Origin of the sequence: Paramagnetospirillum kuznetsovii (genome assembly GCF_003284725.1) — a bacterium.
Classification (GTDB): Bacteria; Pseudomonadota; Alphaproteobacteria; order Rhodospirillales; family Magnetospirillaceae; genus Phaeospirillum; species Phaeospirillum kuznetsovii.
Map to the genome: position 1 here is coordinate 167126 of NZ_PGTO01000006.1, position 48194 is coordinate 215319.

Genomic DNA, 48194 nt, shown 5'->3' on the forward strand with positions numbered 1-48194 from the left:
GGCGATGCCAGGATCGAAAAGGCGCTCATGGCGCCGCGCCTTGCCAAGGGGCGCGGCGATGCGCTCGACGTCAAGGAAGCCATGGGCGAGGTGCGCAAGGTGCTCACCGCGTTCAAGCGCCAAGTGAAGGAAAGCTGCGACTATGTGGGCGAGCGCTTTCCCGAGGAAGCGCGCAAGATCCACTACGGCGATTCCGAAGCGCGGCCCATCTATGGCGAGGCCACGCCCCAGGAGGCGCAAGACCTCGAGGAAGAAGGCGTCGCCGTCCAGCGCATTCCATGGGTGAGCGAGGGGAATTAGGCGGGAACGAACACGCAGCTTGGCGGAAACCGGATGATGACGGTGGTTCCCTGGCCGGGGGCGGTGTCCAGGTCCAGGGCGCCGCCATGCAGCTCCATCAATGACTTGGCCAGCGGCAGTCCCAGTCCGACGCCTTCGAACCGGCGATCGAGGCCGCTTTCCACTTGGCCGAATGGCGCCAAGGCCACGGCAATATCGGCCTCGCTCATGCCGATGCCGGTATCGCTCACCATGAAGGCCATACCACCGTCGGCTTCCAGACGGGCGGACAGAGTGACACTGCCACGCGACAGAGTGAATTTCACCGCGTTGGCCAGCAGGTTCAACAGCACCTGCTTGACGCGTCTGACATCCACCCGAAGGAGCGGCAGACCTTCTGGAATGGAGGAGATCAAGCGAACCGAGTTCTGTTCGGCGCGGGTGGTGACCAGCCGCAGCGAGGATTCCGCCAGGGTGGTCGGCGCGACATCTTCCACCGACAGGGCGAAGGCGCCGATCTCGATGCGCGAGATGTCCAAGATATCGTTGATCATGGCCAGAAGATGCAGGCCGGCCGAATTTATGTCCTGACCATAGGTGCGGTACTGCTCTCCGACCGGGCCGAATAATTCGCGGCCGATGATCTCGGAAAACCCGATGATGGCATTGAGCGGCGTGCGCAATTCATGGCTCATGGCCGCCAGGAATTCGCTCTTGGACCGGTTGGCGGATTCCGCCAGGGCCGTCGCCTCGCGCAATTTATCCTCGGTCAGGTGGCGATGGGTCACCTCGTGGGCGATGACCATCAGACAGGGGATGTCGCCTTTTTCAACCGGATAGGGGGTGATGGTCATCTCGTACCAGCGTCCGTGGGATTCATCCTCGAAATGGATGGCGCGCGCTTCCACCAGTGCTTGCTGGGCATAGGACGCACGGCTGGCCCTCACCTCGGTCGGCATCAGAGCATAGATGTTCTCGCCGATCAGAGATTGCTTCGTTCGCCGGTAGGCGGTGGCGCCACCCTCGTTGAGGTCGATGATGGTTCCGTCCAAGGTGAATAGGAAGGTGATCAGTCCGGGGGCGTCCAGCATGGTGCGCGCCATGGTCATGGCGGCGCGCAAGGATTGTTCCGCCTGATGCCTGCCGGTGACGTTGGTGAAGGTGCTGATGAAGCCGCGCCCTGGGATGGGGTTGCCGCGCACCTCCACCACGGTGCCATCCGGCCGCACGCGGTCGAAGGAATGCGGCTGCATGCGGCGGGCGAGTTCAACTCTCTCGCGGGCCAATTCCTGGGGATTGCCGGGGCCGTATTCGCCGCGCTGGGCGTTGTACAACATGAAATCCTCGAACGGCTTGCCCGGAACGTTGAATTCCGGCGGAACCTGGGTCAGTTCGAAGAAACCGTCATTGGCGACCACGAGTTTCAAATCGTTGTCGAACACGCTGGCGCCTTGCGGCATGTGGCGGACGGTGGCTTCCAGCATTTCGGCGTAGGCCCGGTGGCGTTCCTCGCTTTGTTGCAGGGCGCGGGTGCGCCGCTCGACCATTTGATCCAGCCGTTCGTTGGATTCGCGCAGATTGTCGGTGACTTGATGGGCGACGGTGATGTCGGTATAGCTGGTGACGAAACCGCCGCCGGGCAGGGGATTGCCGATGATTTCGATGATCCGCCCATCGGGTCGGGTCCGTTCGGTGCGATGATGCTTGAACAGCCTGGCGCGGCTGACCCGCTCGGCGACCAGGGCTTCGGGATCACCGGGGCCGTATTCACCAAGCTCGGCGTTGTAGCGCATGATGTCCTCGAATGCGGCCCCCCTGCGCAGTAGGTGGGGCGGCAGGTGGAACATCTCGGCGAAACGTCCGTTCCACAGCACAAGACGTAAATTCTGATCGAATACCGAGATGGCCTGTTCCAAATGGTCGAGAACGCCCTGCATCACGGCGATGTCGATCGGCGTCTCGTTCCGGTGGTCCAGGGTCATTCTTGCTCCTAGGGATCTTCTTTCCTCCCGCGGCTCGAACGGGGAGGAGGTACCGAGTGGCGATGCTGCCTAATAGACCCCCTTCTCGTTGACGAAGGCGGAATACCGACGGTCTTCCACCAAGATATGATTGACGATCCAGTCGTGAAGAAATGCAAGCAATTCGTCGGCGGGCATGGACTCGGCCACAAGCCGTTCCTCCAATTCGCGAATTTGGGCCAGAAGCCGCTTGTGCTTGGCGGCATGTCCCGGCTGTTCGGGATAGCCGTAAAGCTCCAGCAATGCCTCTTCCTCGGCGAAGTGGTACATGGCATAGCCCATCAGGAAATCCATGGCCTCCGCCATTTCCGCATCCGCCTTGCCCTTGCGGCTGGCATCGATCAGTCGGTTGGACATCTGGATCAAGCGGCGATGATGATTGTCGATTCGCTGAATGTTGACGCTGTAGTCGTCGCGCCAGACCAATTCCTTCACGCTGTCGTTACGCAATTCCGAACAGGCGCGCGTCCGCCGATGGAAGGTTTCGAACAGCTTCCATCGAACGCCGGGAATGTCGCCGAGGACGGTGGCGGGAACCGTGTAGACCTCGGTGGCCTTGCTTGCGAACACATTGGAGAGGCGGGGAGTCTCGAAGACGGATGTCTCCTCGCCGAAGAAGTCGCCCGGTCCAAGCTGTTCCAGTTCCTGGCCGCCCATCAACCGCATGGCATGGCCAGAGCGGATCAGGCCCACATGGCGGTCGCCCACCAGCATGGTCTCGCCGGCGTTGAAGGATTTCAGGCTCATCTGGTTGGCGATTCGGTTCAGGGCTCCGGTCGAGACCACTTCGCCGAACAGCCATGTGCGCTGGAGGAACTCCCTGATTTCCAGCAGCCGCGAGATATCCCCGAACAGGTCGTGGCGCTTGACGAATTCCAGATAGAATTCGCAAGACATGCGCAATGCCAGCACATAGCTGGTGGCGCGATAGGTTTCCATGGACGGCAACCCATGCAGCCCCGCCAGCTCTCCCAGCAGCGCGCCGGACGAAAGCTGGCTGCGCATCCGGCTGTCGCCGCTCAGCATTTCCACTTGGCCATTGAGCAGGAGATAGATGGAATTGCTGATGGCACCGTCCTTGATCAGGATGGTCTCGGGGTTGAAGGAGACAAGCGGGCAGTTCAGCAGGATTTGCAGATGGGACACGGCGACCGTGGGAAAATAGCTGGTCAGATGCCCCCAGGCGGCCCGGCGCGAAAAATCACGGTTGGACGGAACCAGGACATCGACGGTGCCGAATGAGGCGCCGGACCCGATCCGCTTTTGGGCATCCGTCAATTTCAGGGCGGTATGGGAGAGGATGATCTTGCGGGACCGGTCATCGGCGAAGTCCTCGGCGAAGCCATGGATCAGGCCGCCGCCGATATCCACCTTCTTGACGTCGGCGGGCTCGGCATAGTCGGCCATGATGCGATCGACCCAGTCACGGCTGATTCCCGGCTTGGCCGGGTCGTCGGTGATCATGCCTTCCAAAATCTTGCGACCGACCACATCGGCCAGATGGGCATAGGTCCGGTAGCCGCCCTCGGCCAGCACGCGGAAAATAAAGGGGGTGGTTTCCACCGGGTGGGGCGAGAAGATGGGGCGGACTTCCAGCCCGGCCACGTCGTTCCATTGATTCAGAGCCAGGTCGTGGACGTCGAAATAGTCGGAGAAGTCCTCTTCCTCGATGGAGAGCAGGGCCGCCAGCTTTTTGGCCACCGCCGCCCGCACCATGGGGGTGGCGAAGTATTTGATGCGGCGATCGGCGCGTATCAGGGTGGTCAGACCGGCGAAATGATCGTCATGGGAATGGGTGTGGAAGACGCCTTCCACCTCGTTGATGCCGATGCCGAGCGCGTTCAGCGCATAGACGAGATTCGGCCCGGCATCCACCAGATAGATGCCGCCCTGATAGACCAGGATCGCGCCCATGCTGGGGCGCCGGATATCCCAGCCGTCGCCGTCGCCGGAATGGATAACCGCGAAATATTCGCGCGGAATTTGGTGAAATCCCAGGGTGTAGGGGCATTCGTGGATCTCGAACGGGGGGAGGTTGAGGTCCACCGTCGCGGTCTCGCCCCGGTAGGCGAATTCGAATTGGTTGAGGCTAAGACGTCGGACGGTGACGCCGTCCTTGATCTCGACCGGTTCGTCGGCAAGGCCTCGCGTTTCGAACAATTCACGGGGATGCTGAATGCGGCCGAAGGCGAATTTCAGCTTGAGGCGCATCATGTCGTGCGCCGTTTCGGCGTCCAGTCCGGCTTCTTGCAATTCCTCGGCGGATATCAGCCCATAATTGCCGCGGTAAATGTACTGCAGTTGAGTCTTCAACTGCTCGCTTCTTCCGATCAGGATCGGGCGGCGGCCGGTATTCCCCGGGTGGCCGGGCAACAGCATGCCCTGCCGATAGAACATCTGAAGGATGGGGAACTCGCCCAGATTACAGAACGCGCCGTTCTGAATCATCACGTCGGAGAGCAGAATGGCGTTCGGGCCGGTTTCGCTGCGAACGCCGTCGATCTCGGTGGGCAAGATCAGGCCGCGCAGCATCATATGCTTGACGGAATCGGCGGGGCAGCCGCACAAGACGCGAAGATCGGCCTCGGGGACTTCGACCCAGACGATACCGGGGCCGACTTCGATCTTTTTCAGGCCCGACATCCCGCCTCCCCAAGCCACTTTGATCTGAGGGTCGAGTGTAGAGCTAAAGTAATAGATTGGGCAATGGTCGTCGGTGCGCTGGCAACGTCCCTAAATATCCACGTCCCGGCCATCGTCCGAATAGAAGCTCACCCGGTTGCGACCGGCGCGCTTGCCGTCATAAAGCGCGTTGTCGGCGCGTTCCAGGGATTCCTCCACCGACTGGTCGGCGCTCAGCATGGTGACGCCGAAGGTGGCGGTGACCTTGAAGGGGGTGCCGTTCCTGTCGAGTACCCGCAGATCCTCGACGGCGGCGCGCATGCGTTCGAGGACATGCCCACCGTCCTCCAGGGTCGCGGCCGGAAGGCAGACGAGGAATTCCTCTCCGCCATAGCGATAGAGGATGTCGTAGGGGCGAACGGCGCCGCGCAGGCAATCGGCGACTTCACGCAGAACCCGATCGCCGGTGGAGTGGCCGTGACTGTCGTTGACCTTCTTGAAGTGATCCACGTCGCACAAACCGATGCAGCAGGGTTGGTTGAGGCGAAGGGCGCGGTCGCGCTCGCCCACCAACTGGCTCATCATGGTCTGGCGGTTGCCCAGGCCGGTCAACGGATCGACGGTGGCCAGCGTTCGCCATACCTCGCGCTCCAGATTCTGGGCGGCGGTGCCAAAGGCCAGCACCAGGGCCATCATGGCTTCATAGTCCGAGGTGGTGATGGTGTGGCCGGCGGCGGCGCGGCTGGTGATGTTCTCGGCGGTGGCATGGACTTCGTCGTGCAGCTCGCCCAGCACGGCGAAACCGGCGAAGCTGCCGATCAGCGATGCGTCGGCCCCATTCAGCCAAGCGCTGAAGCTGCAGGCGTCATGCTCCAAGGGGAGGCAAGCCGTCGGTTCGCCCCAGTTCAGGACGGCGCTGTACCAGTTACGCAGCCAGTCCATGTGGCTCGACAGCGCCCTTTGAAAGTCGCTGAGGCCCGCGAAGACCTTTTCGGTGTGGATGTGCGGAACCGCATCGGCCGGAAGCGTGCTCATGGTACCTCCTCGCGCCATGCCGCCATGGCTTGTTCGGCTTGGGCAGGCGGAGCGAAATGCTGTCCCTGTCCCATGGTGAAGCCCAGGTCGCCAAGAGCGCGGGCGGTGCCCACATCCTCGATGCCCTCGGCGACGACTTCCATGTCAAGCCGACCGCACAGGTCGAGAATGCCTCTGAGAACGGCCCGTTGCCGCGCCGATGTCTGGCATCCCTGCACAAGGCTGCCATCGACCTTGATCACATCGAAGGGCAGCCGGTGCAGCACGCTGAGCGACGACAGGCCGGTGCCGAAATCGTCCAGTGCCAGCCGGATTCCCAGGTCGCGCAGGTCGTCCATGGCCTCTTCCGCCGCGTCCAGATCCTCGATCAGCATGGTTTCGGTCACCTCCAGGCAAATGCGTCCGGGGGCGACGCCGTGCTGATCCATCATGCGGGCGAGGGTGGCGGTCAGGCTCCGGTCCTGGATCAGCCATGCCGAGACATTGATGCTGACGAAGGGAGCGTCGGCGCGGTTGCCGAGGCGGGCGCAAATGGCCATGGCGCGGTCCGCCATGGTCAGGTCGATACGGCGGATCAGCCCGGTGCGCCGGGCCAGCGGCAGGAAGTCGAACGGGCGCATCAATCCCATGGTCTCGGACTTCCAGCGGGCCAGGGTCTCGTAGCCCAGGACGGTCCGGCCGCCCAGATCGACGATGGGCTGCAGATAGGGCTCGATCTCGCCGCTGATGATCGCTTCGGCGATATCGCGCTCGCGCACCACCTCCGCATATCCGGGGCCGAAGTCGGAACTGTGCTGCCCGACGGTCTCGCGACCGGCGATCAAGCTGGACTGGGTATCGCGAAGGCGCCCGACCAGCTTGCGCATCAGCTCGGCGAAGAAGGGGTCGGAGCGGGCCACCACTTGCTGGATCTGTTCCGCCGACACGACCACGAGGCTGCAATCGGTATGCGCCCTGGCGGTGGCCGAGCGCGGCAGGCCGTCGATCACGCCCATTTCACCGAAAACCTCGCCTGCGCCGAGCACCGTCAACGGCTGACGCCGTCCGTCGCGCTCGACGAAGATGTCGACCTCGCCCTGTTCGATCAGATAGGCGCAATCGGCGCCATCGCCCTGGCTGAAAATCAGATTTCCGGCGGAAACGTCCCGGCTTAGCATACCCATTGTCCCCATATCCCTTCCAGCAGCCGCCCGGCTGTCGACGCCACGGTCCAGCGCGAAAGTAGTAGTATATTAGGGTGGAGGCGGCAGGTCGATGGTCACGTCGCCCCTCTCCGGCAGGGCGGCTCGGGCCAACAGGGTGCTGACAGCGGCCATGGCGGTGTCGATGGACCAGCGGATCTGGGCCTCGCCGACAGCATTGCCATGGGCCACCACCTCGGGAAGAATCTGCTTTTGCAGAAATCCGGCAAACCCGGCGAAGGCGCGGGCCGTCAATTCCAAGGATTGGTCGGCCACCCGCAAGCCGCTTCCGGTCTCGGCTTCGTCCGCCGCCTTGCGCAGCCCCGCCATCATGGCGGCGGTCCTTGGGTCATCCATGGCCGCCGCTTCGGTCTTGTCGGCAACGAAGCGCAGCATGGCGGCAAGGAAGGCGTGGTCGGACACGGGAGAACCTCCGGATCGGGCGGGGGAAGCGACATGGACTTGATCGCCGTCAAGTGTGGGTGGCACAATCCATGTGATCTTGGGACTATAGAGGAGAAGCGGCTTGAGCCTGACTCGACCGACCATACTAAAGCGTCAACGCAGCGGCAAGCCGTCGATCCGGCTGCTGCTGGTGGCGTTGGTGGTGGTTGGTTTTGCGCTCCAAGGGCTTCTTCCCGGTCTCGATCTCGCCTTCAGGGGCGATTTCTCCCGAACCGCGTTCGGGGTCGAGGCCGCCATGTGCCATTCTTCGTCGTCCGGGCCGGCCGCGAGTGACGAAGAGGGCACCTCCGACGGCCATGGATGCTGCCTGGTGTGCCAGACAGCCGGGCTGACGAAAGTCGTTCCGCCGTTCCCAACCTTCAAAATACCCACCGCAGGCACGGCAGAGCTTCTGATCGTCGGTTCCGCGTCGACACGGGTCGATGGGCGGGCATCCCGCCAGAATCCGGCCCGCGCGCCCCCCGTTTTCGTGGCCTGACGCCACCCATTCCGTCATTATAAAGACCAAATCGCCGCCTGCCTTGTGGCAGGCATCACCGCTTCTTGCCCGGAGTTGCCCCACCATGAAAAAGCTCGTCCTCGCCGCCGCCTTGCTGATGCTGGGGGCTCCCGCCTTTGCCGCCGATATACAGATTTCAGAGCCATTCATGCGGGCGGCGCCGGTGGTTGGCGGCAACGGTGCCGCCTTCCTGGTCATCAACAATCACGGCGCGGCGGACCGGCTGATCGGGGCCGAGGCCGCCATTTCCAAGACGGTCGAGATCCACACCCATATCAAGGACGGCGACGTCTTCAAGATGCGTAAGGTGGATTCCATCGCGGTGCCCATGCACGGCTCGACCGAGCTCAAGCCCGGCGGCGATCACGTCATGTTCATCGGCCTGAACGAAGCACTCAAGGAAGGCGCCAAGGTGCCGGTCACCCTGACCTTCGAGAAGGCGGGCAAGATCACCGTCGACGTGCCGGTCATGGCCGCCGGAGCCATGGGGCCGGGTGCCGGTGGCGCCGTGATGCCCGGCGCCGGTGGCGCCATGATGCCCGGCGCCGGTGGCGCCATGATGCCAGGCATGAAGCACTAACCGCTTAGGGCGCCGCCGTCAGCTTGGCCAGTGGCGGCGCCATGTCCGGTGTCAACGGCTTTCCTGCGCCGAGCGCGTCCAGCAGTTGGGCCGCCTTTGGGCCTTCCCAATCGGCGGCGCCCACGTAGCGGGCGACCTCGCGGCCTTGGTTGTCCAGCAGCAGGCTGACGGGCAGGGCGGTGGCGTTCAGCTTCTCGGCGGCGCTGCGCGCCTCGTCGGTGCGAATGTCCAAGGCCTTTACGCTTAAGCGGGCGAAGGTGTTGACCACCGCGATCTTGCCGCCGCGATCCAAGGACAGCGCCACCACGGCGACCCCCTTGGCGGCGGCGGCGGGTTTCAACCTGTCCAGGGCGGGCAGTTCCGCCACGCAGGGCATGCACCAACTGGCCCAAAGATTCAGCAGGACGGCCCGGCCCTTCAAGGCGTCGAGCCCGGCCGCCTGACCGTCGGCGTCGCGGATGTCCAGCGCGGGCACCGGCTTTGGCGACTCATGGATGAAGAGGCCCTGCGCCGTCTTGGCTTGGGCGGCGGGGGCGGCGAGGCCGAGGGCGGCCATGGCGAGCAGGAAGCGGCGGCGATCCATGATCAATCCTCTGCCTTGCGCGGCGCGAGATAGGATTTGACCCGCTCGGCCAGACGATCGGGCTTGGAGGCATGCGGCATGCGGGCCAGGAAATTGCCGACCCGGTCCATGATGTAGATGGACGAGGAATGGTCCACGCTATAGGCCATGGGGTCGTTGCCTTCCACCGGTTGCTTCTCGTAGCGGACCTTGAAGTTGCGGGCCGCCGCCGCGATCTGCTCGGCGCTACCGGTCAAGCCGATGATCTCGGGAAACGACGCCAGGTATTCCTTGAGATGCGCTGGGCTATCGCGCTCGGGATCGACGGTGACGAACAGGGTGACCACCTTGGCGCGGTCGGCTCCCAAATGCTCCAACGCCACCGACAGGGTGTTCAGGACGGTGGGGCAGATATCCGGGCAATAGGTGTAGCCGAACACCACGATCCGGATCTTGCCGCCATACATCTCGTCGGTGACGGCGCGGCCGTTCATATCCGTCAGCAGGAAGCGGCCGACCACGGCGCGGTCCGCGTCCTCGGTGGCGGCCCTGGACGGCCCGGCCAGCGCGATCAAGATCAAGAGGCAGGCAAGAAGTCGGGGCATGCTGAAGCTCTTCCTCATGGGGGCGGACACTCTGTAGTGCCGTCGATGGGGGCACGATGAAAATGTCATGATAGCCCGGCAGCCATGCACTTTCGCAGGGAATATAAACGTGCGGTCTTGACGAAAGTTAAGGCATTCTCTCCAGGGCGATTCCATCGTGTCCGGCGAAGGTTGGGTAAGATTCTTTCGATATCAACAATGCAAAGGTGGGGAAAATGACGAAGACCCGCAAGCTGGCGGCTCTGCTCGCCACGGTGAGCTTTGGCGCCTTGGTGGCTGGGAGCGCCTCGGCCGAGACTCTGCAAGACGTGATGAAGCGCCGCGGCTTGACCGACAACGACGTGATGGCTGCCGCCAAGACCTACAATCCGACCGGCAAGATCGACGAATTCATGGTGTTCAGCTCGGGCGGCCAAAGCGGTCAGGTGATCGTTTACGGCGTGCCGTCCATGCGCATCCTGAAGTATATCGGCGTCTTCACCCCCGAGCCCTGGCAGGGCTATGGCTATGACGACGAGTCCAAGCGCGTCCTCAAGGAAGGCTCCGAGGTCGGCGGCCGTTCGATTCTGTGGGGCGATACCCACCACCCCGCCATTTCCGAGACCAACGGCGAGTCCGACGGCCAGTGGCTGTTCATCAACGACAAGAACACGCCGCGTATTGCGGTCATCGACCTGCGCGATTTCGAGACCAAGCAGATCGTCCAGAACCCGATCCTGCAGTCCGAGCACGGCGGCGCTTTCGTCAGCCCGAACACCGACTACATCGCCGAAGCGGCCCAGTACCCGACCCCGTTGGGCGGCGAATTCGCTCCGCTGGAGCAGTTCAACGATAAGTATCGCGGCGGCATCACCTTCTGGAAGTTCAACCGCGAGAAGGGCCGCATCGAGCCCGAGAATTCATTCTCGCTCGAACTGCCGCCCTACAGCCAGGATCTGTCCGATTTCGGCAAGGGTCCGTCCGATGGTTGGGCCTTCGTCAATTCGTTCTGTACCGAACGCTATGTCGGCGGCATCGAGCGCGGTCGTCCGCCCTTCGAGGCCGGTTGCTCCGCCAAGGACAGCGACTTCCTGCACGTGATCAACTGGAAGAAGGCCGCCGAGCTGGTCAAGGCCGGCAAGGCCAAGAAGATCAACGGCCATCCCGTCCTGCCCATGGACGTCCTGGTCAAGGAAGGCGTCCTGGTGCTCATCCCCGAGCCCAAGAGCCCCCACGGCGCCGACGTGACCCCCGACGGCAAGTTCGTCACCGTCTCGGGCAAGCTGGACAGCCACACCACTGTCTATGACATCGCCAAGATCGAAGCCGCCATCAAGGCCGGTACCTTTGCCGGCAAGGACGATTACGGCATTCCGATCATCGCGCTCGACACCGTCGCCCATAAGCAGGTGGCGCTGGGCCTCGGCCCGCTCCACACTCAGTACGACTCCAAGCCCTGCATCGCCTATACGTCGCTGTATGTGGACTCCATGGTCGCCAAGTGGGACTACTGCGAAGGCAAGGTGCTGGACAAAATTTCCGTCCACTACAACATCGGCCATCTGATGGCCATGGAAGGCGATACCGCCAAGCCGAAGGGTAAGTACCTGATCGCCCTGAACAAGCTGGCCATCGACCGCTTCGCTCAGGTTGGTCCGCTGCATCCGCAGAACCATCAGCTGATCGACATCAGCGGCGACAAGATGCAGTTGCTGGCCGATATGCCGCTGCCGCTGGGCGAGCCCCACTACGCGGTTTCCATCGATATCGCCAAGCTGAAGACCAATGTGCGTTATCCGTTCGGCACCGACTCCCGGACCGAGCAGAAGTCCCCGTTCGCCGTGCGTCCGGGCCAAGAGCGCATCGAGAAGAAGCCGGGCAAGGTCGAGGTGTTCGGCACCCTGATCCGCTCGCACATCACGCCTGAAATCATCGAGGCCAACGAGGGCGACGAAGTCACCGTCCACCTCACCAATCTCGAGCGTGCCCAGGACGAGACCCACGGCTTCGCCATCTCGAAGCACAACGTCAACCTGTCGGTCGAGCCGGGCAAGACCGCGTCTGCGACCATCAAGGCCAACAAGGCTGGCGTGTATCCGTACTACTGCACCGAGTTCTGCTCGGCCCTGCACCTGGAAATGGAGGGCTATCTGCTCGTCCAGCCGGCCAACTACAAGGCGTCCGGCGCCAAGGGCAAGGAAGGCCAGGTCTACGGTCAGAAGGACTACGACGCCCGCGTGAAGGCCAATGTGGATACCCAGGCCGTCATCAACAGCGTCGTCGGCTACATCACCTCCGTCAACTTCAAGGACTTCCCGGCGGTGGTTGCCATGGTCGAAGACGCGACCGAGCAGCTGGGCTATGCCGAGCAGAACAAGAAGAAGTCGGAAGAGTTCGCCTCCAAGGGTGATTACAACTCCGCTTTCCTGTGGGCCGAGCAGTGGTTCCAGTATCAGGTCAAGGCCGCCGATATCGGTCTGCGCGCCAAGACCTTCCTGGAACAGAACGGTGCCAAGAAGGTGGAAGCGGCTCCCGCCGCGAAGTGATCCTCCACTTGACCAAAGCCAGGGCGGCGTCTGCCGCCCTGGTTTAAGACCAGGAATCGGGGGTGGGCGTTGCCCGCCCCCGAATTTCCTTACCCATAAGAAGGATGATGCGATGCGCAACACCGTGAACCGGCACATCACCGTCGTGGCCCTGGCGGCCGCCATTGGATTCGTTTCCCAATCGCCGACCTTCGCGGCCGACGGCAAGGCGCTGTTCACCGACAAGGGTTGCGTTGCCTGCCACGGCGAGGACGCCAAGACTCCCTTGCAGGAGGGCTTTCCGAAGCTGGCCGGTCAAAGCGCCGAATACGCGCTCAATCAGATGAAGGACATCAAGTCCGGCGCCCGCAAGAACGGCCAGAGCGTCGATGTCATGAAGCCCATCGTCGACGAGTTGTCCGAAGACGAGATGAAGGCGCTGGCCGACTATCTGGTCTCGCTGCGCGAGCCCCCCACCGCCGCATCAACCGCGCCTGCCGTTCCCGGCAAGACTCTGTTCCTGTCCAAGACCTGCGTGGCGTGTCACGGCAAGGAAGGCAAGAAGCCGCTGCCCGGCTATCCCGCCATCGGCGGCCAGGACAAGGCCTATATCCTTGCGCAGACTAAGGACATCAAATCGGGCGCGCGGAGCAATGGCAAGGCCAACGCCATGCAACCGGTCATGCATCTGGTCAATGACGATGAAATCACCGCCATTGCCGATTACTTGTCCACAGTCAAGTGAGGTAAGCTAGTCTGCTGCTAGTGTTCGCCTCAGTTGGTTCGAATTCGGAGACAGACCAAGATGTTCAAGTTCAAGCATAGCCTGGCCGTCGCGGCCGCGATCTCTGCGCTTTTGACCGGTGGGGCGGTGTATGCGGCCGGTGGCGGCCCCGCCCCGCAAAAGGGCAAGTCCCTGGGCGAGGAAGGCTATCAATGGCATTCCGGCGGCGGCGAGGAGGACGAGGCGCTGCATCTGAAGCCCGATCCTGCCAACGGCAAGGAAGTCTATGAAGTCTGTTCCGCTTGCCATCAGCCGGAAGGCTGGGGCCTGACCGACGGCACCTTCCCGCAGTTGGCGGGGCAGCATCCCAAGGTGGTGATCAAGCAGTTGGCCGATATCCGCGCCCTGAACCGCGACAATCCCACCATGTATCCCTTCGCCCTGCCGTCGCAGATCGGTGGCCCGCAGGCCATCGCCGATGTGGCCGCCTATATGCAGAAGCTGAAGATGAATCCCGATCCGGGCCATGGCGACGGCAAGGATCTGGAACTCGGCAAGAAGCTCTATGCCGATAACTGCACCCGCTGCCACGGGGCCGATGGCGCCGGCGACGACAGCAAGTTCTATCCCCGCATCCAGGCGCAGCACTACAACTACCTGCTGCGTCAGTATCAGTGGATCAAGGAAGGCAAGCGCCGCAATGCCAACCCGGACATGATGAAGCAGATTCAGTCCTTCTCGGACCGTGACACCAAGGCGGTGCTGGATTATGTGTCCCGCCTGAAGCCGCCAGCGGACCTGACGGCTCCCAAGGGCTGGAAAAATCCTGACTTCCAGTAGTAAAATCTGATATAACGTGGACAATGGGCGGCGTCTTGGTTTTTGGCCGGAACGCCGCCCTGCTCCTGAATGTCCATCGAGGTTTCCATGACCAAGACGACCAAGCCGGCACTGGTGCGAATCCTCACGGTGATCGCCGCGCTGTTCATCGGCGGTGCCTATTTCTCCCCCATCTGGTGGGTAGCCTTGAAGGCGCCAAACTATCCCGCCGACACCTTCCCCGACGGCATCCGCATCCACTTCCACATGAACGGCGTGTTCAATGGCTGTACCAGCCAAATCGTGGCCAAGGGCGGCAAGGCGGAGGCTTGGGGGAACGAGGAAGGCGGACTGAATTGCGTCGAAGAGATGGACGTGATCAACCACTTCATCGGCATGGAGCCCATCGCCCGCGGCGCCGCCCTGGAGATCCATGCGGCACCCTATCTGTTTGGTCTGGTGGGCGTCATGCTGGCCGCGTTCCTGGTCTATGCCGGGCCGTTCTGGTGGATACTGCCCCTTTCCGGCATCGTCATCCCCGTGGCCTTCGTGGTGGACTATTCGGCATGGCTGTGGTGGTTCGGGCATAATCTGCGGTCCTGGGCGGCCTTCTCGGTCAAGCCGTTCATGCCCACCGTGTTCGGTGACGGCAAGGTGGCGCAGTTTTCCACCTATTCCTATCCTCACTACGGTTTCGGATTGCTGTGCGTGGGCTCCTTGTGCCTGATCCTGGCCTTGCTGTTGCAGCGCAAGGCACTCAAGGATTAAGTCAAGGTCGTCGGTAGCTTTGGCCAAGGCGGTGGGCGAGATCATGCGAATCCAGATGAGGAATTTGTCAAATTCCATTCCGGTCGCGTTGATCGCCCTTGCCGCTGTCGGTCTGATGGCGGCGGCCGTGGTCGCCGCGCCGCCAAGGTCAGAGCCGGTAATGGATTCCTCGCTGATCCAGGCCCTGATCAACATGGCCCAGCCCGGCCAGGAGATCGTGCCGCCGCCCGGACGTTATCGCCGCATCAAGGTCACCAAGCCCATCATCCTGGACGGCAAGGGCAAGGTGACCTTCGACGGCGAGGGCGAGGGCTCGGTGCTGTGGATCGAGACTGATGGCGCCACCATCCGCAATCTCCATCTGGTCAACAGCGGCTCCAGCCATCCCGATCAGGATGCGGGCATCCAGGTGCGGGGAAGCGGCAATGTCATCGAGGACAACGTCATCGAGGATGTCCTGTTCGGGCTGGCGCTGGAGCGCTCGGACCGCAACATCGTGCGGCGCAATCACTATCAGGGCCGTCCCATCAACATCCAGCGGCGCGGCGACGGCGTGAAGCTGTGGTACTCCAACGACAACGTCATCACCGACAACGTGTTCGAGGGCGGCCGCGACATCGTGTTCTGGTATGCCAACGGCAATATCTTCAAGGGCAATCGGCAAAGCCACGGACGCTATGGCCTGCACCTGATGAAGGCGGCTGACAACGTGGCCGAGGACAATCTGTTCATCGACAACATGACCGGCATTTCCATGATGTATGATTCCGGCGATATCATCCGTAACAACTACGTGGCCAAGGCCAATGGCGCGGTGGGAACCTGCCTGTCGCTCAAGGAAAGCAGCGATGTGGTCATCGAGAACAACGACCTGATGTACTGCGCGTCCGGCATCGCCATCGACGTGGCGCCCTACGAGCCCGGAAGCAAGAATCCGATCAAGGGCAACCGCATCGCCTTCAACGATATCGGCGTGTCCTTCCTCAACGACTGGAAGGACAGCATCTTCACCGGGAACCTGTTCACCGGCAACATCACCGAGGTCGCCATCTATGGCGGCGGCAGCGCCAAGCGCAATGTGTGGGACGGCAATCGCTGGGAAGATTACCAGGGGTTCGACCGCAATGGCGACGGTATCGGCGACAAGCCGCATCGGCTCTACGGCTATGCCGGGCGGGTGTGGATGGATGTTCCCAACACCAAGTTCTTCAAGGGAACGCCGCTGCTGGAAGTGCTCGACTTCCTGGATCGTCTGGCGCCGTTCAGCGAGCCGGTGCTGCTGCTCGAAGACAAACATCCTCACCTCGGCAGCGACAAGGCCTTCAAGGCGGGATCGAATTTGGAGCCCAAGTCATGAGCGAACAATCCCCCCCGGCCAAACGCCCGGCGGCGGCCAACCCAAAGACCCGCCGTCAGGCCATGCGGTCCCTGACCATGGGGGGCGCCATCATCGGGGCCTCGCTGTTCGGCTTCTTTCCGGTCCTGCGCAAATGGACGCCCCGGCTGCGGCCGCCCGGCGCCATCGCCGAACGCGATTTCCTGGCCGCCTGCATCAAATGCGGCCAGTGCGTCCAGGTCTGCCCGGTCAAGGCCATCGAACTGGGCGATCTGGACGAGGGTTTCGGGGTCGGCGTGCCGTTCATCCCCGCCCGCGAACAGGCCTGCGATTTCTCCTGCGACGCGGTGCAATGCGTGCTGGCCTGCCCCACCGGGGCGCTGGCCCATTCCATCAGCAAGAAGGAAGAGGTCCGCATGGGCCTCGCCCGGCTGGACCGCCCCAATGCCTGCCTTGCCCGCAAGGGCGAGGGATACAGGGGCCCGGCCCGGCCCGCGCCGTTCAAGGGTGTGCACCGCTATGCCGAGATCGACCGCTGGAAGCCGGTCAAGCTGGCCGACTACAAATACGACCTGGAGGTTTGCGATCTCTGCGTGCGGGAATGCCCGGTCAAGAACGCCATCACCCTGGAGCCCATGTCGGCCGATCCCACCGACAAGCGGCGGACCCCGGTGGTGCATGAAGCCTGTGTCGGCTGCGGCATGTGCGAGATGATCTGCCCCACCGAAAGTTCGTCCATCGTCATCGATATCCGGCGCAAGTGGGGAGACGCGTGATGAGCCTGCTCTCCTCCCTCAAGATCATGCTGGGCGCCGCGCCCGAGCGTCCCACCGCCTATACCCCCGAGGCCGAGGCCATGCACGAGGCCAAGCGCCAGGTGAAAGGGGCCGAGCGCGCCAAGGAGATCAAGGCCGCCCATGCCGAGCACCGCAGCCACAAATGGCGCAATATCCGCTGGGCCACCCTGATTGCCGTCAACATGGTGTTCGTGCTGTCGTTTCGCTTCGACGTGCAGTTGGTGGAAGGCTCGCTGACGGCGTCGCGCGTCATCGGCTTCCACATGGCCGATCTCAATTCGGCGCTTCAGGTCATGCTGGCCTACAAGGTCATCCTGATCAATCTGGTGATCGGCACCGGAACCGTGCTGTTCATGTGGTGGCTGTTCGGCGGGCGCACCTTCTGCTCGTGGACCTGCCCCTACCATCTGCTGGCCGAGATCGCCGAGAAGATTCATCTTTTCCTCGCCGCCAAGCGCATGGTGGTGGACTATCCCCTGCATCGGGGGGCGCGTTCGGTGCTTTATGTGGTCTTCGCCCTGCTTGCGGTGATCAGCGGCTATACCGTCTATGAGTCCATCTCTCCCACCGGCATCGTGTCGCGGGCGCTGATCTACGGCCCCGGCCTCGCCATGATCTGGGTGTTGGGCCTGCTGGCCTATGAGGTGGTGTTCATCCGCCGCATGTGGTGCCGCTATGTCTGCCCCATCGGATTGACCTATGGCTTCGTTGGGTCTGTCTCGCCGGTGCGGGTGAAGTACAATCTGGAGAACTGCTTGCACGAGGGTGATTGCCGCAAGGTCTGTCTGGTGCCGCATGTGCTGGAATGCACCAAGAAGACCTATGCCGAGGATGTGGAGGTCGCCATCGGCGCCGACTGCACGCGCTGCGGATTGTGCATCGACGCCTGCCCGACCGGCTCGCTGCGTTATGAGATCAAGGGCCTGAACAAGCTGTTGTGAGAGTTGGTTTCGGTTCCGTCATCCCCGCGAAAGCGGGGATCCATGTCGAGGCAAGAATTGATGTTTGTCGCTGAGGTCAAAGTGGGTGGACGCATGGATTCCCGCTTTCGCGGGAATGACGGGGAAGCGGGATGGCTGGTGGAGGCCGCTGGCCCATGATTAGCTTTGCCAACGTTTCCAAGACCTTCAAGCGTCACAAGGTTCTCGACGGCATTACCCTGTCCATCGAGACCGGCGAGCGGGTGGCCCTGGTGGGCTCCAATGGAGCGGGCAAGACCACGCTGATCCGCTGCCTGCTGGGGGAATACCTGCACGAGGGCGAGGTCACGGTCGGCGGGCTGGACCCCAAGGCCAACCGCAAGGCGGTGCTGGCCCGCGTCGGTTTCGTGCCGCAGATTCCGCCACCCTTGAAGATGCCGGTGGGCGAGTTGGTCAATTTCGCCGCCGCCGTGTGCGACTCCGACCCCGAGCGGATCATCGCCATGATGCGGTCGCTGGGGCTGGATTGGGACATGGTCCGCTCGCGCCCTTTCGTCAAACTGTCCGGCGGCATGAAGCAGAAGACCCTGATCGCCGTGGCCCTGGGCCGAGACGCCGACCTGCTGATCATGGACGAACCGGCGGCCAATCTGGACCCCGAGGCGCGCCATATCTTTTTCCAGCAATTGCACGACCGCAAGGACCGGGCCGTCATGCTGATCACCAGCCACCGCCTGGACGAGGTGGCGTCGCTGGTCAATCGGGTGGTGGAGATGGACCAGGGCAAGGTGGCGCTTGACGATCGCGTCGCCGATGACGTGGAGATGACGGCGAAGCTGGACTGCACCGTCCGGCTGACCCGGCCGGAACCGGCCTTCGCCAAGGCCATGGCCGATTGGCGATTCGTCAGCGAAGATGGTGGGGTGAGTTGGAACGGAGCGCTGAACGGTCCCGACCGGCTGCGCTTCCTGGGCGTGCTTGCCCGCTATGCCGGTCTGGTGGCCGGTATCGAGATGAAATAGGAGAGCCGCCATGTGCAATCACGCCATGACTCGCCGTCGCTTCGTCGGATTGGTGCCGGGGCTGGCCTTGGTGGTCGCGGGATGCGGCCAGTCCACCACCGGCCCGGTGGAGGTCAAATGGGGCCGAGATACCTGTGACTATTGCGGCATGGTCATCGGCGAGCCCCGCTTCGCGGCGCAATTGCGCGCCGGGACCAACCACAAGGTCTATAAATTCGACGATCTGGGCGATGCCATCCTGTTCCTGGTCAAGCAGGACTGGGCGGCCCATCCGGCCACCGAGTTCTGGGTCGGCCATATGGAGACCGGCGCGTGGATCGACGGCTTCAAGGCCTTCTACAAGGGGGGGCAGCGAACCCCCATGGCCCACGGTTTCGGGGCACTGCCCGCCGCCGCCGACGGGCTGCTGGAATACGATCGCTTCAAGGGCGCCATCGTGGTCAGGGGCTCCACCAGCCGCTGCGAGACCGGCGCGGTGCAAGGATGACGCCGACCTTCCTGTCATCCCGAGCGTGGCGAGGGATCTCGTCCTGGCGCGATGGTGCCGGTTCTGACAAATCGTTCCAGGCGGAGATCCCTCGGTCGCGAGGCTCCCTCGGGATGACAGGGGGAGGCTGGGAATGAACGCGATTATCCTCACCGCTCGCCTCGACATCGCCGAGTCGCTGCGGTCGCGCTGGTTCGCCTTCTATTCGCTGGTCTTCGGCGGCATCATCGTGCTGCTGTTCGTGTTCGGTCTGACCGAGTCGCGCATACTCGGCTTCACCGGCCTGTCGCGCCTTTTGGTCACCTATATCCAGCTCTGCGTCGCCATCCTGCCCATCTTCATCCTGATCACCACGGTGCGCTCGGTGGCGGGCGACCGCGAGGCGGGGGTGTTCGAATACATGCTGTCGCTGCCGGTGCCGCTTTATGCGTGGTTCTGGGGCAAGATGATCGGCCGCTTCCTGGTGGTGTTCCTGCCGGTGTTCGGCGCCATGGCGCTGGCGGCGCTTTACGCGGTGGTGCGCGGCGTCGGCGTCGACTGGTCGCTGTTCCTGGTCTATACGTCGCTGCTGGTATCGCTGGCCTGGGCGTTTCTCGGCATCGGCATGCTGATCTCCACCCTGGCGCGCTCGCCCGACGTGGCCCAGACCGGCGCCTTCCTGGTCTGGCTGACCCTGCTGCTGTTCCTCGATCTGATCCTGCTGGGGGTCATGATCCGCGAACAATTGCCGCTGGAAGCCATCATGGCCATCGCCGTTGCCAATCCGCTGCAAAGCTTCCGTACCGCCGCCATCCTGCTGTTCGATCCCCAGATGCTGGTGATGGGACCGGCCGCCTATGTGATCCTGGATGCCCTGGGGCGGACCGGCTATCTGGTTTTTGCCATCTTGTATCCGGTGGTGCTGGGAACCCTGGCGGCGGGCGTCGGCTATCACCTGTTCCGGCGGGGCGACCTGCCGTGAGCGGCGGCCTGTCGGAGAGTTTCGGCTTTCAGTCGGTCACCCCCGAGGAGCGGGAATCCCGCATCCGCCGGGTGTTCGACGCGGTGGCGCCGCGCTATGACCTGATGAACGACGTCATGAGCTTCGGCATTCATCGGCTGTGGAAACGGGACATGGCCAAGGCAGCCAAACCCGCCACCGGGCAATTGATCGTCGATCTGGCGGGCGGCACCGGCGACGTGGCGCGGCTGCTGGCGGGCGCGGGGCGCCGGGTGGTGGTGTGCGATCCGTCGGCCGAGATGATGGCGGTGGGCCGGGCGCGCACGGCCGGAACCGGCGTCGAATTCATGGAGGGCAAGGCCGAGGCCATGCCTTTCGCCGATGCGTCCGTCGATACCGTCACCATCGCGTTCGGTCTGCGGAACGCCACCAACCCGCAAGCCGGACTGGCGGAAATCTTCCGAATCTTAAAGCCGGGCGGCCGATTTCTCTGCCTGGAGTTTTCGCGTCCCTGGGCCGTGATCCGTCCGTTCTACGACGCCTTTTCCTTCGTGGTGATTCCCCGCCTGGGCGCCTGGGTGGCGCGCCAGCCCATGGCCTATTCCTATCTGGTGGAATCCATCAGGCGCTTTCCCGATCAGCGCGAGATGGCCGCCTTGATGGGCGAAGCGGGCTTTGTCGGTGTAGAGTGGCGAAATCTTTCGGCCGGCATCGCCTGCCTGCACCAGGGAGTGAAGCCGTGAAGCTGGAAACCGGCCTGCCGGACAACGCCGCCGTCGAAATCAAGGATCAGGCGGCCAGCCGCGCCGATCAGCCGCCCGCCGGTTGGCGGCTGTGGTGGCTGGCCATCCGCCCCAAGACGCTGACCATCTCGGTGGCGCCGGTCATGGCGGGCACCGCCCTGGCGTTTCACGACACCGGGGCGATGGACCCTCGGCCGGTCCTGGCCTCCCTGGTCGGAGCCCTGGCCATCCAGGCGGGAACCAATCTCTACAATGACGTGGCCGATGCCCTGCGCGGTGGTGATCAACCCATGCGGCAAGGACCGCCACGGGTCACCGCCTTGGGCTGGGCCAGCCCCGAGCGGGTGCGCCACGCGGCGCTGGTCTGCTTCGCCCTGGCGGCTTTGGTGGGGCTGTATCTGGCCTGGCTGGGCGGCTGGCCCATCATCGCCCTTGGCCTGGCGTCCCTGGCGGCGGGCTGGGGCTATTCCGGCGGGCCGCGTCCCATCGCCTATACGCCCCTGGGCGAGTTTTTCGTCATTGCCTTCTTCGGTCTCGGCGCGGTGGGGGGAACCTATTACCTCCAAACGCAGACCATGACCTCCGTCGTGGCGATCAGCGGCATCGCCATCGGCGCCATCGCGGCGGCGGTGCTGATGGCCAACAATTATCGAGACATGGAACCCGACCGGCTGGCTGGACGCCGCACGCTGGCCATCCTGGCGGGGGCCGAGACCTCCAAGCTGATCTATGGCGTCCTGGTCCTGTTGCCCATGGGCCTGCTGGCCTCGCCCTGGGGGCCATCGGGCGGCATCCTCACCCTGGGAGCGGTGCCATTGGCGCTGTTCCTGTTCCGCCGTTTCGTCGGCGAGGCGCGGGGACCGGGCTTCAACGCCATTCTCGCCTCCACCGCCCGGCTGCAACTGATCGTCGCCGCCCTGCTGGCGGTCGGGGTGGTGTTGTGATCACCCAAGCGGGCGAGGACGCCCGCGCTCCCATGGCGGTCGTTCCTCGGAGCGCGGCCATCCTGGCCGCACCTGTCCCATGATCACCCAGGCGGCGCTGCCCATGGCCCTGGCCTTCATCATGTTCGCCATGGGCCTGACCATGAATCCGGGCGATTTCCGCCTGATCTTCTCCCATCCCAAAGCCATGGCGGCGGGGCTGGCGGCCAAGCTGACGCTGGTGCCCCTGGCCGGTCTGGCGGTGGTCCTGGTGTGGCGGCCGGAAGCCGACTTCGCCGTCGGCATGATCCTGCTGGCCGCCTGTCCCGCCGGGGTGACCTCGGCGCTGCTGACCCATATGGCGGGCGGGCGCATCGCCCTGGCTGCTACCATCACGGCGCTGACCAGCCTTGCCGCCACGCTGAGCGTGCCGCTCCTGGTCAATCTGGGGCTGGCCGCCTTCGCCGGGTATGACCGGGCGGTGGAGATTCCGGTGGGCAAGATGACCTTGGGCATCTTCCTGGTGGATACGGTGCCGCTGGTGATCGGTCTCGCCCTGCAGCGGTTCTGGCCGCTCGCCGCCGGGCGGTTGGGCAAGGTGGCGCGGCCGGTGGCGACCTTGCTGTTCGCCCTGATCGTGGTGGGAGCCTTCTTCAGTCAGCGTCAGGCACTGGTGGATCATGTCGGCGACGTGGTGCCCGCAGCATTGGTCCTCAATCTGCTGGCCATGGCGGGCGCCTGGGCGGTGGGAAGTGCCCTGCGCCTGGACATGGCCGACCGCATCGCGGTGGTGATGGAGAACGGGCTGCAGAACAGCGCGCTGGGGATCTTCGTGGCGGTGACGCTGCTGGGCAACCACGCCATGATGGTGCCCAGCATCGTCTATGCCTTCGTCATGAACCTGACCGCCATCGCCTTCATCTGGGCGGTGAAGCGGCGCGGCGGGCTTATTTATTCGGGTCGATGACCATGCGGCCCCGGACCTCGCCCTTGAGGATCTTGGCGCCCAGTTCCGGCAGATCGGACAGCTTGCCCTCGGTGGTGAGCGAATCCAGCAGATCGCCGGGCAGCAGTTCGGTCAGCCGCTTCCACGCTTCCAGGCGCCGGGGCGTCGGGCACAGGGCCGAGTCGATCCCCAGGATGGAGGCGCCGCGCAGCAGGAAGGGCAGCACGGTGCCGGAGAACTCCACGCCGCCGGCATTGCCGCATGACGCCAGGGCGGCCCGCATGCGCAAGCTTGCCACGCAATTGGCCATGGTGGCGCCGCCGACGCTGTCCACCACGGCGGCCCAGCGTTCGGCCAGCAGCGGCTTGGCCGGGGCCGAGCCGATTTCACCGCGGTCGATGATGGCGGAGGCGCCCAGCGAACGCAGGTAATCGTGCTGGCTGGCCCGCCCGGTCGACGCGGTCACCCGATAGCCCAGCTTGGACAGCAAGATGATGGCGATGCTTCCCAGGCCGCCGGCGGCGCCGGTGACCAGCACCTCGCCCTCGTTGCTCGGTTGCAATCCGTGATCTTCCAGCGCCATCACCGCCAGCATGGCGGTGAAACCGGCGGTTCCCACCGCCATGGCGCGCCGGGAGGTCAGGGCGGCGGGCAGGGGCACCAGCCATTCGGATTTGACGCGGGCCTTGCCCGCCATGCCGCCCCAATGGGTCTCGCCAACGCGCCAGCCGGTCAGGATCACCTTGTCGCCCGGCTTGTAGAGGGCCGAGTCCGAGTGTTCCACCGTACCGGCGAAATCGATGCCGGGGATATGGGGATAGACGCGGACCAGCCGCCCCAGACCGTTGAGGATCAGCCCATCCTTGTAGTTCAAGGTGGTGTAGTCGATCTTGACGGTCACGTCGCCAGCGGGCAGGTCGGACTCGGTCAGGCGGCGGATGGAGGCGCGGACCTTGCCGCTCTCCTCGTCCAGCATCAGCGCGGGAAAATCGCTCAAGTGGGCCTCCTCGATAAGGTGGAGCCGAAGTCTATCAGCGTGCGGGCGGCCATGCATCCTGCTAGTGTGACCCGTTGATCGGGGGAGAGAGTCATGCAGTCACGGATCCAGGCAAGCCGACCATTCCGCCACCATGGCGGGACGGGGGCGATGATCGCCGTGGCACTGGTCAATCTGGCGCTGTCCATCGCCACCTTGTCCATCTGGCGGTTCTGGGGGCGGACAAAGGTGCGCCGCCTGCTGTGGAGCGGCGTCACCGCCTGGGATGATCCGGTGGAATACACCGGCACCGGCGGAGAGCTGTTCAAGGGCTTCCTGGTGGCGCTGGTGGTGATCTATCTGCCGCTGCTGGGGCTTTACACCTGGGCGCAGGCGCTGGTGGTCTCTGGCGATCCGCTGGGCACCATTCTGCTCTCGGTGCTCTATCCCCTGACCGTGTTTCTGATCGCCGCCGGGGCCTATCGCGCCCGCCGCTATCAGCTGTCGCGGACCCTCTGGCGCGGTATTCGCGGCGGCCAGACCGGCTCCGCCTGGGGCTACGCCCTGCGCAGCATGGCGGTGTGGCTGCTGCTTCCCCTGACCCTGGGCTGGGTCTGGCCGTGGGGCGAGATGTGGCTGGCGCGCTATCGCCTGGACAACACCTGTTTCGGTGATCGCCGGTTTTGCTGCGATGCCGGGGTCGCGGGGCTGTATGGCCGCTTCGCGGTGGCCTGGCTGTGCATCATGGCCTATGTGGGGCTGGTTTCGCTGCTGTTCGTTCAGACCTTCTTGGACTCCATGCAGACGGGTGAGCTGGACGAGGCGGCGGCGCCGATGATTCCGGTGATGCTCTTGGGAGCGGTCATCGTCATGACCCTGCCCTGGGCGTGGTATCGCGCCGGTTTCTACCGCGCCATGGCGGGTGGAACCACGTTCGAGGGGGCGCGGTTCTCCGCCCAGGTGACGACCTGGACGCTGATCCGCCTGAGCATCGGCAATGGGCTGATCTCGCTGTTCAGCCTGGGCGTGCTGCGGCCCTGGGTGGCCTTGCGCATCTTCCGTTTCGCCTGCGGTGTTCTGGCGGTGGACGGCGTTCCTGATTTCGCAGGCATCCGTCAAGGCTGGGATAAGGGGCCGAAGACCGGCGAGGGGATGGTTTCGGTCCTGGATGGGGTGGGCGAGTTCTGATGCTCTCCGACGACCGGTCCGGACGCTTCAACGACGGCAAGAGCGCGGCCAGCCGCAAGGTGCGGCTGTGGTCCCTGGCCGACGGGGTGGAAATAAGGGGCGAGGACGGGTTCCTGATCGCGGTGTGGAAGACCGCAGATCTGGTGGATGATGGAGAACTGCCCGGTGGCAAGGGCTTGCGCATGCGCTGCAAGGCCGAGCCCGACGCCCGCCTGACGGTGGAAGCGGCCGTCTTCGTGCGGCCGGTGGCCAAGCGAGGGACATTCCACTGGCGCATTCCGGCGGCCATGGCCCTGGGAGTTGCGGTCTTGGTGGGCTTGTATCTGGCCTTGCCGAACCTGGCGCGCCAGATCGCCTTGGTCGTGCCTTTGGAAACCGAGCGGGGCTGGGGCAATCAGATCGCCGCCGGTTTCGAACGCCAAATGCGGGCCTGCCGCACGCCCGAGGGGAACGAGGCGCTGACCCGGCTGGTGGAGCGATTGGCCGCCGGGTTGCCGCCCGAGCGCCGCGCGGTCAATCTCCGTGTTCTCGATAATGCGGCGGTCAACGCCATCGCCCTGCCAGGGGCCGAGATCATCGTGTTTCGCGGCCTGCTCGATCAGGCTGGCGATCCCGACGAACTGGCCGGGGTGCTGGCTCATGAATTGACCCATGTGGGCGAACGCCACCCCGCCGCCAATCTTATTCGCGGCATCGGGGTCGGCGTCCTGGCGACCATGATCACCGGCGACGCCTCGGGCATGGTGGCCAGTGGCGCCGCCACCGTCATGGCCGCCGCCTATACCCGCGACGACGAGGCCGCCGCCGACCGGGGGGCCTTGAGACTGCTGAAGCAAGCGGGGATCGGCAGCGCCGGCTTTGCCACCTTCTTCCGGCGGCTGGAGGTGCTGGAAGGCGGCAAGGGTCTGCTGCCGGCGTGGCTCAGCACCCATCCCGAAACCGCGTCGCGCGCCGCCGCTATCGATGCCGCCGCCGATCCCCGGAAACTGCCGCCATCCCTGCGCGACGCCGAATGGCGGGCGGTGAAATCCATTTGTGGCAAGGCGGTTTGATCCAAGGCGAGAGAGTTCCCATGTAACCCAGATGGCCGGACAGGCGAATGACGCTTGATACCGCTTTCAGGAGACGGAACATGCTGATCAGGATGGGCCCGGATATTCGGGAATCCGAGGTGACCGACAAGGGCCTGTGGCTGGATCGGCGTCGCTTCCTCGCCATGGGGGCGGCGGGGGCGGTGGCGGCAAGTGCTTTTCCGGTCGGGGCGTCGCCGCTGACGGGGGCCAAGAGCGCCTATAAGGTTGATGAGACGCCGACCCCCATGAAGGATGTCACCACCTACAACAACTTCTACGAATTCGGCACCGACAAGAGCGATCCCGCCCAATTGGCGCCCAGTTATTTCGGCAAGCCGGCCAAGCCCTGGACCCTGGCCATTTCCGGTGAATGCGCCAAGCCGGGCACCATCGGTCTCGAAGACCTGATCAAGCCCCATGCGCTGGAAGAGCGCATCTACCGCATGCGCTGCGTCGAGGCGTGGTCCATGGTGATCCCCTGGGTCGGCATTCCGCTGGCCGATGTGCTGAAGCGGTTCGAGCCAAATTCCAAGGCCAAATTCGTCGAATTCACCACCCTGGTGGACCCGGAACGCTTTCCCGGCCAACGCTCGCGCCTGCTGGACTGGCCCTATATCGAGGGACTGCGCATGGACGAGGCCATGCATCCGCTGACCCTGCTGGCGGTGGGGCTGTATGGCGAGACCTTGCTGCCGCAGAATGGGGCGCCCATCCGCCTGGTGGTGCCGTGGAAATACGGCTTCAAGGGCATCAAATCCATCGTTTCCATCCGCTTCACCGAGACCCCGGCGCGCAGCACCTGGATGAAATCGGCGCCCCGCGAATACGGCTTTTACGCCAACGTCAATCCCAAGGTGGATCATCCCCGCTGGAGCCAGGCCAAGGAACGGCGCATCGGCGAGTTCCTGAAACGCGACACCCTGCCGTTCAACGGCTATGCCGAGCAGGTGGCGTCGCTTTATGCCGGCATGGATCTGGCGGTGAATTACTGATGAAGCCGCCCGAATCTGGCGGGCGGGACGCCCGCGCTCCCTTGCCCGGCGCCACTGCTTTGGAGCGCGGCCGTCCCGGCCGCATGGCGCTGAAACCGCTGGTTTTCGCGCTCTGTCTGCTGCCGCTGGTCTGGTTGGGGTGGAAGGCGTTCGACGGCTTTCTAGGGGCCAATCCCATCGAGGCGGTGGTGCGGTATCTGGGCGATTGGGCGCTGCGCTTCCTGCTGATCGCCTTGGCCGTGACGCCGCTGCGCCAGATCACCGGCTGGTCGTGGCTGGCCCGGCTGCGCCGCATGCTGGGCCTGTTCGCCTTCGCCTATGTGATCATCCACCTGATGTCCTATATCGGACTGGACCAGTTCTTCGACTGGTCGGCCATCGGTCGGGAAATCGTCAAGCGCAAATACATCACCATCGGGATGGCGGCGGTGCTGCTGCTGGTGCCGCTGGCCGTCACCTCCACCGATGCCATGGTGCGGCGCCTGGGGGGCAAGCGGTGGCGCAGGCTGCACAAGCTGGTCTATGTCATCGCGCCGCTGGGGGTGGCCCATCACTGGATGATGGTCAAGAAAGACCTGACCGAGCCCATGATTCACGCCGTCATCCTGGCCGTTCTGTTGGGGTGGAGGATAGTGGCGGCACGGCGGGCGGCGCGGCATAATGGCGGCGGTCCCTCTCGCTCGGAGACAGCATGCGCCGTCCGTTCCTCATCCTGACCCTCGGCCTGCTGGCTGTGTCCGCCCCAGTCCTGTCCACCTTGGCACTGGCCAAGCCCAAGGCGTGTTTCAGCGCCCCCGAGATCACCGCCGAGCGGGAAATCCGCCACGGCATCTATATGCGGGAAGCCGCCAAGCGCTGCGACGGCGAATACGTCAAGGGCACCAATGCCATGTGGCAGAAGTTCGAGGCGGCCAACGGCACCAAGTTCAAATCCGCCAACGACAAGCGCAAGAAGGCGTGGGAACGGGAATTTCCCGACGATTGGGTTCCCAAGATGAACCATGCCGACGGACGGCTGGTCACCTTCGCCCGCAATGTGCCCCGCACCCAGGGCTATTGCGAGAATATCGACGAGCAATTGAAGGAACTGGACAAGAAGGGCTATGGCGGCTTTTCCGCCCAGGCCAAGGTCGTCCACAACGAGGTCATCGAGGACTACAAGGTCTGTAACTGAGGATGGCGGGCGGGACGCCCGCGCTCCGACGGTCTGGGAGCGCGGGCGTCCCGCCCGCCCCTACAACGCCCCCCAAATCTCCCTGGCGTATTCCGTCACCGTGCGGTCGGACGAGAATTTTCCCATGCGCGCCACGTTCAAGATAGCCTTGCGGGTCCATTCCTGCGGATCGCGATAGGTCTGGTCCACCTTTTCCTGGGCAGCCATATAGAGCGGATAATCGGCGGTCAGCAGATAATGGTCGCCGCCGCTGGTCAGGATATCGACCAGTTGCTTGTGACGGTCGGGCTGGTCGGGCGAGAAGAAGCCCGAGCCGATCATGTCCAGCGCCTGGGCCAATTCCCCATTGGCGGCGATGGCGGTGCGTGAATCATGGCCGTCGATGCGCGAACGGGCCACCTCCTGGGCGGTCAGGCCGAACAGGAACATGTTCTCCTCGCCCACTTCCTCGCAGATTTCCACATTGGCGCCGTCCCAGGTGCCGATGGTCAGCGCGCCGTTCATGCTCATCTTCATGTTGCCGGTGCCGGACGCCTCGGTTCCGGCGGTGGAGATTTGTTCCGACAGATCGGCGGCGGGCATGACCAGTTCGGCGGTGGACACGTTGTAATTGGGGATGAACACCACCTTCAGGGTGCCGCCCATCTGAGGATCGTTGTTGACCACCTCGGCGATGTCGTTGACCAGTTTGATGATCAGCTTGGCGATGTGATAGCCGGGCGCCGCCTTGCCGCCGATGATGACGGTGCGCGCCACCGGATTGAGCAGCGGATTGGCGCGGATACGGTTGTAGCGGGTCACCACGTGCAGCACGTTCAGCAGTTGCCGCTTGTATTCGTGGATGCGCTTGACCTGGACGTCGAACAGCGAATTGACGTCGACGTCGACCCCGAGCCGCAGCGACAGCATGGCCGCCAGCGCGTCCTTGTTGGCGCGTTTGACGGCGGCGAATTCCTTGCGGAACGTCTTGTCGTCGGCCAGCTTTTCCAGCTTGCGCATCTGATCGAGATCGGTGACCCAGCCGTCGCCGATGCGCGCCGTGATCAGCTTGGCCAGCCGGGGATTGGCGGCCAGCAGCCACCGCCTGGGGGTGACGCCATTGGTCTTGTTGGTGATCTTGCCCGGCGACAGGTGTTCGAAGTCCGAGAAGATGGTGCTCTTCATCAGGCCGGTATGGATGGCGGCGACGCCGTTGACCTTGTGGCTGCCGATCACCGCCAGATGGGCCATGCGGACCCGCTGGCCACCTTCCTCTCCGATCAGCGAGACGCGGCGCAGCAATTCGGTGTCGCCGGGGTGGCGATAACGCACCCCTTGCAGGAATTCATGATTGAGCTGGTAGACGATTTCCAGATGGCGCGGCAGCACCCGGGAGAACAGATCCACCGGCCAGGTCTCCAGCGCCTCGGGCAGCAAGGTGTGGTTGGTATAGGCGCAGCAGCGCTGGGTGATGTCCCAGGCCCGCATCCATTCGATCTGGTGCTCGTCCACCAAGATCCGCATCAACTCGGCCACCACCATGGCGGGATGGGTGTCGTTGAGCTGGACGGCCACCTTGTCGGGCAGCCGGTCCCAGTCGGAATGGCTCTTGCGGAAACGGCCCAGGATGTCCTGGATCGAGGCGGCGACGAAGAAGTATTCCTGCTTGAAGCGCAGCTCCTTGCCGCGGTCGGTCATGTCCGAGGGGTAGAGAACCTTGGACAGGGTCTCGGACTCGTTCTTGTCGCGCACGGCTTCGATGTAATTTCCGGCGTTGAAGTATTTCAGGTCGAATTCGCGGGTGGACTTGGCCGACCACAGGCGCAGATTGTTGACCACCTTGCCGCCGAAGCCGGGGACCGGCACGTCATAGGCCATGGCCATGACTTCCTCGGCATCGACCCATTGCGAGCGGTCGTGGCCCAAGGCGTCGCGGAAATGGATGACCCTGCCGCCGAATCGCACCGGATAGATCACGCCGGGGCGGGGGAATTCCCACGGATTGCCATAGCGCAGCCAGTTTTCCGGGCTTTCCACCTGCCAGCCGTGTTCCACATGCTGGGTGAACATGCCGTAGTCGTAGCGGATGCCGTAGCCGAAGCCCGCGACGCCGACGGTGGCCATGGAATCCAGCAGACAGGCGGCGAGGCGGCCCAAACCGCCGTTGCCCAAGGCCGCTTCCACTTCCCAGGCGGCCACTTCCTCGAAATCCTGGCCCAGTTCGGCGATGGCGGTCCGCACATTATCGTAGATGCCCAGATTGATCAGGCTGTTGACCAGGGTCCGGCCGATCAGGAATTCCATGGACAGGTAATAGACCCGCTTGCGGTCGTCCTGATAATAGCGGTTGAGGGTGGGCATCCAGTGCTCGGTGACGCGGTCGCGCACCGCATGGGCGGCCGCCATGAACCAGTCGCGCGCCGTGGCGTTGATCGGCTCCTTGCCGACCGTGTAGAGGAGATGGCTGCTGAGGGCGTATTTGATGCTTTCCACATCATCGCCCAGCAGCCTCACCACAGGAGGCCCTTTCCGTGTCATGACTACCTTCCCGCCCAGTAAGAGCAAAACATCCCGCACCATTCCTCCATGAAAATTGAGGGTTCGGCAAGAGAACTCATACGACTGGTCGGCAATCTTCTAGGATTTGCGATCCGATGCCCTGTGTTTCAGTCCCTCGGCCAGGGCAGTGACGCGACGGTCTTTCAGCAGTCCGGGGCAGTCGTCATGGAATCTGCGCCGCCAATTGGGGTGCTGAACCGTCGTTCCCGGCAGGTTCATTTGCAGATCCTGCCCGGTGACGTCTTCCAATTGCACCATCATCAGCCGGGCCGACGACCGTCCCAGATAGGCATGGGCGGCGGCGGAGAGTTCCACCGCCTGGACGTCGCTCAAAGGGCCGCCGATGGGGAAGTCGGCGGCCAGCAGGCCTTCGCCCGATAGCGCCGCCACCATGGCCTCGCGATCCTGCCGACGGGCTTGGCGTTCCTCGTCGGCCTGGTCGGGACGAGGGTAGAGGTCCAGCTTCTCCCGCTGGTCGATGTCGCGGCCCAGCCACCAGCCGCGCGCCGAGGGCAGGTCATGGGTGGCGAAGATGGCCAGCGCCTGGGCGTCGAACTTGCCCGGCGGGCGGAAGCGGCCGCTTTCCGTCTTCTCGAACACCATCACCCGATAGGCGAACAGCCCTAAGCGGTCCATGCGTTCGCGGAATCCTTCCGGCACGGTGCCCAGATCCTCGCCGATGACGAGGCAGCGGTTGCGGCGGCTTTCCAGTGCCACCAGCCGGAACAGGTCGTCCACCGGATAGCGCACATAGGCGCCCTGGTCGGCAGGCAGGCCGGGCGGCACCCAGTAAAGGCGCTGCAGGCTCATGGCGTGATCCAGCCGCAAGGCCCCCGCATGGCGCATATTGGCCGCCATGACGCCGATGAAGGGGGCATAGCCCTGTTCGCGGAGCGTGATGGGATTGAAGGGGATCAGTCCCCAATCCTGTCCCTTCAGGGCCAGCGGGTCGGGCGGCGCGCCGACCGAGACGCCCAAGGCCAGGGCATCCTGCTCGGCCCAGGCCTCGCCGCCGTCGCCAGCGATGCCGACGGCGAGATCGCGGTAGAGGCCCATGGCCGCTCCGGCGGTCTTACCGGCCTGGTGGGCGGCGCCCAACTGCTGGTCGGCGACGAATTGCAGCCACTGGAAGAACTCCACCCGCTCTTCATTTTCGCGCGCGAAGTCGCCCACCAGGGGCGAGTCGGGGCGGCGCAGGCCTTCCGGCCATTGGCGCCAATAGCCGGTACCCGCGCGCTCGTACTTCTCGTGCAGGGTCTCGAACACCGCGAACAGGCGGCCGCGTTCGCCCGCTTCCGACTGGAAGTCGCGAAAGGCCTCGCCGCGCTCGTCCAGGGGATCGAGATGGGTCTTGCGGAACCAGCGGTACAGCGCTTCCAGCATGGGCCGCGACAACTGGGTCACGTCCGGGTATTCGATCAGCCCATAGCCGCGCACCCGCGCCAGCGATGCCTGGAAGCCGGGCGAGGCGAACATGCGCCGCGCTTCCTGGCATTCGGCGAATTCCGGAATGGATTCCACGTCGATATAGGTGATGTTGAGGAAGCGCCGCGACGACGGGGAATAGGGGCTGAAGCGGTCGGGATGGCTGGGGAACAGGGCGTGCAGCGGATTGATGCCGATGCATGACGCGCCAAGTTTGCCCGCGCCTGCCGCGAGGTCCGCCAGCGCGGCATAGGTTCCGACCCCCCAGTCCTTGGCCGAGCGCAGGGAATAGATCTGGCTGGCGACGCCCCAGGCGCCGGGGGCATCGGCCACGATCTCCGGCACGAAGGCGCGGGCGGGGGTGACGATCAGGGTCATGATGGCCGAGACGCCGTCGGGATTGGTCAGGGTCAGCCGGTGATAGCCGGTGGGCGGCAAGGCGGGCAGGTCGAACCAGCGGCGGTGGACCATGCGGCCGTCCACCTCGTGTTCCTCGCCCCAGCGCAGGTCCAGGGGGCGGAAGGCGCCGGAATGGAGGATTCCCAGCTCTTCTTCCAGGGTCCAGCGGAATTCCCAGTGATCGGCCTCGGCGGGCAGGGTGACCGAAACGCCCGGCGGGGCCGAATGCTCCTCGACGATCAGCGACGGTTCCAGCCAGCGCCGCCACGGCCGCGCCAGCAGGTCGCGCAGCGAGTCGCGGACTTGGTCGTCATCCTCGGCGGGCAGCCCCATGGCGGCCAGGAAGACCCGCTTGGTCGCGGGCGGCACCACGCGCCATTCGCCGAAGAAGTCCCACCAGCCATCCTCGATGCCGGCCAGCCGCGCCAGATGGTCCAGCGCCGGAGTTCCCGTCATTCCGTCTTTCCTTCTTCCGTGCCGCGATGAACGGTCCTGATGGCGCCTGCACGACGCAATACCGCCAGGGACCGCGGCTTCAGCGGATATTTGATGCCGGCGGCCCATTGGGTGCCGCTGCTGTCGGCTTTGGTGTCGCCGGTGTCGAGCACGACTTCCCAGCTGCGGCCGAATATGGCGGGCGGCAGGGTATAAGGGACACCTTCGTGATAGGCGTTGAGCAACACCATGAAGGTGTCGTCCATCTCTTCGCGCCCGGTCAGATTGTCGATGGCGCAGGATTCGCCGCCCAGCACGAAGCCCAGCGAACGGGCATAGGGCAGGGTCCAATCGGCCTGGGTCATCTCGCGGCCGTCCGGGGTGATCCAGACGATGTCCTTCAGGTTCGAGTTGGGGATGGAATTGCCCTCGAAGAAGCGCGGGCGGCGGAACACCGGATGGTCCTTGCGCAGCTTGATCAGGCGGCGGACGAAGGCCAGCAGCTCCTCGTCGGCATCGGCCCAGTCCACCCAGCTTATGTCGTTGTCCTGGCAATAGGCGTTGTTGTTGCCCTTCTGGCTGCGGCCCAGTTCGTCGCCCGCCAGCAGCATGGGAACGCCCTGGGACAGCATCAGCGTGGTCAGCAGGTTGCGGGCTTGGCGCGCCCGCAACTCACGGATCTCGGGATAGGGCGACAGGCCCTCATGGCCGCAGTTCCAGGCGTAATTGGCGTCGGTGCCGTCCTTGTTCTGCTCGCCGTTGGCTTCGTTGTGCTTGCGCTCGAAGGTGACGAGATCCTTCAAGGTGAAGCCGTCATGGCAGGTCACGAAGTTAAGGCTGGCCCAGGGACGCCGTCCGCTCCGGCCGAAGATGTCGGAAGATCCGGTCAGGCGCGAGGCGAGGTCGCCGATGATACCCGCCTCGCCAGTCCAGAACCGGCGCACGGTGTCGCGATAGCGGCCGTTCCATTCCGACCAGCCGGGGGGGAAGCCACCCAGGCGATAGCCGTCTCCCCCCAAATCCCAGGGCTCGGAGATCAGCTTGACCTTGGATAGGACCGGATCCTGGCGAACCGCCTCCAGGAAGGACGACGCGCCGAACCCCGCCGGTCCGCGGGCCAGCGACGAGGCAAGATCGAAGCGGAAGCCGTCCACCCGCATGTCCTCGGCCCAATAACGCAAGGAATCCATCACCATCTGCAAGACGCGGGGATGGGCCAGGTTCAGGGTATTGCCGCAGCCGGAATAATTCTCGTAATAGCGCCGGTCACCGGTCGCCAGCATGTAATAGCTGGCGTTGTCGATGCCGCGGAAGCTCAGCGTCGGACCCAGTTGGTTGCCCTCGGCGGTGTGGTTGAAGACCACGTCCAGGATCAGCTCGATGCCGTTGTCGTGCAGCCTTTGCACCATGGACTTGAAGTCGCCGTGGGCGTTTGACGTGTAGTAGCGCGGATCGGCGGCGAAGAAGCCGATGGGGTTGTAGCCCCAGAAATTGCGCAAGCCCTTGTCCACCAGATGGCGCTCGTCCACCATGGCGTGGATGGGCAACAGCTCGATGGTGGTGATGCCCAGACGCTTCAGATGCTCGATGACGCCGGGCTGGGTCAGGCCCAGGAAAGTGCCGCGCTCGGCATAGGGCACGCCGGGATGCTTGATGGTGAAGCCCTTGACATGGGCCTCGTAGACGATGGTCTCGGACCAGGCAATATTGGGCTTGCGCGAATCGCCCCAGGTGAAGGCGGTATCCAGTACCCGGCATTTGGGCATGAAGCGGGCGTTGTCGCGCCGGTCCATCAGAAGGTCTTGCTTTGGCGAGCCGGGGCGGAAGCCGAAATGGCTGTCCGACCATTCGAAGGCCCCCGACAGCTCCCTGGCATAGGGATCGATCAGCAGCTTGTGGGAATTGAAGCGGTGACCGGCATGGGGGTCGTAGGGGCCGTGCACCCGATAGCCGTAAAGCTGGCCCGGTCGGATGTCGGGCAGATAACAATGCCAGACCTCGTCGGAGTATTCCGGCAAGGTGATGCGTTCGACCTCGCGCAATCCATGGCGGTCGAACAGGCACAATTCCACCCGCTCGGCATGGGCCGAGAACAGGGCGAAGTTGACGCCGTTGCCATCCCAGGTGGCCCCCAGCGGATAGGATGATCCGGGCAGGATGCGGCGGCGAAAGGTCATTCAGTCATTTCCGGCCATGGCGTCGCGGGCGCCTGGGCGAATGTGGAGGACATGCATGATTTGGCTGGTTTCATCGATGTCATAGATTATCCGATAGACATGCGGCCGTCGCCCGTAGAGCAGTTGTCGCAAGTCAGCGTCCTCCGGCACGGGCAGCCCACGCCCGGGATGTTGGGCAAGGCTGGAGATCTTGCGCTCCAGACCGTTGAACCACACTGCGGCCCTTTGGGTGTGGGCGGCGGCAATGGTCCGGTACAAATGATTAAGATCGCGGACGGCGCGCTCGGTCACCTCAACCCGGAATGTCATGCTCTGCCCGCAAGGCGGCAAAGACCTCGGCTGCTGGTGTGGTGCGTCCGCGCGCCACGTCCTCGCGACCCTGGCGCGCTCCCTCCTGGGCACTGGCCTCGGCGGCGATGTCGAGCAGGTGCTGATAGGATTCCGCATCCTGCAACACCGCCGCCGCCTTGCCGTTGACCGTCAGGATCAAGGGCCGCTTGGTCTCGCGGATATGGTTGAGGAATTCGGCCGAATGGTTGCGAAAAGTCGTCACCGGCTGAATGTCCTTGATGATGTCCATGCTGGCGCGCCTAACGAAGAAAGGTACGTTTAAAGGTATTACCGAAGGCCGGTCTGGTAAAGCCTCGATTTTTCTGCTCAGCCATCGCGCTTGAACACGCAAGTGGCCAGCGGCGGCAGCGTCAGGCGGATGGACCAGGAGTGGCCGTGGCAGGCGACCTGCTCGGCGTGGACGCCGCCGTTGTTGTGGATATTGGCGCCGCCATACCATTCGGAATCGGTGTTGAGCAATTCGCGGTAATAGCCCGGTTCGGGCACGCCGATGCGATAGTCGTTGCGCACCAGCGGCGTATAGCTTCCCACCACCACCACGAAGTCATGGGGATCGAAGCCCATGCGCAGCCACGAGAACACCGAGTTGTCGCGGTCGGTACAGTCGATCCAGGCGAAGCCGCGCTGGTCGTTGTCGTATTGATGCAGCGCCGTTTCCGTCCGGTAGAGCCGGTTGAGATCGCGGACCAGGCGCCGGACTCCTTCGTGACGCCCGTCGCCCAGCAGGTGCCAGTCCAGGCTGGCATCCTCGTTCCATTCCTTTTCCTGGGCGAATTCGCAGCCCATGAACAGCAGCTTCTTGCCCGGCTGGGTCCACATGAAGCCGTAATAGGCGCGAAGATTGGCGAAGCGCTGCCAGGGATCGCCCGGCATGCGGCCCATGATGGAGGCCTTGCCGTGCACCACCTCGTCATGGGACAGCGGCAGCACGAAGTTTTCGTGATAGGCGTAAAGCTGGGCGAAGGTCAGGTCGTCGTGGTGATAGCGGCGATGGATGGGATCCTTGCCGAAATAGTGCAAGGTGTCGTGCATCCAGCCCATGTTCCACTTGTAGCCGAAGCCCAGGCCGCCCAGATGGACCGGCCGCGACACGGCGGGCCAGGCGGTGGATTCCTCGGCGATGGTCATGGCGCCGGGATGCTCGCCATAGACCACCTCGTTCATGCGGCGCAGGAACGCGATGGCTTCCAGATTCTCGTTGCCGCCGAGGCGGTTGGGCACCCATTCCCCCGGTTGGCGCGAATAGTCGAGATAAAGCATGGAGGCCACCGCATCCACCCGCAGGCCGTCCACATGGTATTGTTCCAGCCAGTATAGGGCGTTGGCGTAGAGGTAGTTCATCACCTCGTTGCGGCCGTAATTATAGATCTGGGTGTTCCAATCCTTGTGAATGCCCAGCCTGGGGTCTTCGTGCTCGTAAAGATGGGTTCCGTCGAAATAGTGCAGGCCGTGGGGATCGTTGGGGAAGTGCCCCGCCACCCAATCGATGATGACGCCGATGCCGCGCTGATGCAGCCGTTCCACCAGGGCGCGGAATTCCTCCGGGGTGCCGTAGCGCGAGGTGGGCGCGAACAGTCCCACCGGCTGATAGCCCCACGAGCCGCCGAAGGGATGTTCGTGCACGGGCAGGAATTCCACATGGGTGAAGCCCATGTCGGCCACGTAGTCGGCCAGTTGCTCGGCCAGTTCCAGGTAGCCGAGGGATCGGTTTCCATCCTCGGGCACCCGGCGCCACGATCCCAGATGGACCTCGTAGATGCTGACGGGGGAATGGCGGTCGTTGCGGGCGGCCTGTGCCGCCATCCAATCGCTATCCCGCCAGGGTCGCTCGGCCATATCCCACACCACCGAGGCGGTCTTGGGCGGCACCTCCGCCCAGTGGCCGTAGGGGTCGGCCTTCAGCGGCAGCAGCATGCCGCCCTTCGCCAGGATCTCGAACTTGTAGACGGTGGCGTGGGCCAGGCCGGGGATGAAGATCTCCCATACCCCGGCATGGTGGCGCAGCCGCATGGGGTGGCGGCGGCCGTCCCAGCCGTTGAAGTCGCCCACCACCGACACCCGGTCGGCATTGGGCGCCCAGACGGCGAAATGGACGCCCTCGACGCCCTCGACGCGGCGCAAATGGGCGCCCAGCTTCTCGAAGGTGCGCAGATGCTTGCCTTCGGACAGAAGGTGGACGTCCAGATCACCCAGTTGCGGTGGGAATCGGTAGGGGTCGTCGATCTCGAACACCTGCCCGTCGTGCTCCTCCACCACCAGCCGATAGCCGCTGGGCCAGGGCAGTCGGGCGGCGAAAAGGCCATCGGCATGCACCCGCTCCATCTCCACCTCGCCGGCGGCGGTCAGAACGGAAACCCGCCGGGCCTGGGGTTGGATGGTTCGGATGATGGCGTCGCGGCCGGTCCGGTGCGGACCCAGCACGGCAAAGGGATCGCCATGACGCCCGGCGATGATGGCGGCGGCGTCCCCTTGTGTCACCAAACCCACGGTCTTGGGCATGCGCCCCCCTTCGTGATTGCTTCCATGGAGTGTCACCGTGTTCGGGCAGAAAGACAAAGGGGGATTTCGCCGGGCAGCCTCAAACCTGTTTAGGTTCTAAACCGAGGGATTTGACTTTCGCAAAGTCCCCAAATCTGGTAGTAGATTGCGCCGAGGGGACCGGCTCGAACGGGTCGGTAATTCAATTTGGTCGGCCCAGGGGGTCGATGCTGCAATTCATGGAGCGTGCAATGGGCGTCCTTCCGAAGGTTCTGGGTCTCACCGTGGCCGGTGTTACGGTTATTGCTCTCTATCTGGCCGTTCCCGTGCTCGCCGCCCTGTTCGGCGGCGTCGCCAGCCCCAGCCCGGCTGCCAGCCCGCTCGGCATCGCCGTGTATCTGGGCCTGCTGCTGACCGCGGTGTTCACCGCCCTGGTCATGTACATGGCGTCGACCGGCGGTTCGCAAGAGAGCTAATTCCCGTCTTCGCGACGAAATCGAAACGCCCCGGACGTCATGTTCGGGGCGTTTTGCATTTCAGCGGCTTGCTTCGGGCATGGGACTCGCAAAGGAATCACCACCAAGGCACCAAGGACACCAAGAGGCCAACGCGGTTCTTCGCCTTTCGTCTTGCCCGGACGCGTTCCGGGCATCTACGCCCATCCTTTCATAAGACTTTGAAGCGGAACCGCGAGGGTGGCCGGGACACACCCGGCCATGACGAGAGAGGACGGGCTGACCGTTTGCTCCGCTCTCTTGGTGTCCTTGGTGCCTTGGTGGTGAATCGGCGGCGGCGGCCATGGGGCCGGTGACCGGGAATGAAACCCGGCCATCCATGGACCCTCGGGTCAAGCCCGAGGGTGACGAAAAGGAAAAACCGATTCCACCAAACTCTGGCCGACTCTAATTACTGGCGGACGGTCCAAAAGTCGTCCTTGGCCGACATCAGTCCGCGAACCCGTTCGGCCATGGCGGAATTGGCGGTGTCGGCGGCACGGGCTTGGCGATCATCGGCGGTCAGCACCGCATCGACCGGCTGGGCCGCCTTGGGGGGCGGTTCGGCCTTGACCGCCTGGGGCACGGGCCTGGGAGCCTGCGCCTTCGGAGACATGGGCTTGGTCAACTCGGCGGCCTTGAAGGGCGTCAGCGGCGGGGCGCTGGCGGGCTTGGCGCGGGCGAGGTTTTCCACTTCCAGGCGCCCCATGCCCGACAGCAATTCATAGGCCGCCTGATACATGTCGTAATAGGCGCCGGTATAGTTGATGCGGGCCTCGTTGATCTTGGTTTCCTCGTCCAGCACTTCCTGGACGGTTGCCTTTCCGGCCTCGCGCTTTTTCTTCTGGGCTTCCCAGACCTCCTCGGCCAGGTTGGCGGCGTTGTCCAGCAGGTCCATGCGCTGGCGCGCTGTCTGCAGCTTGTGCCAAGCGGTGCGGACCGCCTCGGACACCTTGCGGCTGGCATAGATGCGATTGTCCTTGGAGGCGGCATGATCCCAGGATGCCTGCGCCACCGCGGCGTCGGTCTTGAAGCCGGAGAACAGTTCCCAATTGGCTTGCAGCAGCATGGACCAGTCCCGCCGCACGCCGACAACCGCGTTCTTGCCCTTTTCATAATCGGCCTTGCCGACCAGATCCAGAGTCGGCCAGTAACCGGCCTCGGCGCCCCTTCGGCGATCATCGGTCAGACTGATGGTCTTGACGGAGGATTCCAGCGTGGGATTGTCCTTCTCCGCGATGTCGAGCGAATCGTCGATGCTTTCGGGGATCAGATCCAGGGGCAGCGGCGGATCGATCAGGGCCGACACCTCGGGGGCGCGGCCGAACACCTGGGTGTATTTGGCGACGGCGGTTTGGAAATCGCCCTCATACTTGACGCGGCGTTCCTTGGAGGTCTGCAGACGCTGCTTGGCGGCCAGCACATCCGAGGCGATGCCCGATCCCTTCTGAACCCTCTCGTCTTCCAGGTTCAGCTGTTCGGCGACCTTGCGCTCGTTCTCGCGCGACAGGGCCACCAGCTTGGTCTGGCGCAGGATTTCCAGATAGGCGATGGCGCCTTCCAGCAAGGTGCTTTGGCGGGTCGCCCGCAAATCCGACTGGGCGATGGATTGGGTGGTCTTGGCCGCGTCCACTTGGGCGTCAGCGGCAAAACCGTCGAAAATCTTCTGGGTCACCGTGAAGGTGCCGCTGGTCCGCTTGTCGCTGAATGGCTTGCCCTGGGTGGAGCGGCGGTCGGGGCTGTCGATATACTCGTAGCCTTCGTCGCCGCTCAGCTTGGCGGTGGGCAGATAGGCGGCGCGGGCGCCGCGAATGGCCTCCTCGGCGCCGCTGACGGCTTTCTTGCGCGCTTGAATCTGCGGGTGCGACTGCACCAAGTCCCGCATTTCCTCTTCCAAGGTCGAGGCGGCGACGGATGCGGGCAGCCAAACGGTGACGGCAAGGGCGGCGACGCTGGTCAAGAATGCCAGCTTGTGTAACTTCGTCAGCGAAACGCCCCGAATCAGCACTTCATATGCCCCCGATTTGCCCGCCTGATATACACCGAATTGATTCAGTTGTGAACCATTCCTCGCCAAGGTGACACAAGTTATTGTGTCTATGCAGGAAAAGGCTTCATGCTAATGATCCAGCTTGTCATTTTACTGCCCTTGGAAGAGTTCCGCAGATGCCGAAACAACCCGTCGAGACCGCCGAAATCGCCGACGAACGATTCCTGGCCGGATTGAGCCGGGACAAGCCCGATGACCCTGAAATTCTTTGTCGGCTGGCCCTGGCGCGGTTTCGGTTGGGGCAGGGGGACGCGGCCTTGGCGGCGGCCGATCGGGCCATCGCGCTGGCGCCCGATCAGGGCGAGGGCCATTCGGTGCGCGGGCAAGTCCTGCGCGGGATGCGTCGTTTCGATGACGCGCGGTCCAGCCTGGAGACGGCGGTCAAATTGCATCCGTCCCTGGCGGCGGCCTGGACCTGCCTGGGCGAGGTATTGGGAACCAATGCCGCAACCCTGGACGCGGCGGTGGAAGCCTTGAAGCGCGCGGTGGCGCTGGTTCCCCGCGACCCCAAGCCGCTCAGTATCCTCGCCGCCATCTACATGTCGCAGAGCAAGCACGATGAAGCCATCGCCGCCTATCGCTCGGCGATCCAACTGTCCATCGATCCCAATCCGGCGGATCTGCTGAACAATCTTGGGGTGGCGTTGGAACGCCAGGAACGGCGCGACGACGCGGTCGCGGTGTTGCGCGCCGCCACCTTGGTGCGGCCGGATTTACCGGCCATCCATGACAATCTCGGCAATTCCATGCTGTCCACCGGCAATGCCGTCGCGGCCGAGGCATGCCACCGCCGCGCCCTGGCGCTGGGGGCCAAGGGGGCCGAGACTTGGAGCAATCTCGGCAATGCTCTCCATCGCCAAGGACGCCTGGATGAAGCGGAGGCCGCCTATCGCCGCGCCATCGAGGCGGTGCCACGCGGTGCGAAGTTTCATACCAATCTGGCGCTGAACCTGCTGCTGTCCGGCAAGTTCGAGGAGGGCTGGCGGGAATACGAATGGCGCTGGCACGATCATCCCAGCCTGCCGTCCTATCTGAAGGATCGGGCCTGGGACGGCACCCCGCTGCCGCCCAGCCTTCCGGCGGGCGGCACCTTGCTGCTTCAGGCCGAGCAGGGCTATGGCGACACCATCCAATTCGTGCGCTACGTGCCCTTGTTGAAGGAAAGGCTGGGCGTCAGCCGGGTGGTGCTGGCCTGTCAGCCGGAATTGCTGCGCCTGGTCGGCAGCGCGGCCGGTCTCGACGAGATCGTGTCGGAGGCCGGGCCGCTGCCGCAATTCGACAAGGCCATGACTTTGATGTCGTTGGCGCGCCTGTTTCACGCGGGCATTGCCCCCATTCCCGCCGAGACGCCCTATCTCAGGGTGCCCGACGGCGCCGGTGTCGCCTTGCCGGACGGCGAGGGGATCATGAAGGTGGGATTGGCCTGGGCGGGGCGGCCGACCCACGGCGACGACTGGAACCGGTCCATTCCCGCCCGCCTGCTGGCCCCCTTGCTGGACGTGCCCGACGTCACTTTTTACAGCCTGCAACGGGGAGGGGTGGCCGAACGGCTTGGTCGGCCTCCGGCGGGGTCGGTCTTGGAGGCCGCCGACCGCTGCGCCGACTTCGCCGATACCGCCGCCGTGGTCGCCGCCATGGATCTGATCATCTCGGTGGATACGGCGGTGGTTCACATGGCCGGAGCCCTGGGAAAGCCGGTCTGGGTCATGCTGCCGCCGGTGCCGGATTTCCGCTGGGGCATGAGCGGCGAAACCACGCCCTGGTATCCCAATCTGCGGCTGTTGCGCAAGGAAATGGACGGCGGTTGGGAGCCTGTCATCACCAAGGCCGCCGCCATGCTGCGGCACGCCGTGGGGAAACTCGCAGGCCACAGCACGTAAAACTCTTGATGTATACAATCCTAGAATGCATTCTGCGCAAATGCAATCCGTCACCACACATTATCACAAGCCGCAACAATTAAAACGTGCAGTGTCCTGTCCTCCGGCGGAGGCGTACCCATGACCGTGGCGGAGGACAAGCTCTCCAAGGCGCTACAAGCTCGCCAGTTGCTGATGAGCGATATCTGCGTTGGGCGATTGCGGCCGGGTGACCGGATTATCGAGGAAGACATCGCCGCTCGGGTGGGGTGCTCCCGGACGCCGGTTCGCGAAGCGATCCACCATCTCGATGCCATCGGCATGTTGCTCTTCAAACCCCGTCATGGCGCCGTTGTCGCCAAGCGGGATCAGAAAGCCGAAACTTATCTGCGCGATGCCTTGGCTGAATTGGAATCCGTCTGCGCCGCCTTGGCCGCCCGGCGCGTGACCGCCGAACAGCGCGGCCAATTGGGGCGACTGATGAAGACGGGGGCGCCCGAGGGCGATCTTCTCGACGCCCTTCACACAGCGACAGGCAATCCGGTCCTGGTGGATTTGACCCAGGATCTGCGGGCCCGGCTATTGTCCAACGGCCCGCCCGAGACAGTTGGGGCAAGCTTGCACTCACCCGGCCTGGGGCACGTGGTCGAGGCCGTGATCTCCGGCGATGCGGCGGCGGCCCGCGCCGCCATGCAGGCGCATATGCACCACGATGACCCGCCACAATTGCCATGATCGTGCCCTGATGGGGCCATGATGGCCGCGCATAGTGCTTTCCGAGGCCACTTCCGGCCATGGAGACCAAGATGAGCTACCCCCTGTTCGACAGCGGCTATACCCTGTGGGCCGCCGACATCGAATCCCGCTTGAAGGAGCAATTGGGCGAATCGGCCCGATCCCTCGGCATTGATCACCGGCTGCTGCTGCACAGTTACTACACCGGCTATTCGGTGACGGCGGCTCTGGCGTTGATTTCGAGCCGCCACGGCCTGGACGCCTTCGCCTGATCGCATCGATTATTCACCGTCTCGCGGCTGGAAATCCATATCCGGGGTTGACGTGGGCGGCCGGGCGCGGCGTGATAAGGTGAATAAGAATTCGATGCCGCGAGGAGGGGTGTGAGTGGCGGTCAAGTGGCGGGGGCCTTTTCCCTGGCTGGCGGCCGCGTTCGCCGCCGACATCGTCGTGACCATCGCGGCCGGCTATTTCCTGTCCCAGGGGGTGGTCGACCGCGAGGAGCTGACGGCCTTGGTGCTGGTCTCGCTGGCTGGCGCCACGGTGCTGTTCGCGGTGTCGTGGAAGATCGTCGAATTCCTGACGGTGCGCAGCATCCGGCGCATGGCGTCCGAGGTTCGCGCCATCGCCTATGGCACCGGCCGCGATGGCGTCGATCCCGAACGCTATTTCATGATCTCGCCACTGCCCGAGGCGGTGAACGAGGTCTGCGCCCGCATGGTCAAGGCCCGGGTCGAACTGGCCGAGGGCATGTCCGCCGCCACCCGCAAGTCCGAGGAGAATTCGTCGCGCCTCGCCGCCATTCTCAACGACCTGCATGAAGGCGTCGTGGTCTGCAACCAGCGCCACCAGATGGTGCTCTATAATCAGGTCGCCTTCGACATCCTGCGCGAGACGGCGGAATTGGGGCTGGGCCGCTCGCTGTTCGAGACCATCGCCCGCGAGCCGGTGGTCCATATGTTCGACATCCTGGGCAATCGGCCGGAAATGGCCGGACGCGGCGTTCCGTTCCTGGTGGGCAGCATCGATGATCGTGTGCTGCTCCAGGCGCGCATGACGCTGATCCGCGACGAGGGCGGCACGGTGACCGGCTATGTGGTCACCATGGTGGATGCCGGGCCGCAATTGGCGGCGCTGGTCAGCCGCGAGGCGCTGCTGCGCGAGGTGGCGGAGGATGTGGAAGCGCCGTTGAAGCGCATCGCCATGGCGGCCGAGGATCCGACTGCGGTGCGGCGCGAGGCCGCCAATATCGGCCAGGCCATCAAGCGGGTGACCGATGGATATCAGAAGATGCTGTCGGGCTGGTGGCCCATGGCGGACATCAATTCCACGGAATTCCTCACCTTCGTGGCCAGTCGACTGGGCGAGTACGTCAAGACGACGGTGGTCGGCCTGCCGGTTTGGCTGCATGGCGATTCCCATTCCCTGGTCATGGCGGTGGAATCGCTGATCCAGCGAACCGCCGATCAGGTGGGCGCCACGGAATTCGACCTGTCGGCCGGAAGCGGCGAGACCGATGGTGCTTGGATCGAATTCGCCTGGGCGGGCGGAATGGTGGAACAGGCGCTGCTGGATCGCTGGCTGGCCCAGCCGCTGGTGGCGCTGGGCCGCATGACGGTGAAGGACGTGTTGCAGCATCACGCGGGCGCCGAACTGGTCCGCGAGCGGCGCGACGGCGGTGGCGCCCTGCGAATTCCCATGCGCAAGGGCGTCGAGCAGCACGGCCATGACCGTCAGGTGCTGCCCGGCCGACCCGAGTTCTATGATCTGTCGCTGCTGGAACAGGCCCGCGATACCGGAGCCATGGGTGGCCAATCCCTGAAGTCGCTGACCTATGTGGTGTTCGATACGGAAACCACCGGCTTGCATCCCTCCCAGGGCGACCAGATCGTTTCCATCGCCGGGGTGCGCATCGTCAATGGCCGCATTCTGTCGGGTGAGAGCTTCAATCGCATCGTCAATCCGGGGCGCCCGATCCCAGCGGAATCCATCCGCTTTCACGGCATAACCGACGATATGGTCAAGGACAAGCCGCCAGCCGAGGTGGTTCTGCCCCAGTTCCGCAATTACGTTTCCGATGCGGTGCTGGTGGCCCATAACGCGGCTTTCGATCTCAAGTTCCTGCGCATGCGCGAGCGCAAGATGGGGATCAGCTTCGATAGCCCCGTGCTCGACACCATGATCTTGTCCAATTACCTGGACGGCCCCGAGGCGGGGCACTCGCTGGACGATATCTGCGAGCGCTACGGCATCGAAATCACCGAACGCCACACCGCCCTGGGCGATTCCATGGTGACGGCGGCGGTGTTGTTGCGGCAAATAGAAGCGCTGGAGGCGCGTGGAATCCATACGCTGGATGCCGCCGTCAAGACGCTCGACATCGCCATGATCCTGCACGAGCGTCAAAGGGTGCTTTGATCAACACGGTTTGGGGATGACATGGGCGATCTGCTGATTTCTTTTACCGCCATAGCGGCGGCGGCCATCATCGGCTCGCATGCCTTCCGCTATGCCTCGGCCCGGTTCGGGCAAAACGTCGCCTTCGCCATCATGGCGGTTCTGCTGGGCATCGCCTTCGCGGTGCAGACCTATCTGGAGAAGAGCTGAGGCTTAACCGGCGACGCCACAGACGAATTTCAGGGTCTTCAAACGCTTGAAGGCCCAGGCCAGCCGGGCGCGGGTCCGCTTGTCGAAGCGCTTGGGGTCGATGCGGGCCGAGGGCGAAATGCCCATGGCGATATCGGCAAGTTGCTGTTCCAGCATGACCTTGAGAACCACCTCGCGTACTTCGATGAAGTCGCGCAGGTCGTCCTCGTGCAGGGCTCCGGCATCCTTCAGGGCGGCGAAGCGCTCGTCGGTGGAGGTCAGCGGGATATGGGCGCGGATGGCGCGCATGCGGGCGGCGCTGACCAGCGGCAGCAAGCCGAACTTCTTGGCGTTGAGGCGGCCCTGCTTGGTGACGAAATTGCCGAACAGGCCGATGGAGCCGTCCATGCCCGCCACGTTCTGGGCGAGATAGCGCAGGAAGAAGGCCGATTGCGATGCCTTGTCCATGGCCATGACGCGCAAATCCTCGGCCAGGGCGCGGTCGCCCCAGACGGCCTGGAAATCAAAGAAGATATCGCAGTTCATCACCGTCTGGTTCTCGACGGAATAGACCCAGTGATGCACCTCGTCGCGCCATTCATCCAGGCTCTTGCGCCATTTGGGCTCGCGCGCCATGACGCCGCCATCGCAGAACGGGATGCCGGCCCCATGCAAGGTATCGTTGATGCGCTTGCCCAGCTCGGCATACCACGCGTCGTCGGTGGGCTTGCCGTCATGGACGATGGCGTTGTCCTGGTCGAAGGCCAGCAGGCTCTCGCCGCGTCCGCCCGAGCCCAGGATCAGCACGGCATAGCGGGCGGGAGCCGGTCCCCAGCCGTCGTCCAACAGCGACAGTTCGGCCAGTTCGGCGGCGCGCGCGGTCATGTCGCGCAATACCAAGGCAATCACCGAGGCGATATTGCGCGCCGTGACGCCCTCGCCCAGCAGGCCCTTGGCCAGCTTGGGCAGATTGTTGATGACCGAGCGCATCTCGTCCGGGCCGCGGGCGCTTTCCACCGAATCGCCCAGCACCAGCGCCTCGGTGGCGCGGACCTTCAAAAGCGCCCGGCCGGTGATCATGCCCAACGGGCGCTTGTCCTCGTCGACCACCACCAGATGCCGCAGGCCCATGCGGGTCATGCGCGCCAAGGCCACATAGACGAAGGCGTCGGCGGGCACCGTGGCCACCGGCTTGGTCATGGTCTCGGCCAAGCTGGCGTCCAGGCCGGACGGACCGTCATTGGACAGAACGCGCAGCAAGTCACGCTCGGTGAAAATCCCGGCGGCGCGGCCATCGCCATCGACACCGACGATGGAGGAAACGCGCGCCTCGTACATCTTGTGCACCGCTTCCGACAGCGTCAGCGAATCCGCCGCCGTCAAAACAGGAGTGCTCATCACCTCGCGCAGGCGGTGGCGATAAGGAAAACTGTCGATTCTGGCAAGGACGGCTAGGTCGTTCATGGCGCGCTCACGATAGTGGCCGACGGAGATTTTTCAACGCTTTTCTGACGAATTGTGAGTGATTGCGAGTACGTTAGAGGAAGGGCAAAATGCTTTAAGAGAACATACTAGGGTGTTTACTGGATGCGTTCCGGTGGTGTTTGAGTGCATCCCGGCATTGTGGTAAGTGTCAATTTCTATCAACTAAACAAAAACTAGAAGAGGCGCTTTGCTAATCTTGAGTAAATCGGGGGGTGCGCTGCGGCGAATACCTGCTTTCTCATTAGTATAACCTACATATTAAATGGCGTCCGTTCGTCCGGAGTTGACGGCATTGAACACGGATGTTAATGAGGATGTATCGCCTCAGGCAAGCTGTGGGCGCATGACGTGTACGCATAGGTGCCATCATGGGCCTGCGCGCTCTGGAATCACAAAAACCGGCTTGAAGACCGGGCGTGGAAAACATCATTCGCTGAACCCACCGGGTTTGCTGCGGTGACAAAGTGGAGGGTCTAAAGTGAGCTCATCAAGCCAACCATCGGCCGCGCATCTCGCGAGCGTCGATCACATTCGGAACAATCCGAAATTCGCCGAACTGGTCAGCAAGCGCACGACGTTCGCATGGACGTTGTCCGCCGTCATGTTGATCATCTATTACGGCTTCATCCTGATCATCGCCTTCAACAAGGCTTGGCTCGGCACGTTGCTGTCGCCCAACGGCGTCACCACCATCGGCTTCCCGATCGGTGTGGGCGTCATTCTCAGCGCCATCGCGCTGACCGGCATCTATGTCTATCGCGCCAATGGCGAGTTCGACGAGTTGAACCGCCAGATCATCGAGGAATCCCGCTAATGAAGACGATGAAGACCGCATTCGCGGCCGCGCTCGCCATCGGCGGCACGGTCGCCCTCAGCTCCGCCGCCTACGCGGCCGGCGCTGACCTCGGCAACGCCGCCAAGCAGGCCACCAACTGGCATGCCATCATCATGTTCGTGATCTTCGTGGGCATGACGCTGGGCATCACCTACTGGGCGGCCGG

Annotated in this window: 44 protein-coding genes and 1 pseudogene (1 of these 45 cut by a window edge); 29 read left to right on the forward strand and 16 right to left on the reverse strand. The window is 63.9% G+C overall.

Annotated elements, in window-relative coordinates; genetic code table 11:
- Positions 1 to 300, forward strand: partial view of a DUF1178 family protein gene (locus tag CU669_RS10440; RefSeq protein ID WP_112144364.1) — the 3' portion only. The gene continues 114 nt to the left of window position 1, outside the view; 300 of the gene's 414 nt are visible here — the last part of the coding sequence; the start codon falls outside the window, past its left edge; its stop codon occupies positions 298 to 300.
- Here the strand turns inward: CU669_RS10440 and CU669_RS10445 are convergent.
- The 5 genes from CU669_RS10445 to CU669_RS10465 all read right to left on the reverse strand — a co-directional run bounded on the left by CU669_RS10445 (position 297) and on the right by CU669_RS10465 (position 7561).
- Positions 297 to 2261: a PAS-domain containing protein gene (locus CU669_RS10445; protein WP_112144366.1), complete on the reverse strand. Its 1965-nt coding sequence runs from the start codon at positions 2259 to 2261 to the stop codon at positions 297 to 299. The two genes, CU669_RS10440 and CU669_RS10445, sit on opposite strands and share 4 nt — an antisense overlap.
- A gap of 69 nt (positions 2262 to 2330) precedes the next feature.
- Positions 2331 to 4943 carry a bacteriohemerythrin gene (locus CU669_RS10450; protein ID WP_112144368.1) on the reverse strand — a complete coding sequence of 871 codons (2613 nt, stop codon included), beginning with the start codon at positions 4941 to 4943 and terminating at the stop codon, positions 2331 to 2333.
- A 90-nt stretch (positions 4944 to 5033) separates the two neighbouring features.
- The gene (locus tag CU669_RS10455) at positions 5034 to 5957 is read right to left on the reverse strand and encodes a diguanylate cyclase (protein ID WP_112144369.1); all 924 of its coding nucleotides are present in this window, start codon (positions 5955 to 5957) and stop codon (positions 5034 to 5036) included.
- Positions 5954 to 7120: an EAL domain-containing protein gene (locus CU669_RS10460; RefSeq protein ID WP_239988665.1), complete on the reverse strand. Its 1167-nt coding sequence runs from the start codon at positions 7118 to 7120 to the stop codon at positions 5954 to 5956. Before CU669_RS10460 ends, CU669_RS10455 begins: the two co-directional genes overlap by 4 nt.
- A gap of 69 nt (positions 7121 to 7189) precedes the next feature.
- A complete protein-coding gene (locus CU669_RS10465) occupies positions 7190 to 7561 on the reverse strand; it encodes a hypothetical protein (RefSeq protein WP_112144373.1) in 372 nt (123 codons plus the stop codon).
- 103 nt (positions 7562 to 7664) lie between these two features.
- On the opposite strand from CU669_RS10465, the gene CU669_RS10470 reads away from it, so the two are divergent.
- Both CU669_RS10470 and CU669_RS10475 read left to right on the forward strand, forming a co-directional pair.
- Positions 7665 to 8081 (forward strand): DUF2946 family protein, encoded by a 417-nt coding sequence (locus tag CU669_RS10470; protein ID WP_112144375.1) that lies wholly within the window; start codon positions 7665 to 7667, stop codon positions 8079 to 8081.
- 85 nt (positions 8082 to 8166) lie between these two features.
- Positions 8167 to 8682, forward strand: coding sequence for a copper chaperone PCu(A)C (locus tag CU669_RS10475; RefSeq protein ID WP_112144377.1), 516 nt, complete (start codon positions 8167 to 8169; stop codon positions 8680 to 8682).
- A gap of 4 nt (positions 8683 to 8686) precedes the next feature.
- Here CU669_RS10475 and CU669_RS10480 read toward each other — a convergent pair whose 3' ends face one another.
- Together CU669_RS10480 and CU669_RS10485 are read right to left on the reverse strand one after the other, a co-directional pair.
- Complete coding sequence (locus tag CU669_RS10480) at positions 8687 to 9265, reverse strand: TlpA family protein disulfide reductase (protein WP_112144379.1); 579 nt, start codon at positions 9263 to 9265, stop codon at positions 8687 to 8689.
- 2 nt (positions 9266 to 9267) lie between these two features.
- On the reverse strand, positions 9268 to 9849 hold the full coding sequence (locus tag CU669_RS10485; RefSeq protein WP_239988666.1) for an SCO family protein: 582 nt from the start codon (positions 9847 to 9849) through the stop codon (positions 9268 to 9270).
- Between the two features lie 215 nt (positions 9850 to 10064).
- On the opposite strand from CU669_RS10485, the gene nosZ reads away from it, so the two are divergent.
- From nosZ to CU669_RS10550, 13 genes are all read left to right on the forward strand, one after another.
- Positions 10065 to 12374, forward strand: a complete 2310-nt coding sequence (nosZ, locus tag CU669_RS10490; protein ID WP_112144383.1) for a Sec-dependent nitrous-oxide reductase — start codon at positions 10065 to 10067, stop codon at positions 12372 to 12374.
- 112 nt (positions 12375 to 12486) lie between these two features.
- The gene (locus CU669_RS10495; RefSeq protein WP_112144385.1) at positions 12487 to 13098 is read left to right on the forward strand and encodes a c-type cytochrome; all 612 of its coding nucleotides are present in this window, start codon (positions 12487 to 12489) and stop codon (positions 13096 to 13098) included.
- A 60-nt stretch (positions 13099 to 13158) separates the two neighbouring features.
- Positions 13159 to 13917: a c-type cytochrome gene (locus CU669_RS10500; protein ID WP_112144387.1), complete on the forward strand. Its 759-nt coding sequence runs from the start codon at positions 13159 to 13161 to the stop codon at positions 13915 to 13917.
- Positions 13918 to 14004: 87 nt separating this feature from the next.
- The gene (locus CU669_RS10505; protein ID WP_112144486.1) at positions 14005 to 14664 is read left to right on the forward strand and encodes a hypothetical protein; all 660 of its coding nucleotides are present in this window, start codon (positions 14005 to 14007) and stop codon (positions 14662 to 14664) included.
- 55 nt (positions 14665 to 14719) lie between these two features.
- Positions 14720 to 16021, forward strand: a complete 1302-nt coding sequence (gene nosD, locus CU669_RS10510) for a nitrous oxide reductase family maturation protein NosD (protein ID WP_239988667.1) — start codon at positions 14720 to 14722, stop codon at positions 16019 to 16021.
- Complete coding sequence (locus CU669_RS10515) at positions 16018 to 16776, forward strand: 4Fe-4S dicluster domain-containing protein (RefSeq protein ID WP_112144389.1); 759 nt, start codon at positions 16018 to 16020, stop codon at positions 16774 to 16776. Before nosD ends, CU669_RS10515 begins: the two co-directional genes overlap by 4 nt.
- The gene (locus CU669_RS10520; protein ID WP_112144391.1) at positions 16776 to 17738 is read left to right on the forward strand and encodes a NapH/MauN family ferredoxin-type protein; all 963 of its coding nucleotides are present in this window, start codon (positions 16776 to 16778) and stop codon (positions 17736 to 17738) included. The genes CU669_RS10515 and CU669_RS10520 overlap by 1 nt, the downstream gene beginning before the upstream one ends.
- A gap of 155 nt (positions 17739 to 17893) precedes the next feature.
- Positions 17894 to 18739 (forward strand): ABC transporter ATP-binding protein, encoded by an 846-nt coding sequence (locus CU669_RS10525; RefSeq protein WP_112144393.1) that lies wholly within the window; start codon positions 17894 to 17896, stop codon positions 18737 to 18739.
- 10 nt (positions 18740 to 18749) lie between these two features.
- Positions 18750 to 19226, forward strand: coding sequence for a nitrous oxide reductase accessory protein NosL (locus tag CU669_RS10530; RefSeq protein ID WP_239988668.1), 477 nt, complete (start codon positions 18750 to 18752; stop codon positions 19224 to 19226).
- A gap of 133 nt (positions 19227 to 19359) precedes the next feature.
- On the forward strand, positions 19360 to 20187 hold the full coding sequence (locus CU669_RS10535) for an ABC transporter permease (protein ID WP_112144395.1): 828 nt from the start codon (positions 19360 to 19362) through the stop codon (positions 20185 to 20187).
- Positions 20184 to 20909, forward strand: coding sequence for a class I SAM-dependent methyltransferase (locus CU669_RS10540; RefSeq protein ID WP_112144397.1), 726 nt, complete (start codon positions 20184 to 20186; stop codon positions 20907 to 20909). The genes CU669_RS10535 and CU669_RS10540 overlap by 4 nt, the downstream gene beginning before the upstream one ends.
- Positions 20906 to 21853: a 1,4-dihydroxy-2-naphthoate polyprenyltransferase gene (locus CU669_RS10545; RefSeq protein WP_112144399.1), complete on the forward strand. Its 948-nt coding sequence runs from the start codon at positions 20906 to 20908 to the stop codon at positions 21851 to 21853. The genes CU669_RS10540 and CU669_RS10545 overlap by 4 nt, the downstream gene beginning before the upstream one ends.
- 79 nt (positions 21854 to 21932) lie before the next feature.
- Positions 21933 to 22799: a bile acid:sodium symporter family protein gene (locus CU669_RS10550; protein WP_112144401.1), complete on the forward strand. Its 867-nt coding sequence runs from the start codon at positions 21933 to 21935 to the stop codon at positions 22797 to 22799.
- Here CU669_RS10550 and CU669_RS10555 read toward each other — a convergent pair.
- A complete protein-coding gene (locus tag CU669_RS10555) occupies positions 22780 to 23775 on the reverse strand; it encodes an MDR family oxidoreductase (RefSeq protein WP_112144402.1) in 996 nt (331 codons plus the stop codon). The two genes, CU669_RS10550 and CU669_RS10555, sit on opposite strands and share 20 nt — an antisense overlap.
- A gap of 93 nt (positions 23776 to 23868) precedes the next feature.
- Here CU669_RS10555 and CU669_RS10560 point away from each other — a divergent pair, with 93 nt between their 5' ends.
- From CU669_RS10560 to CU669_RS10580, 5 genes are all read left to right on the forward strand, one after another.
- Positions 23869 to 24942 (forward strand): YjgN family protein, encoded by a 1074-nt coding sequence (locus tag CU669_RS10560; RefSeq protein ID WP_112144404.1) that lies wholly within the window; start codon positions 23869 to 23871, stop codon positions 24940 to 24942.
- Complete coding sequence (locus CU669_RS10565; protein WP_112144405.1) at positions 24942 to 25994, forward strand: M48 family metallopeptidase; 1053 nt, start codon at positions 24942 to 24944, stop codon at positions 25992 to 25994. The genes CU669_RS10560 and CU669_RS10565 overlap by 1 nt, the downstream gene beginning before the upstream one ends.
- A gap of 80 nt (positions 25995 to 26074) precedes the next feature.
- Entirely contained in the window at positions 26075 to 27007 is a 933-nt protein-coding gene (gene msrP / locus CU669_RS10570; RefSeq protein WP_112144407.1) for a protein-methionine-sulfoxide reductase catalytic subunit MsrP, read from the forward strand.
- Positions 27007 to 27723 carry a protein-methionine-sulfoxide reductase heme-binding subunit MsrQ gene (locus CU669_RS10575; protein ID WP_112144409.1) on the forward strand — a complete coding sequence of 239 codons (717 nt, stop codon included), beginning with the start codon at positions 27007 to 27009 and terminating at the stop codon, positions 27721 to 27723. Before msrP ends, CU669_RS10575 begins: the two co-directional genes overlap by 1 nt.
- Positions 27699 to 28181 carry a hypothetical protein gene (locus tag CU669_RS10580; protein WP_112144411.1) on the forward strand — a complete coding sequence of 161 codons (483 nt, stop codon included), beginning with the start codon at positions 27699 to 27701 and terminating at the stop codon, positions 28179 to 28181. Before CU669_RS10575 ends, CU669_RS10580 begins: the two co-directional genes overlap by 25 nt.
- Before the next feature lie 60 nt (positions 28182 to 28241).
- Here the strand turns inward: CU669_RS10580 and CU669_RS10585 are convergent, their stop codons facing one another.
- The 6 genes from CU669_RS10585 to glgB all read right to left on the reverse strand — a co-directional run bounded on the left by CU669_RS10585 (position 28242) and on the right by glgB (position 38005).
- On the reverse strand, positions 28242 to 30698 hold the full coding sequence (locus CU669_RS10585; RefSeq protein WP_112144412.1) for a glycogen/starch/alpha-glucan phosphorylase: 2457 nt from the start codon (positions 30696 to 30698) through the stop codon (positions 28242 to 28244).
- A gap of 99 nt (positions 30699 to 30797) precedes the next feature.
- Positions 30798 to 32999 carry a 4-alpha-glucanotransferase gene (malQ, locus tag CU669_RS10590; RefSeq protein WP_112144414.1) on the reverse strand — a complete coding sequence of 734 codons (2202 nt, stop codon included), beginning with the start codon at positions 32997 to 32999 and terminating at the stop codon, positions 30798 to 30800.
- Positions 32996 to 35155, reverse strand: coding sequence for a glycogen debranching protein GlgX (gene glgX, locus CU669_RS10595; RefSeq protein ID WP_112144415.1), 2160 nt, complete (start codon positions 35153 to 35155; stop codon positions 32996 to 32998). Before glgX ends, malQ begins: the two co-directional genes overlap by 4 nt.
- Positions 35156 to 35446, reverse strand: a complete 291-nt coding sequence (locus tag CU669_RS10600) for a type II toxin-antitoxin system RelE/ParE family toxin (RefSeq protein WP_161539634.1) — start codon at positions 35444 to 35446, stop codon at positions 35156 to 35158.
- Position 35447: 1 nt separating this feature from the next.
- Positions 35448 to 35735, reverse strand: a complete 288-nt coding sequence (locus tag CU669_RS10605; RefSeq protein ID WP_112144418.1) for a type II toxin-antitoxin system Phd/YefM family antitoxin — start codon at positions 35733 to 35735, stop codon at positions 35448 to 35450.
- Between the two features lie 77 nt (positions 35736 to 35812).
- Complete coding sequence (gene glgB, locus CU669_RS10610; RefSeq protein WP_112144420.1) at positions 35813 to 38005, reverse strand: 1,4-alpha-glucan branching protein GlgB; 2193 nt, start codon at positions 38003 to 38005, stop codon at positions 35813 to 35815.
- A gap of 230 nt (positions 38006 to 38235) precedes the next feature.
- On the opposite strand from glgB, the gene CU669_RS10615 reads away from it, so the two are divergent.
- Complete coding sequence (locus CU669_RS10615; RefSeq protein ID WP_112144491.1) at positions 38236 to 38460, forward strand: hypothetical protein; 225 nt, start codon at positions 38236 to 38238, stop codon at positions 38458 to 38460.
- Between the two features lie 430 nt (positions 38461 to 38890).
- Here CU669_RS10615 and CU669_RS10620 read toward each other — a convergent pair whose 3' ends face one another.
- On the reverse strand, positions 38891 to 40438 hold the full coding sequence (locus tag CU669_RS10620; RefSeq protein WP_239988669.1) for a TolC family outer membrane protein: 1548 nt from the start codon (positions 40436 to 40438) through the stop codon (positions 38891 to 38893).
- A gap of 206 nt (positions 40439 to 40644) precedes the next feature.
- Between CU669_RS10620 and CU669_RS10625 the strand changes: the two genes are divergently transcribed.
- From CU669_RS10625 to CU669_RS21365, 5 genes are all read left to right on the forward strand, one after another.
- Positions 40645 to 42408, forward strand: coding sequence for a tetratricopeptide repeat protein (locus tag CU669_RS10625; RefSeq protein WP_112144422.1), 1764 nt, complete (start codon positions 40645 to 40647; stop codon positions 42406 to 42408).
- A gap of 120 nt (positions 42409 to 42528) precedes the next feature.
- Positions 42529 to 43122, forward strand: coding sequence for a GntR family transcriptional regulator (locus CU669_RS10630; protein WP_112144424.1), 594 nt, complete (start codon positions 42529 to 42531; stop codon positions 43120 to 43122).
- Between the two features lie 71 nt (positions 43123 to 43193).
- Positions 43194 to 43394, forward strand: coding sequence for a hypothetical protein (locus tag CU669_RS10635; protein WP_146747717.1), 201 nt, complete (start codon positions 43194 to 43196; stop codon positions 43392 to 43394).
- Between the two features lie 115 nt (positions 43395 to 43509).
- The gene (locus CU669_RS10640; protein WP_239988670.1) at positions 43510 to 45540 is read left to right on the forward strand and encodes a 3'-5' exonuclease; all 2031 of its coding nucleotides are present in this window, start codon (positions 43510 to 43512) and stop codon (positions 45538 to 45540) included.
- A 21-nt stretch (positions 45541 to 45561) separates the two neighbouring features.
- A complete protein-coding gene (locus tag CU669_RS21365; RefSeq protein ID WP_161539635.1) occupies positions 45562 to 45729 on the forward strand; it encodes a hypothetical protein in 168 nt (55 codons plus the stop codon).
- 3 nt (positions 45730 to 45732) lie between these two features.
- On the opposite strand, the gene CU669_RS10645 is transcribed toward CU669_RS21365, so the two are convergent.
- Positions 45733 to 47172, reverse strand: coding sequence for a DUF294 nucleotidyltransferase-like domain-containing protein (locus CU669_RS10645; protein WP_112144428.1), 1440 nt, complete (start codon positions 47170 to 47172; stop codon positions 45733 to 45735).
- A 499-nt stretch (positions 47173 to 47671) separates the two neighbouring features.
- Here CU669_RS10645 and CU669_RS10650 point away from each other — a divergent pair, with 499 nt between their 5' ends.
- Positions 47672 to 48007 carry a DUF485 domain-containing protein gene (locus tag CU669_RS10650; protein ID WP_112144430.1) on the forward strand — a complete coding sequence of 112 codons (336 nt, stop codon included), beginning with the start codon at positions 47672 to 47674 and terminating at the stop codon, positions 48005 to 48007.
- Positions 48007 to 48194: pseudogene (actP, locus tag CU669_RS10655) on the forward strand (cation acetate symporter); the annotation flags it as partial. The gene CU669_RS10650 and the pseudogene actP, both read left to right, overlap by 1 nt.

Bases quoted from the DNA above. Each gene is read 5' to 3' on its own strand.
- CU669_RS10445 (WP_112144366.1), bottom strand. From the start codon at position 2,261: ATGACCCTGGACCACCGGAACGAGACGCCGATCGACATCGCCGTGATG.
- CU669_RS10450 (WP_112144368.1), bottom strand. From the start codon at position 4,943: ATGTCGGGCCTGAAAAAGATCGAAGTCGGCCCCGGTATCGTCTGGGTC.
- CU669_RS10455 (WP_112144369.1), bottom strand. From the start codon at position 5,957: ATGAGCACGCTTCCGGCCGATGCGGTTCCGCACATCCACACCGAAAAG.
- CU669_RS10460 (WP_239988665.1), bottom strand. From the start codon at position 7,120: ATGGGTATGCTAAGCCGGGACGTTTCCGCCGGAAATCTGATTTTCAGC.
- CU669_RS10475 (WP_112144377.1), top strand. From the start codon at position 8,167: ATGAAAAAGCTCGTCCTCGCCGCCGCCTTGCTGATGCTGGGGGCTCCC.
- CU669_RS10480 (WP_112144379.1), bottom strand. From the start codon at position 9,265: ATGGATCGCCGCCGCTTCCTGCTCGCCATGGCCGCCCTCGGCCTCGCC.
- CU669_RS10485 (WP_239988666.1), bottom strand. From the start codon at position 9,849: ATGCCCCGACTTCTTGCCTGCCTCTTGATCTTGATCGCGCTGGCCGGG.
- nosZ (WP_112144383.1), top strand. From the start codon at position 10,065: ATGACGAAGACCCGCAAGCTGGCGGCTCTGCTCGCCACGGTGAGCTTT.
- CU669_RS10495 (WP_112144385.1), top strand. From the start codon at position 12,487: ATGCGCAACACCGTGAACCGGCACATCACCGTCGTGGCCCTGGCGGCC.
- CU669_RS10500 (WP_112144387.1), top strand. From the start codon at position 13,159: ATGTTCAAGTTCAAGCATAGCCTGGCCGTCGCGGCCGCGATCTCTGCG.
- CU669_RS10505 (WP_112144486.1), top strand. From the start codon at position 14,005: ATGACCAAGACGACCAAGCCGGCACTGGTGCGAATCCTCACGGTGATC.
- nosD (WP_239988667.1), top strand. From the start codon at position 14,720: ATGAGGAATTTGTCAAATTCCATTCCGGTCGCGTTGATCGCCCTTGCC.
- CU669_RS10515 (WP_112144389.1), top strand. From the start codon at position 16,018: ATGAGCGAACAATCCCCCCCGGCCAAACGCCCGGCGGCGGCCAACCCA.
- CU669_RS10520 (WP_112144391.1), top strand. From the start codon at position 16,776: ATGAGCCTGCTCTCCTCCCTCAAGATCATGCTGGGCGCCGCGCCCGAG.
- CU669_RS10525 (WP_112144393.1), top strand. From the start codon at position 17,894: ATGATTAGCTTTGCCAACGTTTCCAAGACCTTCAAGCGTCACAAGGTT.
- CU669_RS10530 (WP_239988668.1), top strand. From the start codon at position 18,750: ATGTGCAATCACGCCATGACTCGCCGTCGCTTCGTCGGATTGGTGCCG.
- CU669_RS10535 (WP_112144395.1), top strand. From the start codon at position 19,360: ATGAACGCGATTATCCTCACCGCTCGCCTCGACATCGCCGAGTCGCTG.
- CU669_RS10550 (WP_112144401.1), top strand. From the start codon at position 21,933: ATGATCACCCAGGCGGCGCTGCCCATGGCCCTGGCCTTCATCATGTTC.
- CU669_RS10560 (WP_112144404.1), top strand. From the start codon at position 23,869: ATGCAGTCACGGATCCAGGCAAGCCGACCATTCCGCCACCATGGCGGG.
- CU669_RS10565 (WP_112144405.1), top strand. From the start codon at position 24,942: ATGCTCTCCGACGACCGGTCCGGACGCTTCAACGACGGCAAGAGCGCG.
- msrP (WP_112144407.1), top strand. From the start codon at position 26,075: ATGCTGATCAGGATGGGCCCGGATATTCGGGAATCCGAGGTGACCGAC.
- CU669_RS10575 (WP_112144409.1), top strand. From the start codon at position 27,007: ATGAAGCCGCCCGAATCTGGCGGGCGGGACGCCCGCGCTCCCTTGCCC.
- CU669_RS10580 (WP_112144411.1), top strand. From the start codon at position 27,699: ATGCGCCGTCCGTTCCTCATCCTGACCCTCGGCCTGCTGGCTGTGTCC.
- CU669_RS10585 (WP_112144412.1), bottom strand. From the start codon at position 30,698: ATGACACGGAAAGGGCCTCCTGTGGTGAGGCTGCTGGGCGATGATGTG.
- malQ (WP_112144414.1), bottom strand. From the start codon at position 32,999: ATGACGGGAACTCCGGCGCTGGACCATCTGGCGCGGCTGGCCGGCATC.
- glgX (WP_112144415.1), bottom strand. From the start codon at position 35,155: ATGACCTTTCGCCGCCGCATCCTGCCCGGATCATCCTATCCGCTGGGG.
- CU669_RS10605 (WP_112144418.1), bottom strand. From the start codon at position 35,735: ATGGACATCATCAAGGACATTCAGCCGGTGACGACTTTTCGCAACCAT.
- glgB (WP_112144420.1), bottom strand. From the start codon at position 38,005: ATGCCCAAGACCGTGGGTTTGGTGACACAAGGGGACGCCGCCGCCATC.
- CU669_RS10615 (WP_112144491.1), top strand. From the start codon at position 38,236: ATGGGCGTCCTTCCGAAGGTTCTGGGTCTCACCGTGGCCGGTGTTACG.
- CU669_RS10625 (WP_112144422.1), top strand. From the start codon at position 40,645: ATGCCGAAACAACCCGTCGAGACCGCCGAAATCGCCGACGAACGATTC.
- CU669_RS10630 (WP_112144424.1), top strand. From the start codon at position 42,529: ATGACCGTGGCGGAGGACAAGCTCTCCAAGGCGCTACAAGCTCGCCAG.
- CU669_RS10635 (WP_146747717.1), top strand. From the start codon at position 43,194: ATGAGCTACCCCCTGTTCGACAGCGGCTATACCCTGTGGGCCGCCGAC.
- CU669_RS21365 (WP_161539635.1), top strand. From the start codon at position 45,562: ATGGGCGATCTGCTGATTTCTTTTACCGCCATAGCGGCGGCGGCCATC.
- CU669_RS10645 (WP_112144428.1), bottom strand. From the start codon at position 47,172: ATGAACGACCTAGCCGTCCTTGCCAGAATCGACAGTTTTCCTTATCGC.